We start from the raw sequence: 56,273 nt of genomic DNA, 5'->3' as shown, positions 1-56,273 counted from the left end.
TAGTCGACCTTGTCGATCTTGCCGCCGGCCGAGGCGTCCGCCGTGGTGGCCGCCGTGACCAGGTTGTTGGCGCCGAACTTGGCGCGCATGGCCTGCATCATGTTCTTGAACGAGGCCGGGCCGCTGGTGTCACAGGTCAGACCGCAGGCGTTGGGGTACTCCCAGTCCAGGTCGATGCCGTCGAAGACATCGGCCCAGCGCGGGTCCTCCACCAGGTCGTAGCAGGACTGCGCGAAGGCGGCCGGGTTCTGCACGGCCTGGCCGAAGCCGCCGGACCAGGTCCAGCCGCCGAACGACCAGAGGATCTTGATGTGCGGGTACTTGGCCTTGAGCTTGCGCAGCTGGTTGAAGCTGCCGCGCAGCGGCTGGTCCCAGGTGTCGGCGACGCCGTCGACGGACTGGTCGGCGGTGTACGCCTTCTCGTAGTCGGCGTAGGAGTCACCGACGGTGCACTTGCCGCCGGTGACATTGCCGAAGGCGTAGTTGATGTGGGTGATCTTGGCCGCGGAACCGGAGGTGTCCAGGTTCTTGACGTGGTAGTTCCGGCCGTAGACACCCCACTCGGTGAAGTAGCCGAGCTTGACCTTGCTGCCGGGGCCGGGGCCGGGGCCGGGGCCCGGGTCGCCACCGGTGGTGCGGACCGCGCGGGCGCCGCTGACCGGGCCCGTCTGGTCGGCCGTGTCACGGGCCTGGACGGTGTACGAGTAGTCGGTGCCCGCGGTCAGACCGGTGTTGGTGTACGTCGTACCGGTGACCGTGGCGACCTTCGCGCCGCCCCGCAGGACGTCGTAGTTCTTGATGCCCTTGTCGTCGGTGGCCGCGGTCCAGCTCAGCTTCACCGAGGTATTGGTGATCTCGCTCGCGGTCGGGGTGCCGGGGGCCGAGGGCGGGTTGTCGCCCGGGACGCTCGGGCCGCCGTCGCACGAGCCGCCGTTCAGCTTGCAGCCGGTCGGGGCGCCGGAGCCGGTGCCGTTGAAGCCGAAGGTGACGGTCGCGCCGGGGGCGAGCGTGCCGTTCCAGGTCTTGTTCTTGGCGGTCCAGTGGTTGGCCGCTCCGGTGATGTCGGCGTCCCAGCCGGAGGTGACCGCCGTACCGGCCGGGAAGTCCCACTCGACGGTCCAGGAGCTGAGGCTCGTGGTGCCGGTGTTCTTCACCGTCCACTTGCCCTCGAAGCCGGTGCCCCAGTCCGAGGCCTTGGTGTACGTGGCGGTGGCCGAGTCGGCGGCCTGCGCGGGGGTGGCCAGCCCGACGAGGGCGGCCAGAGGCAGCAGCAGCGCGGTGAGGCCCGCGACGGCTCTGGATCTGAATCGGGGTCTGTGGAGGGCGGGTTGGGAGTTCAAGCGTGCTCCTCAGGTGAGTACAGGACAAAACGGGGATGGTCCGTGCACCGCTCACCCTGCGACGGCTCACCGCAGTGTGTGCGGTGAGAGTAGGAAGGTCTGGACCACTCGTCAATAGGTCCAGACCAAAGGTGAGGGGTGGCCGGTCAGATTCCCAGCTCCTGGGCGAGGACGGCGGCCTGCACCCGGCTGCGCAGTCCCAACTTGCCGAGCAGCCTGCTCACATGGGTTTTCACGGTCGCCTCGGCCATCGTGAGCCGGGCCGCGATCTGCGCGTTCGACAGCCCCTCGCCCAGGCAGGAAAGCACCTCGCGCTCCCGGCGCGTGAGGACGTCCAGGATCGACGGGTCGGGGGCGTCCGGTGAACGTACGGGCGTCGGCACGGCGAATTCGGCGATAAGCCGACGGGTGACGGCCGGGGCGATCAGACCCTCGCCACGCGCCACCGTCCGTACCGCCGTGAGCAGTTCACCCGCCTCCGCGTTCTTCAGCAGAAAGCCCGCAGCCCCGGCCCGCAGCGCCCCGAAGACATACTCGTCCAGATCGAAGGTGGTCAGCACCAGCACATCGGCCAGCCGCTCCGCGACCACCTTCCGGGTCGCCGACACCCCGTCGAGCCTTGGCATCTGCACATCCATCAGCACCAGATCGGGCCGTAGCTCCCGGGCCAGCGCGACCGCCTCCTCGCCGTCCGACGCCTCCCCGACGACCTCGATGTCCGGCGCGCTGCGCAGAATGAGCACCAGCCCCGCGCGTACCGCCGACTGGTCCTCCGCGACCAGCACCCGGATCGTCATGCTCTCTCCCGCCCCTCCACGACCGGCAGTTCGGCCCGTACCAGCCAGATCTTCCCCCCGTCGGCGCCGCTGACGGGACCCGCCTCGAACGCTCCGTCCAGCAGCTCGACCCGCTCACGCATCCCGATCAGACCGGCGCCCGACCCCGGCGCGCGCGGCCCCGGCCGGTCACCGTACGGGCTGCGGACCTCCACCGTCAGCGCACGCTCCGACCCGTCGAGCACGACGGTGACCGTGCCGGGGACCGCGTGTTTGAGGGCGTTGGTCAGCGATTCCTGAACGATGCGGTACGCGGCCAGATCGATGGGTGTGGGCAGTGCGGCGCCCTCGCCGCGCCGGTCGTCCAGGGTGAGGCGCAGCCCGCTGGGGGCACCGTTCGCCCGGGCCTGCTCCATCAGCGTGTCCAGCGCCCGCAGCGTCGGCGCGGCGGACACCGTGCCGCTCTCGTCGCTCTCGCGCAGCAGCCCGATCAGCCTGCGCATCTCGGCCAGCCCCTCGACGCTGTTCTCCCGGATGACGCCGAGCGCGTCCCGGGTCGTGCGCTCGTCGTCCAGCGAGAGCGCGGCCGTCGAGTGGATGGCGATCGCCGAGAGATGGTTGGCGACCATGTCATGCAGCTCACGGGCCATCCGCGCGCGCTCGGCCGCCACCGCCTGGGTCCGGTCCATCTCGGCAAGCAGCGCCGTCTGCTCGGCCCGTAGCCTGGCCGACTCGGCCGCGTCCCGGTGATTGCGTACGAGAACACCGGTACTGGCCGGAAAGAAGCCGATCAACGCGATGACCACACCGATGAGCAGCGCTTCGGGCGTCCGCAGCCAGGCGACGGACCCGATCGTCACCGCGACCGTGATCAGCCCGGTGGCCCAGGGGATACGGCGGGCGGCGGCCGGCGTCCCGTAGAGCACGGCCGCGTACATCACATCCGTGAACATCACCACCGTCGCCAGATTGCCCAGGGTGAGCTGATCGGCCACCAGCGCGAGCGTGCCGACGACCAGCACGGTCCTCGGCGCCGAACTGCGCAGCAGCTCCGCTCCCGCCATGACGGTCAGCGGCAGCAGCACCCAGGCTCCGGGCAGCACACGGCCCCCCTGGACATGAAGCCCCACCGCCCACAGGGTGATGCCACCGAGCAGACCGGCGAGGGCGATCAGCGCGTCGACGCGGTGCGGCCGGCGGGAGGGGGAGGACCTGGGCCGGCGCGGGGGGACAGACGCGGCAGACCGGCGAGAAGCGATCATCCCCCCATCCAACACGGCCCGTCGGGCACCGTCCTCCCCATCCCGGCCGAGCGCCGGGTACATCGAAGGATGCAGTCGCGGCTCGTCACTGACGACGACGTGCCGTGGCCGGACGGACGGGAGGCTGGAACCGACAGAGAGGAGAGGCGCCGTGATCGTCACACTGATCGTCGCCTGCGAGGTCGGCTTCTGGGTGTTGCTGGCCGCCGGGCTGATCCTGCGCTACCTGGCCAAGATGCCGAGGCTCGGTGCGGCGGTCCTGCTGCTGGAACCGCTGCTGGAGGTCGTGCTGCTGGTGGTCACGACCATCGACCTCAGGAACGGCGCGGAGCCGGACTGGAAGCACGGTCTGGCCGCGATGTACATCGGCTTCACGGTCGGCTACGGCCACTACACGATCAAGCGGATCGACGGCTGGTTCGCCCATCGCTTCGGCGGTGGCCCCCCGCCCGTCAAACCGCCGAAGTACGGCATGGCCCGCGCCCGGCACGAGGGCCGGCTGTGGCTCCGTACGGTCCTGGCCGCCGCCGTCGCGGCGGTCCTGCTCCAGATCGCCATCTGGTACGTGGGCGACGCGGGCAGCACGGACTCGCTCGTCGCGTGGCAGCTCAGCGCGGCGCGCGTCGCCGGTATCCACGGCGTGATCGCCCTGACGTACACGTTCTGGCCGAAGAAGCCCCCGGCGGACGCGGAGGAACCCACCCGGGTGGAACGGCCCTCGCCCGTCAGCGGGAAGGGCTGACCTCAGCGCTCCCCGCCGGGAACCCAGAGCACGTCTCCGACCTCCTTGTTGGCCACCCGGGCCAGAATGAACAGGAGGTCGGAGAGGCGGTTCAGATACGTCGCCGTCAGCGCGTTCATCGTCGCGCCGTGCACATCGAGCGCCGCCCATGTGGAGCGCTCGGCGCGCCGTACGACGGTGCACGCCTGGTGCAGCAGTGCCGCGCCCGGGGTGCCGCCGGGAAGGATGAAGCTGCGCAGCTTCTCCAGCTCCGCCAGGAACTCGTCGCAGTCCGCTTCCAGCTTGTCGATGTACTGCTGCTCGACGCGCAGCGGCGGGAACTGCGGCTTCTCCACCACCGGGGCGGAGAGATCCGCGCCCACGTCGAACAGGTCGTTCTGGACCCGGACGAGGATCTTCACGAGCTCGGGGGACAGCTGCCCCAGGGCGATGGCCGTACCGATGGCCGCGTTGGCCTCGTTGGCGTCGGCGTACGCGGCGATCCTCAGATCGGTCTTGGCGGTGCGGCTCATGTCGCCGAGCGCCGTCGTGCCGTTGTCGCCGGTGCGGGTGTAGATGCGCGTCAGTTTGACCATACGGCCAGCCTATTCCGGGACACCGGTCCGGTCGGGTAACCGATTTCCGAAGGGAGCGGGTGCCGGGGGAGAAGGTGGTCAAGTACGCGCTGCGCGACGCCTGATGGGCCCTGTCGGTGTGATGTCCGTCATGTGAGACGTGACGCGCATCTCTTCACCGTCACTTGCCGGTCCGTGACCGCTAACCTCCGGCAGAGAGCGCAAAGTAAACAGGTTGTTAAGGCTGAACAGAAGCCGAACAAGAATCGTGGGGTGCGTCGTGGCACGGAAGCTCGCCGTCATCGGGGCCGGACTCATGGGGTCCGGTATCGCGCAGGTCTCGGCGCAGGCGGGCTGGGACGTCGTCCTGCGGGACGTCACCGACGCGGCGCTGGCCCGGGGCATCGACGGGATCAGGGCCTCGTACGGCAAGTTCATCGCCAAGGGCAAGCTCGAAGAGGCCGACGCCGACGCGGCGCTCGCCCGGATCATCACGACGACGGACCTGGACGCCGCCGCCGACGCGGACGTCGTCGTCGAGGCCGTCTTCGAGAAGCTCGACGTCAAGCACGAGATCTTCCGTACGCTCGACAAGCTCGTACGGGACGATGCCGTCCTCGCCTCCAACACCTCGGCGATCCCGATCACGAAGATCGCGGCCGTGACCGAGCGCCCGGAACGCGTCGTCGGTACGCACTTCTTCTCGCCGGTGCCGATGATGCGCCTCTGCGAGCTGGTGCGCGGCTACAAGACGAGCGACGAAACCCTCGCCACCGCACGGGAGTTCGCCGAATCGGTGGGCAAGACCTGCATCGTCGTCAACCGCGATGTGGCGGGCTTCGTGACCACGCGGCTGATCTCCGCCCTCGTCGTCGAGGCCGCCAAGCTCTACGAGTCGGGCGTCGCGTCGGCCGAGGACATCGACATCGCCTGCAAGCTGGGGTTCGGCCACGCCATGGGCCCGCTCGCCACCGCCGATCTGACGGGTGTCGACATCCTGCTCCACGCGACCGACAACATCTATACCGAGTCGCAGGACGAGAAGTTCGCACCGCCGGAGCTGATGCGCCGGATGGTGGACGCGGGTGACATCGGACGCAAGAGCGGGCAGGGGTTCTACAAGCACTGAGCCGCGTCACCGGTACCCGCGCATCACCCCACAGGGTGAATTCGATATCGGTTCGCTTACAGACGGCAACTTCTTGGGCCGCGCGGCAGTCAGTTGTTGGAAGACAGAACAGACTACGGAGCACGGAAAGTACTCTCGGGGAGCGCATATGCACATCAGGGGCGACCACGCCGAGCTGGTCGTCGGGGGCCGCCTCGACGTACGCAGCGCGGCGGACGCCCGTACGGTCCTGCACTCGGCGGTCGACGACGGAGTCGGCGATCTGGTGCTCGACCTCACCGCACTGGACTCCTGGGACGCCACGGGACTCGGCGTCATCATGGGAGCCCACCGACGCGCGGGGCGGTGCGGCCGTAGGCTTGTGCTGCGCGGGGTCCCGCCGCAGATGCAGCGACTGCTGGTGGCGACCCGACTGCACCGCATTCTCGCCATCGAGGGCGGAATCGCCGCAGAGTCGCTACCTCGGGTCTGACCGTCCCACATCGCACAATTCTCATGAGACCGTGATGTCTTGGACTGCGTGGTACCCCGGCTGTGGGCGGATACCCTGCGGAGGTCTAGGGTTCGGGCCGTCTGCCGATTGACTGACCCGTAGACGCGGACACCGGCACCAGAAGCGACAGATGGGCGTGTGAGGCCGGGGGCATCGCACGCCACGATCTGGGGAGCTTTTCACCATGGACCCGATAGACCGGGGACCGGAAGAGTACGGTCACGACGAACGCGCGGGTGAGAGCGCGGACTCGGCACGTCCGCCGCGCGCCGAGATCGTGCCCGCGGCCACGCCCGCCACGCCTTCCCATGTCACCCCCGCCCATACCACCCCTTCCCATGTCACCCCTGCCCTGGCGCATCTCAAGGGCGCCGGGCCGGTCACCACCCCACCGCCCGTCCGCACGGTCCAGCTGATCTCCGGCGAGTACCTGCTGACCGTCAACCCCGTCGACGGCAGCGAGATCGAGCTCTGCCCGCCCGGCAGACAGCCCGACGCCCCCGCGCGGCGCACCGCCGCCGAACGCGCCGATCTCCAGCGCGCGGGCCGGCCCTCCGTACCGCCGGGACCCGCCGCACCACCCCTCCCACTGCTGGAGCGTGGCGCGGAACGCGAGCGGCTGGTGGGGCTGCTGGGGCGCGGCCGGTCCGTACGCCTCACCGGTGCCCCGGGCTCAGGACGTACCGCGCTGCTCGAAGCCGTCGCCGCGGACTGCGCGGACCTCGCGCCCGACGGGGTCGTACGTCTCTCCGGTCACCGCCGCACCACCACCGAGTTGCTGTACGAGCTGTTCGCGGCCGTCCACCACTCCGCGCTCTGCCGCCCAGACCGCGCGGCGCTGCTCGAACTGGTCCATGGCATCGGCGCGATCGTCGTCCTGGACGATCTGGAGCTGGGCGGGGAGGCGCTGGACGAACTCCTCGCCGCGACCCCCGAATGCGCCTACCTGCTGGCCGCGACGCCCGACACCGACCCGCCCTCCGCGGACGCGGGCCTGGAGGAGATCGCCCTCGGCGGTCTCGGCCGCGGCTCCTCGCTCGAACTGCTTGAGCGCGTTGTCGAACGGGCCCTCACCGACGAGGAGGCGAACTGGGCGGGTGACCTCTGGTTCGAGTCCGAGGGGCTGCCGGTGCGCTTCGTCCAGGCGGGCGCCCTGCTGCGGCAGCGCGACCAACTGCGCGGCAACCCCGAGGCCTCCGACGAGTTCGAGCCCTTTGTGCGGCCCTTCGAGCGGAAGTCCGACGACGCGCCGCCGCACACCGCCGCGACCCCCGACGGCTACGACATTCCGCTGCCCACCCTCGGCGAGGGCGCCGCGCCCGCCGTCCTGCTCGCCTCCCGGCTGAGCGAGGCGGCCCGCGCCACGCTGCGCTTCGCGGTGGCGCTCGGCGGTGAAGTCCCGCACCAGGCGCATCTGCCCGCCCTGGTGGGCGACACCCACGCGGACGCCGCGCTCGGCGAACTGATGAGCTGCGGCCTCCTCACCCCGGTCGGCGCGCGCTACCGGCTCGCCCCGGGCGTCGTCGCGCAGTTGGAGGCGAAGGGGTACGCGGACGACGCCGCGGCCCACGCCCACACGGCCGCCCAGCACTACGCCTGGTGGGCGGGGCACCCCTCGGTCACCCCCGAGCGCGCCGCCGCCGAGGCGGACGCGATCCTCGCGGCGCTGGGCCCGCTGGTCCCGGGACAGGAGTCGGGGCACCCGAGCGCGGCCGTCCTGCTGGCCCGCAGCGCCGCGCCCGCCTTCCTGGCCGGGCTCCACTGGGGCGCCTGGGAGCGTGTCCTGCGGTCCGGGTCCGAGGCCGCCAGGATCGCCGGAGAGGTCGCGGAAGAGGCGTACTTCCACCACGAGTTGGGCGTCCTCGCGCTCTGCGTCGGAAATCTGGAGCGGGCCCGCGCGGAGCTTGAGGCGTCGATCGGGATGCGCGGGGCCGTCGCCGACAAGGTCGGCACGGTCGCGGGACGCAGGGCGCTGGCGCTGGTCACGGACCGCGAGACCGGACGGCCGGGCACGTCCGCGCCGCTCGTGCTGCCCCCGTTGCCGTCGGGCGCGGACGAGATGGTGCCGTTGGGCTCGGGGCCGGGGTTCGGCTCCGACATGGCCTCGGCGCCGGAAGAGAGCGTGACGCTGGTCACCCGGCGCGAGCCTCCGATGCCCGGACCCGGACCCGGCACCGCTGCGGTGCCCGCGCCCCACGGTCGCCGCCGCCCGGCGTTCGGTGCCCGTCGCAACCTGGTCGCGGCGGGCGCGGGCGCGGTGCTCGCGGCCGTCCTGGGCACGGTGGTGACGCTGGGCGCGACCTCGGGCAGCGACAACACCGGTACGGACAAGGTCCGTACGGGACAGTCCCCGGACGCGGACAACGGCGGGGGCGATCTGCCGGCCGACCAGCCCGTCGACGACATGCCCCCGAATCCGGACGCCCAACTGCCCGCGCCCAGTACCTCGGGAAGCGCCGCCCCCTCGGACAGCGCGAGTCCGTCCGACTCGGCGTCCCCCTCGGGCACCCCGTCGGACAGCGCCTCGTCACCCGGCGACGACCCGTCGGAGCCGGGCACCCCGCCCGAGTCACCGTCGACGCCGCCGGAGTCAACGAGCAAGCCGCCCACCGGCCCGTCGACCTCGACCTCGCCGTCGTCACCGTCCACGCCCCCGAGTGAGGAGCCGACGGAGGAACCCTCGGACTCCGTGCCGCCGTCCTCTCCCCAGACGACGGTGAGCGGCTCGAACCCGGCGCTGTCCGACGCCCCGCCGGAGCCGACGGTCGTGTAGCCGGGGTCCACGGACAGCGCCTAAGGGTTGAGTACGACCTTTCCCGCGACGGTGCCGGACTCGGCCAGCCGCAGGGCGTCCGCGATGCGGGTGAGCGGGAGTTGGGCGGCGATCTGGGCGGTGACGTCACCGCGCTGGAAGGCGGCGAATACCTGGGTGAGGTCGGCGCGCAGCCGGGCCCGGAACCGGTCCTTGGCCAGGGCGCGCCCGGCCCAGATGTTGAAGAAGTAGGCGCGGCGGCGGTTGGGCAGGGCGTTCCACAGCCACACCCGGCCGAGCAGTTCGACCACGGGCCACTGCTTGGACCCCTCGTCGTCCCGGGTGGAGGCACTGCCGTACGAGACGAGCGTGCCGCCGGGAGCGAGGAGGCGCCAGGAGCCGACGATGCCCCGGCCGCCGACATGGTCGAAGACGGCGTCCACCCCGCCGGGGGCGAGTTCGCGGATCCGCGCGGCGACATCGCCGGTGCGGTAGTCGACGGGGGTGACGCCCCGTTCCCGCAGGGCGTCGTGGTGGCGGGCCGAAGCCGTACCGATCACCTTCACGCCGGCGGCGTGGGCGAGTTGGACCAGGACCGAGCCGACGCCGCCGTTGGCGCCGTGCACCACGACGGTCTGCCCCGCGCGGACATGTGCCTTGCGGTGCAGCATCTGCCAGGCGGTGATGCCGTTGACCACCAGGGTCTCCGCCTCCGCCGCGCCGATCCCGGCGGGGACCTCGACCGCGTCCGCCGCGTCGACGAGCACATGGCTGGCCCAGCCGCCGACCTTGACCAGCGCGGCCACCCGGGTGCCTGCCAGGCCCGGCTCGACGCCCTCGCCGGTCGCCACCACCGTGCCGACCAGGTCGTAGCCGGGTACGAAGGGGAACGCCGGCTGGTCGTAGTACCTGCCGCGGCGCATCTGCTGCTCGGCGAAGGAGACCCCGGTCGCCTCCATCCGGATCACGACCTGTCCCGGGCCCGCGGCGGGGACGGTTCCGCGCCGGATCCGCAGCCCTTCCGGCTCCACCTTGCCGGGCAGGACGACCTCGACCAGTCCTTCGGGGTTCATGACGACCTCCACCGCACTCCGTGTTGGTGATTCTCTCTCGCGCTCGTTATAAGTTATAACGAGCGCGAAGGGGGAGTGTCAATAGATTCCGTGACACCTTCTAACTCAAGTGTGAGGGTGTGGTCGCGTGGGCCCGGACAACCTGTCGGTGCGCTGACGACGGACATGGGAAAGGGCCCGGGCGCGGCATCGGCCGAGCGCTCGGGCCCCTCGTCACAAGGCGGCGGTCAACTCCCTGTCAGAACAACCGCAATTTGTCGTCCTCGATGCCCCTCAGCCCGTTGTAGTCGAGCACCACACACCCGATGCCCCGGTCCGTCGCCAGCACCCTCGCCTGCGGCTTGATCTCCTGCGCCGCGAACACCCCCCGCACCGGCGCCAGATGGGGGTCGCGGTTCAGCAGCTCCAGATAGCGCGTCAGCTGCTCCACACCGTCGATCTCACCGCGCCGCTTGATCTCCACCGCGACCGTCACACCGTCCGCGTCCCGGCACAGGATGTCCACCGGGCCGATCGCCGTCGGGTACTCGCGGCGGATCAGGGTGTAGCCGTCGCCAAGCGTCTCGATCCGGTCGGCCAGCAGCTCCTGAAGGTGTGCTTCTACGCCGTCTTTGATGAGGCCGGGATCGACGCCCAGTTCGTGCGAGGAATCGTGGAGGACCTCCTCCATGGTGATGATCAATTTCTCGCCCGCCTTGTTCACGACGGTCCACACGCCGTCGTCCGCGTCGGCGCCTTCCTTCAGCGTGCAGGGTGGTGACATCCAGTTGAGGGGTTTGTACGCCCGGTCATCGGCATGGATCGACACGCTCCCGTCGGCCTTGATCAGGATGAGGCGGGGAGCGGAGGGCAGGTGGGCGGTGAGCCGGCCCGCGTAGTCCACGGAGCAGCGGGCAATGACGAGACGCATGGTCGGCAACGCTACTCGACCGCCGCCCTCGCGCGCGATTCGCCCCGGAAGCCCCGTTCGTTGTTGGCCGGTTGTGTTCCCATTCTGCTGGTGTGGTCCGGACAGCGCGCCTAACGTGGATGCAGGAGGTCGCCGGTCGTGCACGCTGCGTCGTCGTCGCCTCCTTCCCTGCCCGTAAGACCCCGCCTCCCGGGGTCGCGAGAGGAGAACCCATGTCGCTCGACGTCTCACCGGCGCTGTTGGATCAGGCCGAGCGAGGCGAGGTCGATGAAGCGGCTTTCGTCGACTGCGTCCGGACCTCCCTGCCCTACGCATGGGAGATGATCAGTTCTCTGGTGGCACAGCTGAAGGTGGACGGTGGACAGTTCGCCGACAACCAGACGCCCCCGCCGGACGAGCAAGCACGTGGTCAGCTGTTGCGCGCGCTCGCGAGTGATGCCATTCGCGGTGCGCTGCAGCGTCACTTCGGGGTGCGTCTCGCATTCCAGAACTGCCACCGTGTCGCGGTGTTCCCGCTGGACTCCACGGTCGACGAGCGGCTTGCCCGCTTCACCTCGGTGCGGGCCCAGTTGCTCAACCAGTCACCCGAACTCCGGGACTGCTGACGCCTCTTGCTGCCGCTCCACACTGTGCCCGACGGTACGGTGTCGGAGCGGCAGCGTCGCTCAGGCGAGTTGGGGCAGTACGTCCGCGCCCAGGCGCCGTACGTTCTCCTCCGTCGTCGCCAGATCGCCCGAGCCCTCCACGAGCAGGGCGAAGCGGTTGATGCCGGTGCGCTCCGCGGTGGCCGCCAGCCGGTCCGCGGCCAGCCGGGGCGGGCCCACCGGATGGAGGTCGCAGAGCAGTTCGGTGTACTCCACGGGGTCCCGCATCGTCCGGATTCTTCCGTCGACCGTGACATGGGCGCCGAGGCCCCGGCGCAGCCAGCCGGGCATCGCCTTGACAAGAGTCTCGGTCGCCTCCGCGCGGCCGTCGGCGAGCTGCGCCACCCCGGCCGACACATGCGCGGCGCCGGCGATCTCGTCCGCCGTACGGCCCGCCGCGCGCGCGTGCGTACGCCACAGGGCGACCATCTCCGCCTTCTCCTCGTCGCCGCAGTGCATACCGAGCAGCATCGGCAGGCCGTGCTCGGCGGCCAGTCTGACGCTCTTGGGCGAGGTGCAGGCCATGACCGTCTCGGGGCCCGTGCTCGGTTCGATCAGCTCGTCGGGGCGCGGTACGACGGGGACCTCGCGGAAGCGGAAACGTTCCCCCGACGCCCCCACGCGTGGCTCGCGCAGCCAGCGCAGCAGCAGGGCGAGGGATTCCGGGAAGTCCTTCTCGTAGGCCCTCAGGCCCGTGCCGAAGACCTCCAGATCGACCCAGGGACCGCCGCGCCCCACGCCGAGCGTGAACCGGCCGCCGGAGACGAGATGCAGCAGCGCCGCCTGCTCGCCGAGCGCCACCGGATGTACGTTCGGCAACACGCTGACCGCCGTACCCACCCGGATGTGGTGCGTACGGCCGAGCAGCACCCCGGCCAGGGTCACGGCCGACGGGCAGACGCCGTACGGTACGAAATGGTGCTCGGCGAGCCAGACCGAGTCGAGCCCGGATTCCTCCGCCAACTCCGTGGTGCGCACCGCCCGGTGCAGCGCCTCCCCCTGTCCCTGGCCCGGGAACTGGGCGGCCAGTACAAAAGCTCCCACACGCATCGCCTTCTGCCTCCTTGCGGCCGACGCGACTCCCCCTACTGGCAACAACGTCTGACACGTGCCAAAGGCACGGGCCTCTTTGGAAATTCTTGCGATTGTCCGGTCAGTGCCTTCCGTGCGCATGGCGGACTCATGCCGCGAGGGGCGTGTACCCCGTGTCGCGGGCCGTAGGCTTGAGGGAACCGTGCTGTCTGCCCCGTGAGGTGTCCTGTGTCCCCGCGCCGCAACCGCCCCCGAGGCGGCGAGAACCCGACCGAGCGAGCAGGCGAGGCGGGGGACCGGTACGGCGGCTTCCAACGGTCGGAGTCCTGGCAGGGCGAGGGCTGGTCGGTGCGTCATGTCGCCGGGGCCAGCGCCGCCGGCAAGAGCTACCGCTGCCCCGGCTGCGACCAGGAGATCCCCGGCGCGGTGCCGCATGTGGTGGCGTGGCCGGAGTACGGCGGTGTCGACGACCGGCGGCACTGGCACCAGGCGTGCTGGAACGCGAAGGACCGCCGCACCACGCGGGTGCAGCGGTCCCGTAACGCACCGAAGTACTGAGCGACGCGCGGAAGCAAGACCGACGCGGTACGGCTGCCGACCCGGTACCGCTCAGGACGTGGGGATCGCTCAGGACGTGGGACCGCTCAGGACGTGGGACCGCTCAGACGTCGCGCTTGTCCAGCGCGAAGAACGCCGCCACCATCGCGATCGCCGTCACGCCCACCAGAATCCACAGCGGCTCCCAGCCCGAAGGCCCGGAGACGCGGATGCTGTCGTCGTAGAACGCCGACATCTGGTTCGGGATCGAGTAGTCGAACAGGGCCTCGCGCAGCGTCGTGAGCGAATCCGAGAACATGAACATCGCCAGCACCAGCGGCAGCAGCACCACACCGATCATGATGGTGATCGCTCCGGCGGAGTGCCGGATCAGCGTGCCAACCGCCAGCGAGAGCAGCCCGAGCGTCGCCATGAAGAGGCTGACCCCGACCGTCGCCCGCAGCCAGTCCGCACCGCCGGGCGACTGAGCGCCCAGGATCGAGAGCTGGAGCGCCGACACGGTCATCGTGATCACCGTCGAGATCACGAAGACCAGCAGGAAGAACACCAGCGACTTGGCCACCAGCACCCGGCCCCGGCTCGGGCAGGCGGCGAGGGTCGTACGGATCATGCCCGTGCCGTACTCGGAGGCGATCGTCAGCACGCCCAGCGTCATCACGCACATCGAGCCGAGCAGCACACCGAAGAAGCCGAGGGAGAGCACTTCCTGGCCGCTGGGGATCTCGGGCTCGGACGAGACGGTGGAGATCACCAGGGCCGTGAGCAGCCCGATGCCCAGCATCAGCACGATCATGACGCCGAGGGTCCACATCGTGGACCGTACGGAACGGAGCTTCGTCCACTCGGAGGCCAGGGCGTCGCCGAGATGCGCCCGGCGGACCGGGATCGGCGAGGTGTAGCCGGCCGTGGGGCCGCCGTCCTGCCACTGCGGGGACTGCCGCGGTGCCTGGGGCTGCGGCGGCTGCTGGTACGGGGTCGTCATCGGGCGTCCTCGTTGCTGTCGCGCTTCGTCATGTCTGCGGCGGGTGCCGCCGCGGGAGCGGCCGGCGGTGCGGACGCGGGTGCGGAGGCGGGTGTCACCGGGGGAGCGGACGCCGGTGCCGTCGCCGAGGCCGGGGGAGCGCCCGCGTACGGGTTGGCTCCGGGCGGCGGCGGGGGATACCAGCCCTGCTGCGGCACCTCAGGGACGACGGGCGCCGCGGAGCCCTCCAGCGGTCCGTAGCCGGGCTGGTACGGCGGCTCGAAGCCCGCCAGCTCGTCGGCCGTCGAACGGTAGTCCACGGCGCTCTGGGTCATCCGCATGTACGCCTCCTCCAGCGAGGCCTGGTGCGGCGAGAGCTCCCAGAGCCGTACCTCCGCCTCGTGCGCCAGATCGCTGATCCTCGGCAGCGGCAGCCCCGTGATCCGCAGGGCCCCGTCCGGCTCGGACAGCACCTGGCCGCCCGCCTCGGCGAGCGCCGTGGTCAGCTTCTCGCGCCGCTGCGGATCGGTCTCCGGGGTACGCACCCGGGCGAAGTCCGCGGAGTTGGCCGAGATGAAATCCTTGATCGTCATATCGGCGAGCAGCTGACCGCGCCCGATCACGATCAGATGGTCGGCGGTCACCGCCATCTCGCTCATCAGATGGGACGAGACGAAGACGGTACGGCCCTCGGAGGCCAGCTGCTTCATGAGATTCCGGACCCAGAGGATGCCCTCGGGGTCGAGTCCGTTCACCGGCTCGTCGAACAGCAGCACCTGCGGATCGCCGAGCAGCGCCGCCGCGATACCGAGCCGCTGGCCCATACCGAGCGAGAAGCCCTTGGAACGCTTCTTGGCCACTTCCTGGAGGCCGACGACCCCAAGGACCTCGTCGACCCGGGCGGCCGGGATCCCGGAGAGCTGCGCCAGCGACAGCAGGTGATTGCGCGCGCTGCGCCCGCCGTGCACCGCCTTGGCGTCGAGCAGCGCGCCCACCTGGCGCGGTGCGTTCGGCAGCTGCCGGAAGGGATGCCCGCCGATCCGTACCTGGCCGGCCGTCGGCTGGTCCAGCCCGAGGATCATCCGCATCGTCGTCGACTTGCCGGAACCATTGGGGCCCAGGAACCCGGTGACGTGTCCGGGCCGTACCTGGAAGGAAAGGTTGTACACGGCCGTCTTGGCGCCGTAGCGCTTCGTCAGGCCGACTGCCTCGATCATTCTCCAGCCCCATCGACAGGTCAGGTCGTCGGGGCTGTGGCCGTTCCTGACCTGAAGCCCCCGTAAGAGTTACGAGGATATCGGTGGCTTGACGGTTCCAGCCAAGTCGTTACGACGGGGCGTCGCCGGGTGATTCCCTCGTACGAGGTGCCGCGGAGTGCTGCGAGGAGCCGCGTCAGCTCGGTATGAGACTACGCGTCCCGCTTCTTCATGACCGCGTAGCCGCCCGCCAGCGCCGCCACCACCCACAGCGCCATGATCCCTAGACCGGCCCATGGCCCGTAGGGGGCCGGAGTGGAGTTCATCGCGTTCGGGACGACCTGGGTGATCTGGCGGCCGGCCTGGTCGGGGAAGTACCGGGCGACCTCCTTGGTGCCGGGAACGGCCGCCAGGATCTGCGAGACCAGGAAGAAGAACGGCATCAGGATGCCGAGCGAGAGGACGGAGCTGCGCAGCATCGCCGCGACGCCCATCGAGAAGAGGGCGATCAGCGTCATGTACAGCCCGCTGCCGATCACCGCGCGCAGCACGTTCGGCTCGCCGATGGTCGTACCGTGCTCGCCGAGCAGCGCCTGGCCCACGAAGAACGCGAGGAATCCGGTCAGCACCGCGACCACCAGCGCCAGCACTCCGGCCACCAGGATCTTGCAGAAGAGGAACGTGCCACGTCGCGGTACGGCGGCCAGCGAGGTGCGGATCATGCCCGAGGAGTACTCGGAGCCGACCACCAGCACCCCGAAGACCACCATCGCCAGCTGACCGAGGACCATCCCCGAGAAGCTGGTGTACGTCGGGTCGAAGGTGGCCCGCTCCTCCAGGGAGAGATCACCGAACTGCGAGTTCAGCACCGCGGACAGCGCGGCGCCCAACGCCACGGTCACCACCAGGGCGCTGATCAGCGTCCAGGTCGTGGAGGAGACCGTACGGATCTTGGTCCACTCGGACCTGAGGACCGCCGGTACCGATGCCATGTCAGACCCCCTCGCCCCGCCGGCCCTCGCCCCACTGGGGGCCCGCCGGTCCCGGCCCGCCGCCGGGGCCCGCATGGGCGTGATACTCCACCGACTCCGCCGTCATCCGCATGAACGCCTCTTCGAGCGAGGCGCGCTCGGAACTCAGCTCGTGCAGCACGATCCCGTGCCGCGCGGCCAGTTCCCCCAGCTCCTCGGTGGACGCGCCGTCGACCTCCAGTACGCCGCCCTCGGCCTCGACCACGGTGAACCCCGCGTCGCGCAGGGTCTCTTCGAGCCGCGCGCGCTCCGGCGAGCGCAGCCGCGCGTAACCGCGGGAGTTCTCCCGGATGAAGTCGGCCATCGAGGTGTTCGCCAGCAGCCGGCCCTGGCCGATCACGATCAAATGGTCGGCGGTCAGCGCCATTTCGCTCATCAGATGACTGGAAACGAAGACGGTGCGTCCCTCGCGGGCCAGAGCCTTCATCAGATTGCGTACCCAGTGGATGCCTTCGGGGTCCAGACCATTCACCGGTTCGTCGAACATCAGGATCTCGGGATCTCCCAGCAGCGCGGAGGCGATCCCGAGCCGCTGCCCCATTCCGAGAGAGAAACCTTTCGGCTTCTTCTTCGCGACGGCGCTCAGCCCGACCATGTCAAGCACCTCGGTCACCCGGCTCGCCGGGATGCGATTGCTCTGCGCCAGACAGAGAAGATTGTTGTACGCGGTACGGCCGCCATGCATCGCCCTGGCCTCCAGCAGCGCCCCGATGTGCTTGAGCGGCTCCGTCAGCTCCCGGTAGTGCCTGCCGTCGATCCGTACCGAACCGCCGGTCGGATTGTCCAGATCGAGCATCATCCGCATCGTGGTCGACTTGCCCGCGCCGTTGGGGCCCAGAAAGCCCGTCACCACCCCCGGTCTCACCTGAAAGGAGAGCCGATCGACCGCCACCTTGCGGCCGAAGCGTTTGGTGAGCCCATGGACCTCGATCATGCGGACAAACCTAAGACGGCGCGAAGCCCCCCGCCACCGGAGTGACGGGGGGCTTCGCGCGATCGTTATCCGATCGGAAAAGCGATGCCGACCGGGCGGCCGCCCTGGATCAGCGGGACTGCTGGGCCGGGACGCCGCGCGAGATCGGCTCGTCGTCGGCCGGGGAGCCGGCGGCGGCCACCGCGGCACCGGTCAGCGTGGCCAGCATCTCGCGGACGTTGGTCAGCTGGGCGTTGATCGAGTCGCGGCGGTTGGTGAGCGCCGCCAGCTCGCGCTCCGATTCGCTGCGGATCCGGTCGGCCTTGGCGTTCGCGTCCGCCACGATGTCCTCGGACTGACGCTGGGCCGTCTCGACGGTCTGACGCGCCCGGCGCTCCGCGTCCGTACGCAGCTTCTCGGCCTCCAGACGCAGCTGCTCGGCGCGGTGCTCGATCTCGGCCAGACGCTTCTCGGCCTTCGCCTGACGCGACGCCAGATCGCGCTCCGACTGCTCACGCCGCTTGGCGAGGTTCGTCTCGAAGTCCGCGGCGGCCTGGGCGGCCTTGGCGCGGGTCTCCTCGAAGAGCGCGTCGGCCTCCTCGCGCTTGGACTGCGCGTCCTTCTGCGCCTCCGAGCGCAGCGTGGCGGCGTCCCCCTTCGCCTTCTCGACGATACGGACGCCCTCGTCCTCGGCCTTCGCCTTGCGCTCCGAGGCGAACGACTCGGCGTCGTTGCGCACCTGCTGCGCGGCCGACTCGGCCAGCTCGCGGTGCTGTTCGGCCGCGCGGCGGGCCTCCTCGCGCAGGTCCTTCGCCTCCTCCTCGGCGAGGCGGAGGATCTTCTCGACGCGGGCGCCGAGGCCGGCGTACGACGGCTCCGCGTCGCTGACCTGGGCCTGAGCGTTCTGCGTTTCGAGGTGGAGCTCCTCGATGCGCTTTTCCAGAGAGGTGATGCGGGCCAGAGCACTGTCACGGTCGGCGACGAGTTTGGTAATGCGGTCGTCCACCTGACCGCGGTCGTAACCACGCCGCACGAGCTCGAAGCCGAATGGGGAGGAAGTGTCGCTCATGGGGTTCCTGTCGAATGAGACCGGTGAGGTGATAGGGGGAATCCTAGGGGCCGAAGCGGCGTGGCATCGAGCTGATGCGGGTTTGATATGGAGAATGTCCAGCCTTTTGAGTGGCTAGCCGTCGGAAGACTTGCCACTCGAACGGGTGGTCCCCGCCGCCGCACCCGCCTTGACGGGGTTGTCCTTCGCGGGCACGGCAGGTGCCTCGAATGACTCCAGCGCTTCGAGTACGTCCTGAACACGGGAGATCTCGGCCTGGATGTCCTCTCGTCTGCGGACCAGTACATCGAGTTCGCGTTTGCCCTCGTCGACTGTCTGTTTGGCCTGTTGGGCGGCGTCCGCACGCAGCTTTTCGGCTTCCCTGATGAGTTCGGCCTTCTTCAGCTCGGCTTCCTTGAGCAGCCCCTCGGCCTTCTTCACGGCGGCGATACGGACCTTGCTCGCCTCCGAATTGGCCTCGGACACCAGCTCCTTGGCCTTCGCCTCGGCCTCCGCGCGCTGCTCGTTGGCCGCCTTCATCAGGTTGTCGACACGCTCTCCCGCCGTTCTCAGCTGCTCGGACGTCTCGCGCCTGGCCCGCTCGTGCAGTTGCTCGATCTCGCCCTCGACCCGCACGCGCAACTCCTCGGCCCGGTCCCGGACGGCCGTCGCGTCCCGGCGCGCTCCGACGAGCAGTTCGTCCGCGTCCGTACGGGCCCTCTCCACCAGGGAGTTGCCCTCGACGGTGGCCTCCGCGGTGATACGGCCCGCCTCCTTGCGGGCGGCCCCCACCATCGTATCGGCCTGTGTCTCGGCCTCGGTGGCGGCCCGAAGCGCCTCTTCCTGGGCCTTGTTGATGAGCTGGTCGGCCTGTTCGGCGGCGTCCGCGCGGCGCTTGGCCGCGTCCTTGCGCGCCTCGTCCAGGAGCCAGTCCGTCTCCTCCTGGGCCTCGCTCCTGAGCCGTTCGGCAGCGGCCTCGGTCTCCCGCTTGAACTGCTCGGCCTCGGCCCGCAGCCGCTCGGCGGCCTGCTGCGCGGCGCCCACCGTCTCGGCGGCCTCCGCGCGCATCCGCTCGGCCTCGCTCGTGGCCTCCCCGATGAGCCGGTCGGCCTGGCCGGCGGCGTCGCGGCGCATCCGGTTGGCGTCCTCGCGGGCCTCGGCGCGGGCGCGGGACGCGTCCTGCTCCGCCGAGGCGAGCGAGTCCGACGCCTCGGTCCGTACCCGCTGCGCGTACTCGGCGGTGTCGGCGCGCAGCCGCTCCGCCTCCGCGATCGCCTCGCCGACCGTGCGCTCGGCGAGCACCTGCGCGGCGTCCGACTCCTCCTGCGCCCGGGCCCGGACCCGGTTGGCGTCCTCGGCGGCCCGCTCCCGCTCCGCGTACGCGTCCGCGCGTACCCGGTCGGCCTCCTCCTGCGCCTCGGTCTTCGTCCGCCCGGCCGCGTGCTCGGCCGCGGCCCGCAGCCCGGTGATCTCCTGCTCGGCCTGGTCCTGGAGACCGGCGACGGAGTCCCGTACCTGCTGGGCGGTCTGCTCGGCGGCGGCCACCAGCTCCGTGGCGCGGTAGTCCGCCTCCGAGACCAGCCGCTGCGCCTCGGTCTGGGCCTCCTCGACGCGGTTACGGGCCGAGGCGAGCAGTTCCTCGCTCTGCTCACGGGCCCGCTCGCGCTCCTGGTCGGCCTCCGCGCGGGCGGCCGTCAGCGTCTCCTCGGCCTCGCGGCGGCGGCGGGTCGCCTCCTCCTGCGCGGCGTCCAGCGCCTCGGCGGCCTCGGTGCCCACCCGCTCGGCCGCGGCGGCGGCCTCGGCCCTGATCCGGTCGGCGCTCTCCTGCGCCTCCGTCTTGAGCCGTTCCGCCTCCGTGGCCGCCTCGGAACGCAGCCGTACGGCCGCGGTCTCCGCCTCGGCACGGGACTGCGAGGCGTCGGCGGCGGCCTCGTCACGCAGCCGCTCCGCCTCCCGCTCGGCCTGTGCCTGGAGCGTACGGATCCGCTCGGCGGCCTCGGCGCGCAGCCGGTCGGTCTCCTCGGCGGCCTCCCGCCGGATCCGCTCGCTCTCCGCGCGGGCGTCGGTCAGCGCCTCCTCGGCGGAGGACAGCCGCTGCTCCGCCTCCGTGTGCAGCCGCGTCAGCTCGCCGGCGGCCTCGGCCTTACGGGACTCGACGCCCCGCTCGGTCTCCTCGCGCAGCTCGGCCGCGGCCTGCTCGGCGGCGGCCTTGGTGGCCTCGGCCTGCTCCTCGCCCTCGGCGCGCAGCCGCTCCGCCTCGGCGCGGGTGCGCTCCAGGGTCTCCTCGGCCTGCCGGCGCAGCGTCGTGGCGCGCTCGATGGCTTCGGTGCGTACCCGCTCGCTCTCGGTGGTGGCGCCGGAGCGCAGCTCGTCGGCGTCCGCCTTGGCCTTCGTCAGCAGTTCCTCGGCGGACCTGGCCGCCTCCTCGATCTGCTGGACGGCCTCGCGACGCGCCTCACCACGGATCCGCTCGCCCTCCGCGACCGCGTCGGCCCGCAGCTGCTCGGCCTCGCCGCGCAGCCTGCGCGCCTCCTCCTGGAGCTCGACCGTCTTGGCGCGGTACTCCTTGGTGTCGTCCTTGGCCGCGCCCTTGAGCTGGTCGGCCTGTTCCGCCGCCTCGCCGCGCAGCCGGTCCGCCTCGGCCTCGGCCTCGCGGCGGATCCGCTCGGCCTCCTCGCTCGCGGACTTGGTGGTGGCCTTCGCGTCGTCGGACGCCTTGGTCAGCACCTCCTCCGCGGTACGGGCCGCCTTGGCCAGCTGGGCCGCGGTGTCCTCGGCGGCGACCGTACGGGCCTTCTCGGCGGCCTCCGCGACCAGCTTCTCGGCCTGTGCGCGGGCGTCGGCGAGCGCCTGCTCGGCCTCGGCCTTGGTGGCCTCGGCCTCCTTCGTCGCCTCACCGACCAGCCGCGCGATCTCCGACTTGGCGGTACGGGTGCGCTGCTCGTTCTGCGACTCGGCGGCGGCCACCCGCTTGACCGCGGTCTCCTTGGCCTCCGCGGCGATCTTCTCCGCCTCGGCGCGGGCCTCCCGCAGCCGCTCCTGCGCCTCCTGCATCCGCTGCTCGGCCGCGCGGCCGAGCTCGGCGGAGTGCTGGCGGGCCTGGTCGGCCTCGGCGGTGGTGGACGTACGCAGCTGCTCGGCGTGGCTGGTGGCCTCCTGCGCCTGCGAGGAGGCGGCGTTCAGCAGCCGCTCGGCGTCCCTGCGGGCCCGCAGCAGGATCGCTTCCGCTTCCGAACGGGCGGCCTCGGAATCGGCGCCCAGCCGCCGCCGCGCCTCCTCGGTGACCCGGGCGGCCTCCGCGCGGGCCGCGGCCAGGGACTGCTCCGCCTCGGCGCGGGACTCGTCGAGCAGCCGCCTGGCCTGGGATTCGGTACGGGCCCGCAGCTGCTCGGCCCAGGCGACGTTCTCGTTGACATGCGACTCGACGGTCTGCCGGCGCTCCGCCAGCTCCTGGTCGAGCCGCTGCCTGCGCTGGACGGCCTCGGCGTGCAGCTCGGCCTGGAGCCTGGCCTGATGCTCGGCGTGCTCCTGGAGGATGCGCTGCGTCTGGGCGCGCGCGTCGCGCAGCTCGCGCTCGGCGTCCGCGCGCATCTGCTCCGCCTGCATCTGGGCGTTACGCAGGTGCTGTTCGGCCTGATAGCCGAGGTCCCCGCTGTCGTACGACGAGGGACGGGTCGCCAGCGTACGGCGTGCCTCGTGGAGCTTGGCGCGCAAGACCTCGACCTGGTAACCGAGGTCCTCGGCGTGCTGGACGGCCTTCTCCCGCGCGGTCTTCAGCCGGTCCATCTCGGCTTCGAACCGCGAGAGGTGGTCGTCGTCAGCTCGGTGGCTCTCCTGGCGTTCGTAGCCCCGCACTGCGCGGTCCCATCCGTCCCCTGGTCGCAACTGCCCAATTGTGAGCACCGTTCGCGGCGAACGGCCCCCCGGGGAATGGTGACAGATCTACGGCAGGGGCGCGGCCCCGGCCCGGCCCCGGCCCGGAGCGCCCCACTCTACCGGGCCGGGAATCCTTAAGGTCAGTGCTCCGGACGGGAGGTGACCAGTTCCGTGAGTACGCCGTGGCAGTCCTTGGGGTGGAGGAACGTGATGCGGGAGCCCATGGAGCCCGTGCGCGGCTCGTCGTACAGAACGCGTACCCCCTTGTCACGGACCGACTGGGCGTCACCGTCGACATCCGCCGTACCGAACGCGATGTGGTGAACACCCTCGCCGTTCTTCGCCAGCCATTTCCCGACGGCCGAATCCTCCCGGATGGGTTCGAGGAGCTGGAGGTACGAAGCCCCGCCGTCGGACGTCTCGTTGATCTTGAGCATGGCCTCCCGGACGCCCTGCTCCTCGTTGACCTCGGTGTGGAAGACCTCGAAGCCGTAGGTCGCCCGATAGAACTCGACGGTCTTGTCGAGATCGAAGCAGGCGATTCCGATGTGGTCGATTCGCGTCAGCATGGGGACAGTGCAGCGGTACCGCGATGATTACGCAACGTGCGCGCGATCACACGCGCTGCCTGGTGACCCGTGGAAGAACCGCTCAGTACATTGAAAGTAAGAGGCCGCGGGGATAGGTGGGGTGGAGGAAGGAGCGGGTCGAGGGGCAAGCCCGGCAAGGCGGAGGAGGGAGGCGCGGCGGAGCCGCGGCGACCGACGACAACGCCGCCGGGCGCCGCCCCTCGGCACGCGACGCCGCCCCACCTATTCGCGCGGCCTCTCAACCCTCGTTCACTCCTCAAGCAGTACGCAAAGGGGATCGCGTCTCATGTCGGATACGAACACCACCACGTCTGTGATCGTCGCGGGCGCCCGCACCCCCATGGGGCGGCTCCTGGGCTCGCTGAAGTCCTTCTCCGGCGCGGAGCTGGGCGGCTTCGCGATCAAGGCGGCGCTGGACCGGGCCGGGATCAGCGGCGACCAGGTGCAGTACGTGATCATGGGCCAGGTGCTCCAGGCCGGGGCGGGGCAGATCCCGGCACGTCAGGCCGCGGTCAAGGGCGGCATCCCGATGAGCGTCCCCGCGCTCACCGTCAACAAGGTCTGCCTTTCCGGACTCGACGCGATCGCGCTGGCCGACCAGCTGATCCGAGCGGGCGAGTTCGAGGTGGTGGTCGCGGGCGGCCAGGAGTCGATGACCAACGCCCCGCACCTGCTCCCCAAGTCCCGTGAGGGCTACAAGTACGGCGCCGTGGAGATGCTTGACTCCATGGCGTACGACGGGCTGACCGACTCGTTCGAGGACATCGCCATGGGCGCCTCGACGGAGAAGCACAACACCCGGCTGGGCATCGCGCGCGCCCCGCAGGACGAGTTCGGCGCGCTCTCCCACCAGCGGGCCGCCGCGGCGCGGAAGAACGGTGTCTTCGAGGCCGAGATCACGCCGGTGGAGATCCCGCAGCGCAAGGGCGACCCGGTGCTCTTCTCGCAGGACGAGGGCATCCGCGCCGAGACGACCGTGGAGTCCCTGGCCAAGCTGCGGCCCGCGTTCGCCAAGGACGGCACGATCACGGCCGGCACGTCCTCGCAGATCTCCGACGGCGCGGCCGCGGTCGTGGTGATGAGCAAGACCAAGGCCCAGGAGCTGGGTCTTGAGTGGATCGCGGAGATCGGCGCGCACGGCAATGTGGCGGGCCCGGACAACTCGCTCCAGTCCCAGCCGTCGCACGCGATCCAGCACGCCCTGAAGAAGGAGGGCATCGGCGTCGAGGACCTTGACCTCATCGAGATCAACGAGGCGTTCGCGGCCGTCGCGGTGCAGTCAATGAAGGACCTCGGGGTTTCCCCGGAAAAGGTGAATGTGAACGGCGGTGCGATCGCCCTCGGGCACCCGATCGGCATGTCGGGCGCCCGGCTCGTCCTCCATCTCGCGCTGGAGCTGAAGCGGCGCGGCGGCGGGACCGGCGCGGCGGCGCTGTGCGGCGGCGGCGGCCAGGGTGACGCGCTGATCCTGCGCGTGGCCAAGTAGCCGAGCGGCCGAGCGGCCGAGGAGCGACGAAGCGGTGCGGGCGCGGGTACGCGTACGGATACGGATACGGATACGGATCGAAGGAACGGAGCTGTGATGCAGGACGTCCCCGAGCTGGTGGCTCAGGCGCGGGAGGGCCGGCCGCGGGCCGTGGCCCGGCTGATCTCACTGGTCGAGGGGGCGTCCCCGCAGCTGCGCGAGGTGATGGCCGCGCTGGCACCGCTCGCGGGCAACGCGTATGTCATCGGGGTGACCGGATCACCCGGTGTCGGCAAGTCGACCTCGACCTCCGCGCTGGTCTCCGCGTACCGCAGGGCGGGCAAGCGGGTCGCGGTCCTGGCCGTCGACCCCTCGTCCCCCTTCTCCGGCGGAGCGCTGCTCGGCGACCGCGTGCGGATGTCCGAGCACGCCTCCGACCCCGGCGTCTACATCCGCTCCATGGCCACCCGCGGCCATCTCGGCGGACTGGCCTGGGCCGCCCCGCAGGCGATCCGGGTGCTGGACGCGGCGGGCTGCGACGTGATCCTGGTGGAGACCGTCGGGGTCGGCCAGTCCGAGGTCGAGATCGCCTCCCAGGCCGACACCTCCGTGGTGCTGCTCGCGCCCGGCATGGGCGACGGCATCCAGGCGGCCAAGGCCGGGATCCTGGAGATCGGCGATGTGTACGTGGTCAACAAGGCGGACCGCGACGGCGCCGACGCGACCGCCCGTGAGCTCAACCACATGCTGGGCCTCGGCGAGTCCCGGGGCCCCGGCGACTGGCGGCCGCCCATCGTCAAGACCGTCGCCGCGCGGGGTGAGGGCATCGACGAGGTGGTGGAGGCCCTGGAGAAGCACCGTGCCTGGCTGGAGGAGCACGGCGCCCTCACCCGGCGCCGCGCCCGCCGCGCCGCGCATGAGGTGGAGACCATCGCCGTCACCACGCTCCGCCGGCGTATCGGCGATCTGCACGGCGACCGGCGGCTGGGCGCGCTGGCGGAGCGGATCGTGGCGGGGGAACTGGACCCGTACACGGCGGCGGACGAACTGGTGGCGGGCCTGACGGACGGGGCGTGAGGGACGGGGCGTGAGGGACGAGGCGTGAGGGACGAGGCGTGAGGGACGGGGCGTAATAAACCGGGCTTGGCGGACCGGGTTTGACGGACCGGGCTTGGCGGACCGGGTCCGACGCTCGCGACGGTTCGGGAAAGCACCGTCAACTCGCCCTGCTAGCTTGGGGCGCGTGTTCCTCCTCCGTGCATAGGACTCCTCGGCGACCGCGACGGCTGATCCCGACCCGTCGCGGCCCTCCGGTGTCCCTGTACGGCCGCGGCGCCCGGTCTCGCGCCGCCCTCTCCGAGGAACCTCTTCCATGTCTTCGTACGCCGCTGTCCTGCGGACCCCGCATGCCGCGCGCGCCTTCGGCGCCGCCCTGCTCGGCCGGCTCTCCTACGGGACGGTCCCGCTCTCCCTCGTGCTGGCGGTGAAGGACGCCTCGGGCTCCTTCGCCGTGGCCGGCACCGCCATGGCGCTGTTCAGCGCGACCAGCGTCCTTCTCTCGCCCGCGCGGGCCGCACTGATCGACCGGTACGGTCCACGCCGGGCGCTCGTGCCGATGGCCGCCCTGTACGCCGTACTGCTCGCCGTGCTCGCTTTTGTCACCCGGGAGCCCGCCGGGCAGGGCGGAGCGGGCACCTCGGGCGCCCTGCTGGGCGTGCTCGCCGCCCTCGCCGGGGCCTGTACGCCGCCCCTCGGCCCCACGATGCGGACGCTGTGGGGGCAACTCCTGCCTGACCGGCGGATGTTGCAGCGTGCGTACAGCCTCGACGGCGTCGCCGAGGAACTGCTCTTCGTCGCCGGTCCGCTGCTGGTCGGCGTGCTGGTGGCGTACGCGGATCCGGCGGCCGGAGTCGCGGCCGGTGCCGTGCTCGTGCTGGTGGGGACCGTCGGGCTCGCCCTGTCGCCCATCCCGTTCCCGGTGCGGACGGCGGAATCCGGCCCCGTACGGAGGAAGGACGGACGGAAGCGTGCGCCGGGCTCCGGGCCGCGCGGTCTCCGGCAGCCGGTACTGGCCGCCGCCGGGGTCGGACTCTGTCTCGGCGGGCTCGATCTGCTGGCGATCGCCTTCACCGAGGAACAGCACCGGCCAGGGGCGGTGGCCTGGGTGCTGGCCGCGCTCTCGGCGGGCAGCGCGGTCGGCGGTCTGGCGAACGGCGCCATCTCCTGGCGGTCTGCCGCCCGGACGAGGCTCGCCGTGATCTGCGCGGCCCTCGGCGTCTCGCTGGCGGCGGCCGGGCTCGCGCCGAACGTGTACGCGCTCGGCGCGGCGGCGGCCGTGGCGGGGCTGTTCGTCGCCCCGGCGCTGACCACCGCCTATCTGATCGCGGACGAGGCCGCCGCCCCCGGTGCCCGTACGCGGGCCGGTGCCTGGGTCAACACGGCGGTGAACGCGGGGAGTTCCGGCGGTACGGCCCTTATCGGGCTGCTGGTGGGACGGCTGCCGCTCGCTCTCTGCTTCGTGATCGTGGCCGTACCGGCGCTGCTCTGCGCGGCCATGGCGCCGCGCACGCCGCGCACCACGAACCGCCCGGCCGAGGTGGCCGGGCGGCATGCGGGTGACCGCGCCGGTGAGGCGTCCGAGTCGGCTCAGCCGTCCCAGGCGTCCCAGCGGTCCCCGTCGTCGTAGCGGGCGGTCGGCTCAGTCGTCGTAACGGTCGTCGTCGTGGTCGTCCCGGTCGTCGCGGCCGTCGTCGCCACCGCGGTCGTCCTGGCTGTCGTCGTCGCTGTCCACCGTGACCTCGCCGGTCTTGGCGTGGACGTGCAGCTCGTGCGTACGGCCGTCCTCGCCCCGTACATCGATCTCCCAGCCGCCGTTGTCGTCGTCGATCTCGGCGGCGGTCACCGTCCCGGGTACGGAGGCGAGGGCGGCGGCCGTCGCGCGCTGGACGTCCACCGAGGCGGCGCGCGACGCGGCCCGGTCGTCGCCGTGGTCGTCGTCGCCGTCGTTCCCGTCGTCGTCGCGGTCCACCCGCACCGTGCCGGTGGCCGCGTCCACCCGCAGTTCGTACCGGCGGTTGTCCTTGCCGAACAGGTCGATCTCCCAGTGACGGTCGCCGTCGTCGTCCCGCTCGACGGAGGTCACGGCGCCCGGGTACTCCTTCAGGGCCGCGGCGGCGGCCTCGCTCGCGGTCAGACCCGTACCGCTCCCGGCGGCGGGCCGCGGCTGCACCGGCGCGCGGTCGTCCTTCCCGACGTCCTTCCCGACGTCCTTCCCGTCGTCCTGGGAGTCGTCCAGGATGTCGTTCCCGGAGTCGTCCGACACCGTACCCAGCTTCGCGACCGGCGTGGGCAGCGTCGCCGTACCCGTACCCCGGCCGTCGTCGCCTCCCATGGCGACCGCCGTGTAGGTGCCGCCGCCGATCAGTGCCGCCATGGTGATCGCCGCGATGGCGAGATTGCGCTTCATGAAGGGTCCTCCCCGAATCGGTCCGTGCAGTCGGTGCAGTCGGTGCAGTTCATGCGGTCCGTGTGGTTCGTGTGGAACGACTTCAATGTGGCGGAGGGAAGCTGAAGCCAGCCTGAAGCCACCTGAAGTGATCTTCAGGTTCCGTTTGGGAAGCTGGGGCCATGCGTTTGTTGATCGTGGAGGACGAGAAGCGGCTCGCGGTGTCGCTCGCCAAGGGGCTGCGGGCCGAGGGCTTCGCCGTCGATGTCGTTCACGACGGCCTCGAAGGACTGCACCGGGCGGGCGAGGGCGTGTACGACCTGGTCGTGCTCGACATCATGCTGCCCGGCATGAACGGCTACCGCGTCTGTGCCGCCCTGCGCGCGGCCGGTCATGACGTACCGATCCTGATGCTCACCGCGAAGGACGGCGAGTACGACGAGGCTGAGGGGCTGGACACCGGCGCGGACGACTATCTGACCAAGCCGTTCTCGTACGTCGTACTCGTCGCCCGGGTCAAGGCCCTGCTGCGCCGCCGCGGTTCGTCCGGCGCCTCGCCGGTGCTGCGGATCGGGGGCCTCAGCATCGACACCGCCGCCCGCCGGGTCTTCCGGGACGGGACCGAAGTGGCGCTCACCGCGAAGGAGTTCGCGGTGCTTGAGCAACTGGCGGTCCGGGCCGGTGAGGTGGTCGGAAAACCGGAGATCCTGGAGCATGTCTGGGACTTCGCCTATGACGGCGACCCCAACATCATCGAGGTCTATGTCAGCGCCCTGCGGCGCAAGCTGGGCGCCGCGGCCATCCAGACGGTGCGCGGCGCCGGCTACCGGCTGGTCGCGTCATGAGCGTGGGCAGACGCCGGTTCGCGTCCTCCGTACGGGCCAGGGCCTCGCTCGGCGCGACGGCCGTCGTGGCGGTCGCGCTGGTGGCCGCCGGGATCGCGGTCGTCCTCTCGCTCCGCTCGAACCTCACCGACCAGGCCGACCGGGGCGCCGACTCGGCGGCCCGCGAAGTCGCCCTGGACATCGCGTCTCTGGTGCCCGACCAGGCGTCGTACGCCGGGCTCGACCTACAGGACAACGCCGAACACCCCGTACAGGTGACCGACGAGGGCGGCAGGCTGCTCGCGGCGACCAAGGACCTCCGGAGGATCAGTGGTACGGGGGTGTCCGCGGTGACTCCCGTGAAGAGCCCCGCACCCGGGACGACCGCCACCCCCGGTGATGACGACAACAGCACCGACGACAGCACCACCGACGGCGACAGTGCCGACGACAGCGGCGCGGACGACAGCGGCGCGGACGACAACGGGGGTGACGACAACGGGGGCGACGACGACAGGAGTGGTGACGACGACCCCGCGGTCGGCGAGATCAGCGACCGCTCCTCCTACACCGACGGCAGCGCGACGGTCGACGGCAAGACCGGTGACTACCGTTTCGCCGCCGTCGAGGTGACCGACCGCGCGGGCGAGACGGTCGTCGTCCACGCGGGCGCCTCGCTCGCGGACCGGCAGACCGCGGTCAACACGACCACCGTCTCCATGCTGCTGGGGCTCCCTGTCCTGCTGCTGGTCGTCGGGGGAGTCATCTGGCTGGTGACCCGGCGGGCGTTCCGGCCCGTGGAGGGCATCCGGCGCGAGATGGCGGCCATCACCGCCTCGACGGATCTCTCCCGCCGGGTGCCCGAGCCCGACTCGGACGACGAGGTGGCCAGGCTGGCCCGTACGACCAACGAGACGCTCACCGCGCTGGAAGCCGCCGTGGAGCGGCAGCGCCGCTTCGTCGCGGACGCCTCGCACGAACTGCGCAGCCCCATCGCCTCGCTCCGTACTCAGCTCGAAGTGGGCGACGCCCACCCGGAGTTGCTGGATGTGCCGGGTGCGGTCGCGGACACCGTACGGCTCCAGCAACTCGCCGCGGATCTGCTGCTGCTGGCCCGGCTGGACGCGGGGGAGCGGCCGGGCCGGGCACGGTTCGAGCTGGGCGCGATGGTCCGCGAGGAGGTCTCGCAGCGGACCGCGGACCGAGTCCCGGTCACGCTCGATGTCCGGCCGGGGCTGGAAGTGGCCGGATCACGCGGTCAGTTGGCCCGGGTGCTGGGGAATCTCCTCGACAACGCCCAGCGGCACACGCACGCCTCGGTCACCGCGTCCGTGTACCGGTCGGGCGATCAGGTGGTGCTCGCGGTGGCCGACGACGGCTCCGGGGTGCCGGAGGCGGAGCGCGAGCGGATCTTCGAGCGGTTCGTACGGCTCGACGACGCGCGCAGCCGGGACGACGGCGGCGCCGGTCTCGGGCTGGCCATCGCGCGCGATGTGGCCGCGCGCCACGACGGCACGCTCACGGTCGGCCGGGCTCAGGAGGGCGGCGCCCGGTTCGAACTGCGCCTGCCCCGGGCGGACGGCGCGAGTCCCGACAGCACCGACGCCGCCCCGGGTACCGGCTCAGGCACCGGCACCGGCGCCTGAGCCGGGAGCAACAGGCGAGCAGTCAGGCAGCCGAGCGACGCGGCAGCCGAGCGATGAGGAACCGAGCGACGCGGCAGCGGCAGCCGAGCCCTTGACCGGGGCCCGGCGACCACCCCGTATCAGATCTTGCCGCGCCGTCCGCGCAGCTGCTCGGCCACCGGCGTCAGCGACTCCCGCAGCTCCGCCAGCGCCTCGGGCGTGAGCAGATCGATGAAGTGCTTCCGTACGGACGCGACATGGTGCGGCGCGACCTTCTGCATGGTCTCCATCCCCTGGTCCGTGAGGACCGCGTAGAGCCCGCGCCGGTCGGACTCGCAGTTCTCCCGGCGGACCAGCCCCGCGGTCTCCATCCTGGTGATCTGATGGGAGAGCCGGCTCTTGGACTGGAGCGTGGTGGTCGCGAGGTCACTCATCCGCATGCGCCGCTCCGCCGACTCCGAGAGATTCACCAGGATCTCGTAGTCGTTCATGGTCAGGCCGAACGGCTGAAGGTCTTTCTCCAGCTGGTGCGTCAGCAGTTTGTTGACATCCAGATGGGTGCGCCAGGCGCACTGCTCCGCGTCGGTCAGCCAGGGGGTGGCGGGTTCGGTCTCCATGTATGGATTCTACCTAAGAAGTTGAAATCTGTACGAAGCCTCCGGGTGTGACCCCGCGCACCCGATCACCGGCCGGGGGCGCAGGCGTTCGACGTCACACTCCGCAGACTACCGCTCACAGCCCGAAGCGACGCTGGAGATCGCCAAGCTGCCCCGGCATCCGGGGCGTGGACCCCTGTGACCCCTGATGTCCGGAGTGCCCCGAGGACCCACCGGCGCCCGGCACTCCGGGCTCCGAGGTGACCGCGCCCAACGGCTGTTCCGCCATCAGCAGTTCCGTCGACTGCAACAGCACCGTCCCGGCCCCGACGAACTCGAATTGGTGCTCCTCGCCCGACGTGCCGCCGATCCCCGTCAACGACCTGATCCCGCCCAGCACTCCGGACATATAACCATGATCGTAGTGGTGGCAGGGGGACGGGCAGTCCGCCCAGCCCACCAGCGCCTGCGGATCCACCCGTAGCGGCGGCTCCATGAAGATCACCGGCCCGTTGGACGCCGCCACGAACTTCCCCGTACCGATCAGCGTCAGAAAACCCGGCACGATCGACTGCTTCAGCGCCAGCGTCGGCTGGTACGCCAGCAGATTCCCGGACCGGATCGTCAGATTGCCGTCCTCCAGATCGAACGAGTTGACGTCGAAGGCGCGGTCGGCGAGCAGCATCTTGCCGCTGCCCTCCGCCACCACCCAGTCACTGGCGTGCAGCGGTGAGTGGAAGCTCGTACGCACCAGCCGCTCGAACCGGCCATGGCCGATGCCGTCGAAGTTGATCTGCCCGTAGTAGGCGATCATCTTCCCCTTCTGCAGGAACCACTGGCTCCCCTTCAACTCCACACAGAAGGTGTACGCGTTGACGTTGTCGTCGCTCGGCAGCGTCATCGGGTCATGGATCACGGGCGCGCTCACAGCTTCTCCTCCGACGCCTGGACGTACACCGCGCCGCTGCCGCTCAGCTCCAGCTGGAAGGCCTCGCCGGAACCGCGCCCGACCATGTCGCGCCAGCCGAGCGCCGTGGACAGCTTGTTCCGTACGTCGCCGTGGTGCGCGACATACGCCTGCGGGTCCACATGGACCTCCCTGCCCGGGGTGATGGGCACCTCGATCACCCCGCCGTGCGCCATCACCGCGACCGCGCCATGGCCCTTGAGGGTGGTGGTGAACAGGCCCTGGCCGGTCACCTGTCCGCGCACCATGCCCATGACCCCGCCCTGCGAGCCCATGAACATCGTGCCCTGCTGGAGGGTGCCGTCGAAGGCGAGCAGCCGGTCCGCCTCCACATGCAGGGTGTCGCCCGCCAGATTGATGACCTGGATGTGATGGCCGCCATGGCCGAACATGACCGTCCCGCTCCCCTCGACCGTCATCAGCGGGGTCGCCTCATTGGCGACCCGCCGTCCGATCATGGACATCAGACCGCCCTGGCCGCCCTGGATGTTGGGGGTGAAGCTGACCTCGCCGCGGTACGCGAGCATCGCACCGCGCTGGCTGAACATCTTCTGGCCGGGCAGGAGCGTCGCCTCGACCATCTTCGAGTTGACCTCACGGAACGGCATCAGACATCGCCCCCGATCGTGTTCCGCTCGCTGGGCTGTACGTAGACGAGGCCGTCGCCCTCGAAACGGATCTGGAAGGACTCGCCCGAGCCCTCGCCCATGAACGTACGGAAGTTGACGCCGGACTGGAACTTCTGCTGGAGGTTGCCCTGGTGCGCGACATAGGCACCGGGGTCGACGTAGAGCGGGTACTGCGGGGTCACCCGCAGGATCACCGCCTCACCGTCCGACATGATCGCGGCCTGGCCCATGCCCTCCACGGTGGTCGTGAACAGGCCGGTCCCGGCCGCCCCGCCCCGCAGGCCGGTGAACGACGTGCCGGTACGCAGCCCCGCGTCCGCGCACAGCAGATTGCTCGCCTCGACGAAGAGCTTGTCGCCGTGCAGCGAGACAAGACTGATCTCACTCGCGCGGTCGGCGAAGTAGCAGGTGCCCTGACCCTTCACCTCCATCACGGTCATCTGTTCGCCGGTGAGCCGGCGGGTCACCATCCCGCGCAGACCCTCACCGCCGCCGGTCATCTTCTTGAACGCCATCCGGCCGTCGTACGCGACCATCGAGCCGTTCTTCGCCTTGACGGCGTCGCCGGTCATGTCGACGGCGAGCACCTTGCTGCCTTGCAGTCGGAACTGAGCCACGGATCGAAGGTAACGGGCGGCACTGACAGGAACCAGGGCCCATGGCCCGCGATCGCCCCCGACCGGCCCCAGAAGCGGCCCCGACCGGCCCCAGAAGCTCCCCCGGCCCGACGCCGACACGCTCCCCACCCGGACCCTGATAACGGTCGGGCAAAGCCGTGCTGCCACAATGAGAGCGCGCTTGTGCACACATTCACAAGATCACGTCTGCCCCCGATGCCGAAGGTGCCTCCCCGTGGACATCAAGACCGCCTCCTCCCTCCATCGCCTCCGCCTGGTCTCCGCCCCGGAGGCCGTGTCGTTCCTGCTGCTCCTCGTCTGCTCGGTGCTCAAGCGCACGACGGACTTCAACGCGGTCCCCGTGATGGGCGCCGTCCACGGGCTGCTCTTCGTGCTGTACGTGCTCTTCTGGCTGGACGCCTGGAACCGCACCAAGTGGTCCTTCGGCACCGCGGCCCTCTACTTCGTCCTCTCCGTGCTGCCGACCGGTGGCTTCTTCGCCGAGCGCAAGCTCAAGCGCGCCGCCGACGACGCGGTCATCGCCTCCCGCGCGCGCCGCGAGGGTACGGTGAGCGCATGATCGTCGCTTTCTCGGTGAGCCCGCTGGGTGTGGGGGAGGACGTCGGCGAGTACGTCGCCGACGCCGTCCGTGTCGTCCGCGAGTCCGGGCTGCCCAACCGTACGGACGCCATGTTCACCTCGGTCGAGGGCGAGTGGGACGAGGTGATGGACGTCGTCAAACGGGCCGTCGCCGCGGTCGAGGCCCGCGCCGGGCGGGTCTCGCTCGTCCTCAAGGCCGACATCCGGCCGGGGGTCACGGACGGTCTCACCTCGAAGGTCGAGACGGTGGAGCGCTACCTCGCCGGCTGAGCCGTACGCGGTAACCTCCGCACCGAGTACCGCTCGCACGGACGCCTCAAGTCGACACGCCGGTGAATGTCCCCTTCTGTGGGGATATCAATCTGGTGCGACAGCTGGAGGCATCCGTGCGACCGGAGGTTTTCGAGTACGACTATGACGTCCACAGCTGCCTGGCCGGCCCGCTCAGTGAACCGGACCGTGCCGTGGCCTACCGGGTGCGCTACCGGAGTCTGCTCGCGCGGGAACCCCACCGAATAAGAGCCGTCCTGCTGATGGCCCTGGCGCCGCTGCTCTCCGGCGCCCTGCTGGTCTATCTGGTCTGGCCCACCCACCGCACCGAGCGCGAGGGCGGCGACCGCCTGCTGGTGGTCTTCGACCATGTGATGCTCGGCTCGATCGGGCTCATCGCCCTCTTCATGCTCGTCAACGTCACCTCGGTCGCCCACGCCACGATGGTCGCCAGGGACCCCATACCCGTCCCCGCCGAACCGGGCACCCGCGTCGCGTTCCTGACCACCTACGTCCCGGGCAAGGAACCCCTCGCCATGGTGCGGGCCACGCTCGAAGGGGCCGTACGGCTGCGCCACAGCGGCCCGCTCGACATCTGGCTGCTGGACGAGGGCGACGACAGCGCCGCCAGGGCGCTCTGCGAGGACCTGGGGGTACGCCACTTCACCCGGCACGGCATACCGGAGTGGAACCGCCCGCGGGGCGCGCACAAGGCACGCACCAAGCACGGCAACTACAACGCCTGGCTCGCGGCGCACGGCGAGGACTACGACTTCTTCGCCTCCGTCGACACCGACCACGTACCGCTCCCGAACTTCCTGGAGCGGATGATGGGCTACTTCCGCGACCCGGACACCGCCTTCGTCGTCGGCCCCCAGGTGTACGGCAACTACAGCGCACCGGTCACCAAGGCCGCCGAGTCCCAGCAGTTCCTGTTCCACGCGCTGATCCAGCGGGCCGGCAACCGCTACCACGCCCCGATGTTCGTCGGTACGAACAATGTCGTCCGGGTCAGGGCGGTCCTCCAAGTGGGCGGGCTGTACGACTCGATCACCGAGGACATGGCCACCGGCTTCGAGCTGCACCGCACCAGGAACCCCGTCACCGGCCGGTTCTGGCGCTCCGTCTACACCCCCGACGTACTGGCCGTGGGCGAGGGCCCGGCCTCCTGGACCGACTTCTTCACCCAGCAGCTGCGCTGGTCGCGGGGGACGTACGAGACGCTGCTCAAGCAGTACTGGAAGGCGCCCTTCCGGATGCCGCCCGGCCGGCTGCTCAGCTACACGCTGATGCTCGTCTACTACCCGATGACCGCCGTCAACTGGTTCCTCGGCGTTCTCAGCTGCGTTCTCTTCCTCTGGTTCGGCGCCTCCGGCACCCAGGTCTCGTCCTCGGTCCTGCTGATGCTCTACAGCGACGCCGCCGCGCTGCAGATCGGGCTCTACCTCTGGAACCGGCGGCACAACGTCTCGCCCCACGAGCCGCGGGGCTCGGGCGGTCTCGCCGGTATGGCGATGTCCGCGCTCTCCGCGCCGGTCTATCTCAGGTCGCTGGTCTCGGCGCTCCTCCGTACCCGTGGGCGCTTCGTGGTCACCCCCAAGGGCGGCCGGGCGAGCCCCGACCGGCTGATGACCTTCCGGCTCCATCTCTTCTGGGCCGCCGTGCTGATCGCCTCGCTCGTCGCGTCGGTCTTCCTCGGCCACACCCACGCGGCGATGCGCACCTGGGCGGCCTTGGCACTGGCGATCGCGCTCGCGCCGGTCGGCGTCTGGTGCTGGACGCTGCTGGCCGTGCGCGCCGAAAACGGCGCCGTACCGGCCCTCGTAAGCGGCTCCGTGACCGTGGTTGAGGAACCGGAGCCGGCCCCGGCCCCGGAACCCGAGCCCGCGCCGACGTTCGCCACGACAGTCGTGTCGCCCGTGACGACGACAGGAGGGAACTGACCCATGCCCCCGTGCTATCGGCCGCGCCCCAGGCCGTCGGAGAAGTTCAAGAGGACGCTGCTCGGCGGCGGAGCGCTGGTGGTGCTGGCCGCCCTCAACGCCCCCGCGGCCGTCTCCTTCGCCCAGGAGAAGTACCACGCCTACAAGATCGCGCAGCCGGGCTACAAACGGCAGTACGGCTCCTGGGAGATCCTTGACGTCCCGAAGGAATACCGTACGAACGCGATCCACGCGGCCCTGCTGCACACCGGCAAGGTGCTGATCATCGCCGGCTCCGGCAACAACCAGAAGAAGTTCGACGAGGGGTCGTTCGACACGATCCTCTGGAACCCGGCCGACAACTCCTTCAAGAAGATCCCCACCCCGGAGGACTTCTTCTGTTCGGGACACTCCCAACTCCCCGACGGACGGCTGCTGGTGGCGGGCGGGACGGCGCGCTACGAGGTCCTTGACGGCGAGGTGGAGCGGGCCGGCGGCCGGATGCGGGTCAAGAACGAGGACCCGAACCGGGCCCACACCTTCAAGAAGGGCACCCGCTTCCGCTCCCCCTCGGGCGTCGAGTTCATCAGCAAGTTCGATGTCACCGTCCCCAGGGCGAAGAAGGAACTGAAGGTCGGGTACGGGCAGGGCGGCCGGATGATGCCCTGGCGCACGAAGGTGACGGCCGGCGAGGCGCGGGTGTTCGTGGAGGCGGCGGAGACGGGCCCGCGAGGGCTGACCACCCAGGCGGCGCAGTACGAGATCGTCGGACTCCAGGGCAAGGACGCCGACAACCTCTACGGTCTCGCGCAGAAACTCACCACGGAGAAGCAGGACTTCCAGGGCATCAGATCCGCGTACGAGTTCGACCCCAGGGCCGAGAAGTACGTCCCGGTGAACCCGATGAAGGAAGCCCGCTGGTACCCCACGCTGGTGACCCTGGACGACGGGAAGGTGCTCGCCGTCTCCGGTCTCGACGACGTCGGCGCCGTACTCACCGGGGACAACGAGCTCTACGACCCGACGACCAAGGAGTGGTCCAAGGGCCCCACCCGCTACTTCCCGACCTATCCCGCGCTCTTCCTCACCAAGGGCGGCAAGCTCTTCTACTCGGGCTCCAACGCGGGCTACGGGCCCGCCGAGAAGGGCCGGCAGCCGGGGCTCTGGGACCTCACGACGAACACCTTCACCGAGGTCGGCGGGCTCACCGACCCGGACCAGACGGAGACCTCGGCCTCCCTGATGCTGCCGCCCGCGCAGGACCAGCGGGTGATGCTGCTCGGCGGCGGGGGCGTCGGCGAGTCCTCCAAGGCCACCAGCCGCACGGCGATCGTCGACCTCAAGCAGGACAGCCCGGCCTTCCAGGACGGGCCCAGGCTGCCGAAGGGCACGCGCTATCTGAGCAGCGTGCTGCTCCCGGACGACACGGTGTTCACCACCGGCGGCTCCTCCGACTACCGCGGGCGCAGCGCCAGCGACATCCTCAAGGCGCAGTTCTACGAGCCGAGGACCAATACGTTCCGGCCGGCCGCCGACCCGACCGTGGGGCGCGACTACCACTCGGAGGCGCTGCTGCTGCCCGACGGCCGGGTGGTCACCTTCGGCTCCGACCCGCTCTTCCGCGACGCCGACAACACCAAGCTCGGGACCTTCGAACAGCGTGTGGAGATCTACACGCCGCCCTATCTTCAGGGTGACAGGGCCGGTGAGAACAGACCGGCGCTGGGGGAGGGACCGCAGGAGGTCGACCGGACCGGCCGGGCCACCTTCCGCGCCGCCCGGCCCGACCGGATCGTGAAGGCGAGGCTGATGCGGCCGAGCGCCGTGACACACACGACGGATGTCGAGCAGCGCTCGATCGAGCTGGCACTCACGAAGAGCAAGGACGCGGTGACGGTCGAGGTGCCGAAGGACCGGGCGCTGGTACCGCCCGGCTGGTACATGCTCTTCGTCACCGACTCCGCCGGTGTCCCGTCCCGGGCGAAGTGGATCCGGGTGGACTGAGAGGCCGCGCGGATAGGCCTCTGAGTCCCGGGGGCGTCTAGGGCATGTCCTTGGCCTTGCGGGCGAGGCCCAGCGCGTAGTCCGGCCACCAGGTACCGGCCGCCGGGCCGCCCCGGCAGGGCCCGTCCGAGTCGCCGGGGCGCTTGATCCAGAGATAGGCGTCCAGCAGCTCGTTGCCGGTGTTGGTGGTGGGCGGTGAGCCGAGCGCCCGGCCCGGCGGGTTGCACCAGGCCTCGTCCCGGTTGCCCCGCAGCGGGCCCGCGCCGTTCCTGCTGGTGTCGACGGTGAAGTGGACATCGCCGAGCAGCCCGGAGAGCCGGGTGCCGTACGCCTTGACCACGTCGTTCGTCTGGAAGTTGGAGACGTTGAGCGAGAAGCCGTCGGCCGAGGCGATCCCGGCCCGCCGGAGCGGTTCGGTGAGCCTGTCGGGATCGGCGATCCAGTCCGGATTGCCGGCGTCCAGATAGACCCTGGTACGCGGCTGCCGCTTGAGCCTGTCGATGGCGTGGGCAAGCAGCTCGTACCGCTCGTCGTGGTGCTCCGCCGGGGTGCAGCCGTCCGTCAGATGCGGAATGGCGTCCGGCTCCAGGATCACGATGGCCTCGGCGTTGCCGATGGCGGCGGCGAAGGAACCGATCCAGTCGCGGTAGGACTGGCCGTCGTGGGCACCGCCCGCGGAGTAGAGCCCGCAGTCGCGGTGGGGGATGTTGTACGCGACGAGGACGGCCGTGCTGTTGCTGGCCTTCGCACCGCGTACGACCCGGTGGATCCCGGGCTCGGGGTCGTCACCGGCCGGCCAGTCGGCCACCGCGCGCTCGGAGATCCGCCGCAGGGCCTTCGCGTCGTCCGTGCGTCCCTGCTTCTCCCACTGTCTGACCTGGCGGGCCGCGTCGCTCTCCGGGTCGATCCAGAAGGGCGAGGACGTGGTGGGGTCGGCTTCGCCCCGGAGCGCGGAGGGGCCGGTCCGCCCGGACCGCTCGGTCCGCTCGACGGAGTCCTCGCCGGCTTCGGGGGAGCAGCCGGTGGCCGTCAGCGCGAGCACCGCCCCGAGGGCGGCGGAGGCGAGCGGGCACGGGCGGCGGCGCGGTGCGTGCGGGCGGTGTGGTCTGCGGCCGGACATCCAGCCCCCTCGGAAGATGACTGGGGAGTGATAAGACCGGCATATCGTGACATAAGGCACCGGTGGTGGTGAGGCGCGACACCTGCCGGGGGCGGCCGGGCCGACCGATCGGACCGAAGTTCGAGACGGGGGAGTCCGCCAAGTGACCTCTGGGTAGGGTCGGAGCCGTGCCGAAACCGCTCAGCCTTCCCTTCGATCCCATCGCCCGCGCCGACGAACTCTGGCAGCAGCGCTGGGGGCCCATGCCGGCCATGGCGGCGATCACCTCGATCATGCGCGCGCAGCAGATCCTGCTGGCCGGCGTGGACGCGGTGGTCAAGCCGTACGGGCTGACGTTCGCCCGGTACGAGGCGCTGGTGCTGCTCACCTTCTCCAAGGCGGGCGAGCTGCCGATGTCCAAGATCGGCGAGCGGCTGATGGTCCACCCGACGTCGGTCACCAATACCGTCGACCGGCTGGTGAGATCCGGTCTGGTCGACAAGCGGCCCAATCCGAACGACGGCCGCGGCAGGCTCGCGTCCATCACGGACAAGGGCCGCGAGGTGGTGGAGGCGGCCACCCGCGATCTGGTGGAGATGGACTTCGGGCTCGGGGCGTACGACGCCGAGGAGTGCGCGGAGATCTTCGCGATGCTCCGCCCGCTGCGGGTGGCGGCCAGGGACTTCGACGACGCGGGCTGAGCCGGGGGGCCCGCGAGGGCCGGAAAGGCCCCGGGATACGCTCGGGGCCATGAAACAGAGCGTGCTGTCCCGCTACCGGGTGATGGCGTACGTCACCGCCGTATGGCTGCTGGTCTTCACCGTGGCGATCGTCCTGAAGTACGGATTCGACACCGGCGACACGATGCTGATCTCCCAGATCCACGGTGTGCTGTTCATCGTGTACGTCGTCTTCGCCTTCGATCTGGGCACCAAGGCGAAGTGGCCCTTCGGCAAGCTGCTGTGGGTGCTGGCCGCGGGCTGCATCCCGGTCGCGTCGTTCTTCGTCGAGCCGAAGATCACCCGCGAGGTCCGGCCGCTGGTCACGGACCGCGAGCCCGCCACCGCCAAGGCCTGACGGGTCCGCCGGGCCCGCTTCGGCGCCCCGCTCCGGTCCCGCCGGAGTCCCGCCCGCACGAGGTGTGGGCGGTTGGGCATCGACATTTACTTGGACGTCCTAGTAAATTTGAAGGCATGGACGCCATGGAGGAGGGCCGCCTGCGCTGGCAGGCCCGGTACGACAAGGCCCGCAAGCGCGACGCGGATTTCAGCACGCTCTCCGGTGACCCGGTGGAGCCGGTCTACGGGCCCCGGCCCGGCGACACCTATGAGGGCTTCGAGCGGATCGGCTGGCCGGGGGAGTACCCCTTCACCAGGGGCCTGCACCCCACCGGCTACCGCGGCCGGACGTGGACGATCCGCCAGTTCGCCGGATTCGGCAACGCCCAGCAGACCAATGAGCGCTACAAGACGATCCTGGCCAACGGCGGCGGCGGGCTCTCCGTCGCCTTCGACATGCCGACGCTCATGGGCCGCGACTCCGACGACCCGCGCTCGCTCGGCGAGGTCGGCCACTGCGGGGTCGCCATCGACTCCGCCGCCGACATGGAGATCCTTTTCGGCGGAATCCCGCTCGGCGAGGTCACCACCTCGATGACCATCAGCGGTCCCGCGGTCCCCGTCTTCTGCATGTATCTGGTCGCGGCGGAGCGCCAGGGCGTCGATCCGGCCATACTCAACGGCACGCTCCAGACCGACATCTTCAAGGAGTACATCGCGCAGAAGGAATGGCTCTTCCAGCCCGAGCCGCATCTGCGTCTGATCGGCGATCTGATGGAGCACTGCGCCGTCTCCATCCCCGCCTACAAACCGCTCTCCGTCTCCGGGTACCACATCCGCGAGGCCGGGGCGACGGCCGCGCAGGAGCTCGCGTACACCCTCGCGGACGGCTTCGGCTATGTGGAGCTGGGGCTGAGCCGGGGGCTGGACGTGGACACCTTCGCGCCCGGTCTCTCCTTCTTCTTCGACGCCCATCTCGACTTCTTCGAGGAGATCGCCAAGTTCCGCGCGGCCCGCCGGATCTGGGCGCGCTGGATGAAGGAGGTGTACGGGGCGCGGACCGACAAGGCGCAGTGGCTGCGCTTCCACACCCAGACGGCGGGCGTCTCGCTCACCGCGCAGCAGCCGTACAACAACGTCGTACGGACGGCGGTGGAGGCGCTGGCGGCCGTCCTCGGCGGCACGAACTCCCTGCACACCAACGCGCTGGACGAGACCCTCGCCCTGCCGAGCGAGCAGGCCGCCGAGATCGCGCTCCGTACCCAGCAGGTGCTGATGGAGGAGACGGGCGTCGCCAATGTGGCCGACCCGCTCGGCGGCTCCTGGTACATCGAGCAGCTGACCGACCGGATCGAGGCCGACGCCGAGAAGATCTTCGAGCAGATCAAGGAGCGCGGTCTGCGGGCCCACCCCGACGGACAGCACCCGATCGGTCCCGTCACCTCCGGCATTCTGCGCGGGATCGAGGACGGCTGGTTCACCGGCGAGATCGCCGAGTCCGCGTTCCGGTACCAGCGGTCGCTGGAGAAGGGCGACAAGCGGGTCGTCGGCGTCAATGTCCACCATGGCTCGGTCACCGGCGATCTGGAGATCCTGCGGGTCAGCCATGAGGTCGAGCGCGACCAGGTCCAGGTCCTGGCCGAGCGCAAGGGCGCCCGGGACGACGCCCGGGTCCGTACGGCCCTGGAGGCCATGCTGAGCGCCGCCCGCGACGGCTCGAACATGATCGCTCCGATGCTGGAGGCGGTACGGGCCGAGGCGTCGCTCGGCGAGGTCTGCGGCGTGCTGCGCGATGAGTGGGGGACGTACACGGAGCCGCCCGGCTTCTAATGCCCCTCCCGACAACGGGATCCTGCGCGGGCCGACGGCCGTCCCCGGTGGAAGGGGGCGGCCGTCGGCCGTTTCCCGCGCGCGGGTTCGTATCCCTCCTCTTGCTCCTCGTCTTCCTCCTCGCGAATACCTCTGAGTGAGAGCTAAAATGGGGGCATGGCCACGGAGGAGTTCCCCGACTCGCTCGCCGTCGTCCTCGCGGGCGTCCAGCGGATGATCCGGCGGCGGCTGCGCGAGGGCTTCCCCGCGCCACCGCTGCGCGGCGCGCAGATCGAGCTGTTGCGGCTGGTGGCGACCCGTCCGGGGATCCGGGTGTCGGACGCCGCCAAGGAGCTGTATCTCGCCGGTAACTCGGTCTCCACCCTGGTCAACCAGCTCAGCCGGGCCGGCTATCTCCTCCGTGAGACCGACCCGGACGACCGGCGCTCCGCGCGGCTGCTGCCCACCCCGGCGGCCGAGGCGCGGCTGAGCGAGTGGGAGTCCCGTCGGCGCGCGCTCATGCGCGAGCAGGTGGAACATCTGTCGGACGAGGACCGCGCGGCGCTGGCGGCGGCCCTTCCGGCGCTGCGCGGGCTCGCCGCGAACCTGCACGAGGGAGGAGCGGGGGGAGAGGGAGCGGGGGGACGGAGAGTGGAGGGAACATGACCGACACACCGTTCACCGGCGACGCCGGGCGAGACGGGCCGGACGGGCGAGACAGGCCGGACGGCGCGGAGCCGGGGGGCTCCGGTCCTCCGACGGACGGCCGCGTGGACCCCGCCGGGCCCGACGCCGTCAGCTGCCGCGGACTGGACTACGCGTTCGGCGAGACCAGGGCCGTCCAGGAGCTCGACCTCTCGGTCGGCGCGGGCGAGGTCTTCGGGCTGCTCGGTCCGAACGGCGCGGGCAAGACCACCGCCATCCGCTGTATCACCACCTTGCTGCCCGTCCCGGCGGGCATGGTGCGGGTGTTCGGGCACGACGCGGCGAAGGAGAAGATGGCGGTACGCCGCCTGCTGGGCTACGTACCCCAGCAACTGTCCGCGGACGCCGCGCTGACGGGCCGCGAGAACGTGACGCTGTTCGCCCGCGTCTTCGACGTCCCGCGCCGCGAGCGGTCGGAACGTGTCGCGCAGGCGCTGGCGGCCGTCGATCTGACCGGCGCGGCCGACCGGATGGCCAAGACGTACTCCGGCGGCATGATCCGCCGGCTCGAACTCGCCCAGGCGCTGGTCAGCGCGCCGAGACTGCTCATGCTCGACGAGCCGACGATCGGCCTCGACCCGATCGCCCGTACCAGCGTCTGGGAGCACATCAACGCCGTACGGCGGGCCACGGGCATGACCGTGCTGGTGACGACGCACTACATGGACGAGGCCGACCAGTACTGCGACCGCGTCGCGCTGATGCACCACGGGCGGATTCACGCGCTCGGCACCCCCGGTGAGCTGAGGGCCGAGCTGCGCGAGCGCCGGGCGGCGTCGGGCGAGAAGGCCGCGCTGCCGACGCTGGAGGACGTCTTCAGGGACGTGGCGGGCAGCGGTCTCGACGAGGAGGGAGGCGACTTCCGCGATGTCAGGAGCACCCGCCGCACCGCGTCCCGCGTCGGCTGACGGTACCGGCCCCGGCCGGCTGGATCTGCTGCTCGTACCACCCCGTGCCCGGACCGGCTGGCGTGTGCTGCCCGCCAGGGTCGTCGCGATGTGCGTGGTCGAGATGCAGAAACTGCGCCACGACCGGACCGAGCTGTACACCCGGGCCGTTCAGCCCGCGCTCTGGCTGCTGATCTTCGGCGAGACCTTCACCCGGATCAAGGCCATCCCCACCGGCGGCATTCCGTATATCGACTTTCTCGCGCCCGGCATCATCGCGCAGTCCGCGATGTTTATCGCGATCTTCTACGGCATCATGATCATCTGGGAGCGGGACGCCGGCATTCTGACCAAACTGCTGGTCACGCCGACCCCCAGAGCCGCGCTCATCAGCGGCAAGGCGTTCGCCTCCGGGGTGAAGGCGCTGATCCAGGCGGTGGTGGTGATCGTCATCGCCGCGGCCCTGGGCGTCGGTCTGACCTGGAACCCGCTACGGCTGCTCGGGGTGGCCGTCGTGGTGGTCCTCGGCTCGGCGTTCTTCTCCTGTCTGTCGATGACGATCGCCGGGATCGTGCTGACGCGCGACCGGCTGATGGGTATCGGCCAGGCCATCACCATGCCGCTCTTCTTCGCCTCGAACGCCCTCTACCCGGTGGCGATCATGCCCGGCTGGCTCCAGGTGCTGAGCAAGCTGAACCCGCTGAGCTACCAGGTCGACGCGTTGCGCGGGCTGTTGCTCGGTACGCCGTCCCATCTGCTGCTCGACTTCGGCGTGCTGGTGGCGGCGGCGATCGTGGGCATCGCGGCGGCCTCGTCGCTGCTGGGACGGCTGGCGCGATGACGCGACCCACGACCCACGTGAACCGGAGTCAGAACCGGAGTCAGAACCGGAGTCAGTCCTGTACGGCGGCCAGCCCGCCGAGCAGCAGGGCCGTGAACGTACGCGCCCACTCCTCGTCGACCGGCACCGCGCTGATCAGGGTGCGGTGGATCACCGCGCCGGCGATCACGTCGAAGATCAGGTCCGCCGTACGGGCCGCCTTCACGGTGTCCGGGCCGCGGGGGAGTTCACCGCGGGTCTGGGCGCGCTCGCGGCCCAGCAGCACCAGCCGCTTCTGGCGGTCGACGATCGAGGCGCGGATACGGGCCCGCAGCGCCTCGTCCCTGGTGGACTCCGCGACCACCGCCATGAGGGCCGTCTTGGTCTCGGGCCGTTCCAGCAGCGCCGCGAACTGGACCACCACGCCCTCGACATCGGCCGCCAGACTGCCCCGGTCGGGCAGCTCCAGCTCGTCGAAGAGGACCGCGACCGCGTCCACCACCAGCTCGCTCTTGGCCGGCCACCGCCGGTAGAGCGTGGTCTTGGCGACGCCCGCCCGGCTCGCCACATCGCCCATCGTCAGCTTGGACCAGCCCAGCTCACCCAGCGCGGCCCGGGTCGCTTCCAGGATGGCGGAGTCGGCCTCGGCGCTGCGGGGGCGCCCTCTTCGACTGCACATGACGGCGACCATACCGGCCAGTAGGGCATGTGCTGTGAGCCAGTTCACCGGATGGATCTTCCCTGCCATGCCGGCCGGCCGTTACGCTACGGGGCGTAGCGAAAGCGGGGGCGGGTACGCCCGTCACGCGGCGGTGCGCGTACCGCTTTTCAGAAGTGTGCGCGGAGGGGGGAGGATGTACTCATGCAGCCTAGGAACATGTCCATGAGCGGCGTCGTCGACCTCGCCGCTGTGAAGGCGGCCGGTGAGGCCAAGGAGAAGGCGGAGCGGGCCCGCGCGGAGGCGGCCCGTCAGGGCGGCACCGGTGCCGTACCCCCCTCAAGCCTGGTGATCGACGTCGATGAGGCGGGCTTCGAGCGCGATGTCCTCCAGCGTTCCACCGAGGTCCCGGTCGTCATCGACTTCTGGGCCGAGTGGTGCGAGCCGTGCAAGCAGCTCAGCCCGGTGCTTGAGCGGCTGGTGCGCGAGTACAACGGCCGGTTCGTCCTCGCCAAGATCGATGTCGACGCCAATCAGATGCTGATGCAGCAGTTCGGGATCCAGGGCATCCCCGCGGTCTTCGCGGTGGTGGCGGGACAGGCGCTGCCGCTCTTCCAGGGCGCGGCCCCGGAGGCCCAGATCCGGGGAACCCTGGACCAGTTGATCCAGGTCGGTGAGGAGCGCTTCGGGCTCACCGGCATCGCGGTCGACCCCGGCGCCGAGGCGGACGGCGCCGAGCAGGAGGCCGCCGAACCGGTGGGGCCGTACGACGCCCTGCTGGAAGCGGCCGTACGCGCGCTGGACGCCAATGACTTCGCCGGCGCCTCGCGGGCGTACCGCGACGTACTGGCCGACGACCCCGGCAACTCGGAGGCCAGGCTCGGCCTCGCCCAGGCCGAACTGCTCTCGCGCGTACAGGACATGGACCAGGCGCGGGTACGGAAGGACGCGGCGGACAATCCCGGCGACGTGCGGGCGCAGATCGCGGCGGCCGACCTCGATCTGGTCGGCGGACATGTGGAGGACGCCTTCGGCCGGCTGGTCGAGGCTGTGCGCCGGACGGCCGGGGACGACCGGGAGACGGCGCGGGTGCGGCTGCTTGAGCTGTTCGAAGTGATCGGCGCGGACGACTCCCGGGTGACGGCGGCGCGTTCGGCTCTGGCGAGGGTTCTTTTCTGACGCGATGAGGTAGTTGAGGTATTCGCCGGTTTTCCGGTCGCCGACTCCCCGGTGGGTCCGGGGATTTGGCGACACAGCGACGACAGTGGCCGCGCTTTACCAAAACTTGGTAAAAGCGGCTGCTGTTACTCGCAGTAAATCGACCCCCGTGTCCTGTCCCGCTATGAGTGACAATCGCCGCTTTTGCCGCACCGTTGTGTCGCACCCTGTGTGGCCGCTTGATACCGGCGGGTCGCCCGCCGGTTATCGGGCCGTTACTAGCCAGTAACGAACCCCCTTGTGCCCCGGCCGCGAATGCACCACGATCGGCGACGCTCGGTCCAATTCCGCACCAGCACGGCAGCCAGCCGCGCCGTCGGTCCTGGGTCCCCACCGAGCGGACCGGCGGCAGTGTCCGCCGGCCCGGACAGGGGGGTTCCTGCCTACCCGGCAGGGCCTGTCCAGAGGTTGCGCGAAGGCGTGGCCAGTGGTTGTCGCTCGGGGGTGATCGCCGGTGGTTCCGGAGGCGGTTGGCGCCTCGGGCACGGGCGCTCTCCTTCCCGAGGACGTAGCACTTCTCCCATCCCAGGACGGGCTCCCACCCGATCCGGAGATGTACGTCCGAGAAGGAGGACATTCATGGAGTCCCAAGTTCGTGGCGGTACCAGATGGAGGCGGTTCGCCGTCGTCATGGTGCCGAGCGTGGCCGCGACGGCGGTGATAGGTGTCGCGCTCGCACAGGGGGCGCTGGCCGCGTCGTTCAGCGTGTCGGGGCAGAGTTTCAAAGTACGGGCCGAGAAGCTGGTCGGCTACAACTTCGTGCAGTACGGCGGCGTTGCCGAGGGCGTCGACTCCAAGGGCAACAAGGCCGTGCACCCGGTGGCCGTGTCGGGGTTCAAGAACGCCGACATCACGAACATGTGCCAGTCCGTGGTCACCCCGCTGCCCTGGGGCGGCCATGTGACGCTGGTGCTGAAGGCCGGCAACAAGGGCACGGACATCAAGGCGGAGAACCTCTACCTCGATGTCGAATCGCTCGACGCCGACGCGGAGTTCAAGAACATCGACATCGGTGTGGCGGCCGGCTCCACCAAGGCCCCCGGCATCCAGCCGGGGACGCAGGCGGACAAGTTCGGCTTCGCCCAGCAGGCCGACGAGGCCGTTCTGAGGGACGTGAAGCAGACCGCGTGGGCGACCACCGCGGGCACGTTCAAGCTTCCTGACCTCAATCTGAGGCTCAAAATCGGCGACCCCAAGAAATACGAGTGCTACTAGGGCGTATTTCGAAAGTCCCGCCTGGCCCGCGACGCCCGGCACGCACGCCGCGGGCCCCGCCCCGCGGGCGGACGGCGCAACTTTCGAAACACGCCCCAGGCACCGCCGACGAGTGGGTCGAGCGGTCCCCGGACTGTTCGGCCCGCTCGTCCCCCCCCCCGTCTTTGATCGCACTACCGCATACCGCTTTCCAGGGAGCTGTTTTTCATGAGCGCCGAGTCCACAGGTTCCCGCGGATTCACCTACTGGCGGCTTCGGTTCCGCGCCTGGCGTGGCGCCCGGCCGTTCTGGGCGGGCCTGTTCACTCTTCTCGGCGGGCTGCCGATCGCCTATTTCCCTTACGCCCAGCTCCATTTCGGCAATCTGACACTGGCCATGTCCACCACGGCCGGCGCGGGTTCGCTGATCATCGGCGTACTGCTGGTGACCCTGGGCCTGACGATGTGGTTCCAGAGCGTCGTCCGGGTCTTCGCCGGTGTCGCCGCCATTCTGCTGGCGCTGGTATCGATCCCGGTCTCCAACATCGGCGGCTTCCTGATGGGCTTCCTGCTCGCCATGCTGGGCGGCGCGCTCTCGATCTCCTGGGCCCCCGACAAGTGGGTCAGGGCGCCCGCCGAGCTCGACACCCCCCACGAGGCACCGGAGCCCGACGGCGACGGTGACCCCTACTTCCCCGGTCCGCGCGACGGGGAGGACCCGAACGTGACGGATACGACTGCCCATGCCAACGGCGGGAGGAACAGTGCGGGGTGACAGCACGCAGCGAGTCGCGGCCGGAGGCGATGATTCCCGGGTGAGGAAAGGGCCGCGACACGCGGCCCCCAGGAAGTCGCTCCTGACCAAGCTTCAGATACCCGCAGGCAAGGCGATGGCGCTGGCCGCGATGCCGACGGCCGTCTTCGTGGGCATGGGGCTCACGCCCCGGCTCGCGCTGGCCGACGACAGCAAGGACATCCCCTTCGCCCCCGGGCCGTGTGTGACCCGCTCGGACGAGCCGTCCGCGTCGGCGTCGGAGTCGCCGGGGCCCACGCCGTCGGAGTCGGAATCGGAGTCGCCTGAGCCGGGCGGGTCACCGTCGGAGTCGGGGTCTCCGGAGCCGACGGCGAGCGGGAGTTCGGCGCCGGAGGAAGAGGATTCAGGTTCCTCGGACTCCGGGGATTCCGACTCCGGGGCTTCGGACTCCGGGGAGCCCGCCGACGTGCCATCGGTACCGGCGACGACCCCGGCCCCCACGAAGTCCAGGAACCCGCTGGACCCGCTGGGGCTGGGAGACGCGCTGGGAGACCTTCTCGGCGTACCGGACAAGGACGCGACGAGCAGCCCGGCGCCGAGCGGTTCCGCCACCCGGAAGCCGGACGCCGAACCGTCCACGAAGCCGACGTCCGAGCCGGGGAGTTCCGGAACGGACCGCCCGGGGGACGGTTCCGCCGACGGCGAGGGCACGAGCGACGGGCCGGCCGACAAGGCCGTCGAAGGAACCAAGGACGCCATCAAGGACGCGGCGGACAAGGTCGGCGCCGAGGTCGAGGAGCTGGACGAGGACGCGAAGGGGCTCGACGCCCGTAAGGACGACGACATCCCCGCGGGCGCGGACGGCAAGGAGCCCTTCCCCTGCCCGACGCCCGACCCCGAGGCCCTGGCCGCGGCCAAGGAGGAGCAGGGCATCCCGCTCCTGCCCGACGACCCGTGGACGCTGCACAGTTCGCTGCTGACCCTGCGGGGCCTGGACTACAAGGGCATCGTCGAGGTGCGGACGGGCGGCGGCAAGATCAAGAAGGCGCTGAAGTTCACCTCCACCTCGCTGGACATCAAGGACCTGCACCAGACCGTCGTCTACCCCGAGGGCAGGACGGGCCATGTGAAGGCGCGCGAAGGCTCCACGTCCACGATCCGCGACGGCGAGGTGACGATGTACACGGAACGGCTGAAGGGCAACCTCTTCGGCCTCATCCCGATCACCTTCAGCCCGGAGACCCCGCCCCCGCTGAATATCCCGTTCGCCTTCTTCACCGACGTCGAGGTAACCCAGGCGGGCCAGTTCGGCGGCACGCTCACGGTCCCCGGCCTCCAGAACTACCTCACGAACTGATCCGGATCCCCGTGAGCCGCGGGAAAGACTGTGGCCCGCACCGAACACCCTCTGTGCGAGGGGCGGTGCGGGCCACGGCCGTTCAGGGACCGAGCGACGGTGTCGTCAGTCGCGGTCGCCGCTGCCCAGGTGGTGGACGCGGACCATGTTCGTGGTGCCCGGGACGCCGGGAGGGGAGCCGGCCGTGATGATCATGGCGTCGCCCTCGTTGTAGCGCTGGAGCTTCAGCAGCTCCTCGTCCACCAGATCGACCATCTCGTCCGTGCTGCTCACCCAGCGCACGATGAAGGACTCCACGCCCCAGCTCAGGGTGAGCTGGTTACGGGTCGACTCGTCCGTCGTGAAGGCCAGGATCGGCTGGGCCGCGCGGTAGCGGGAGAGGCGGCGGGCCGTGTCGCCGGACTGGGTGAAGGCGACCAGCGCCTTGCCGCCCAGGAAGTCCGCGATCTCACAGGCGGCGCGGGCCACCGAACCGCCCTGGGTACGCGGCTTCTTGCCCGGGACCAGCGGCTGGAGGCCCTTGGAGAGCAGTTCTTCCTCGGCCGCGACCACGATCTTCGACATCGTCTTGACCGTCTCGACCGGGTACGCGCCCACCGAGGACTCGGCGGAGAGCATGACCGCGTCCGCGCCGTCCAGGATCGCGTTCGCGACATCGGACGCCTCGGCGCGGGTGGGGCGGGAGTTGGTGATCATCGACTCCATCATCTGGGTCGCCACGATCACCGGCTTGGCGTTGCGGCGGCACAGCTCGATCAGCCGCTTCTGCACCATCGGGACCTTTTCGAGCGGGTACTCGACGGCCAGGTCACCGCGCGCCACCATGACGCTGTCGAAGGCCGCGACCACGGCCTCCATGTTGGCGACCGCCTGCGGCTTCTCGACCTTGGCGATGACGGGGACCCGGCGGCCCTCCTCGTCCATGATCTTGTGGACGTCCAGCACGTCGTGCGCGTCACGGACGAACGAGAGCGCGATCATGTCGCAGCCCATCCGCAGACCGAAGCGCAGGTCCTCGATGTCCTTCTCGGACAGGGCGGCGACATTGACCGCCGCGCCCGGCAGGTTGATCCCCTTGTGGTCGGAGATCACCCCGCCCTCGATGACGATGGACTTGACCCGGGGGCCGTCGACCTCGACCACTCGCAGCTCGACGTTGCCGTCGTTGATCAGGATCTGGTCGCCCTTGGAGACATCGCCGGGCAGGCCCTTGTAGGTGGTGCCGCAGATGGACTTGTCGCCGGCGACATCCTCGGTGGTGATGGTGAACTCGTCACCGCGCACCAGCTCGACCGGGCCCTCGGCGAAGGTCTCCAGACGGATCTTGGGGCCCTGGAGGTCGACCATGACACCCACGGCGCGGCCGGTGTCCTCGGCCGCCTTCCGCACGCGGTTGTACCGCTCCTGGTGCTCCGGGTGGCTCCCGTGGCTCATGTTGAGTCGGGCCACATTCATACCGGCCTCGATGAGCGACTTCAGCTGCTCGTACGAGTCGACGGCGGGGCCCAGTGTGCAGACGATTTTGGAACGGCGCATGAGGCGGATCCTATCGGTTTGTTTCGATGCGGAATATTCCGTCTGGTGGAAAGTACAAATGGGCGGGGGGTCGCTCAGGCGTCGACCGTTCGATCCTCGCCGACCAGCGCGAAGGTCTGCCGCGCGATCTCCAGCTCCTCGTCCGTCGGGACCACGGCCACCACGGTCCCCGCGGACTCCGGCGAGATGATCCGCGGCTCGTCGGAACGTACGGCATTGCGCTCCGCGTCCACCGCCAGGCCCAGACTCTCCAGACCTGCGACGGCAGCTTCCCGCACCGGCGCCGCGTTCTCACCCACACCCGCCGTGAAGACCACGGCGTCCACCCGGCCGAGTACCGCGGTATAGGCGCCGATGTACTTCTTCAACCGGTGGATATAGATGTCGAACGCGAGCGCCGCCCGCTCGTCGCCCTCGTCGACCCTGCGGCGGATCTCCCGCATGTCGTTGTCCCCGCAGAGGCCGACCAGACCACTCTTCTTGTTCAGAAGTTCATCGATCTCGTCAACGGACATTCCGGCGACACGCTTCAGATGGAACGTGACCGCCGGATCGATGTCCCCGGACCGCGTCCCCATCACCAGCCCCTCCAGCGGAGTCAGCCCCATCGAGGTGTCCACGCACCGCCCGCCCTCGACGGCGGACGCCGACGCGCCGTTGCCGAGGTGCAGGACGATGACATTCACCTCGGACGGATCCTTTCCCAGCAACTCGGCCGTCCTGCGGGAGACATACGCGTGCGACGTGCCGTGGAAGCCATAGCGGCGGATACGGTGCGCGTCGGCCGTCGCGGTGTCGATCGCGTACCGCGCGGCGTACTCCGGCATCGTCGTGTGGAACGCCGTGTCGAAGACCGCGACCTGCGGCAGATCGGGCCGCAGCCTCCGCGCCGTACGGATACCGACGAGGTTCGCCGGATTGTGCAGCGGCGCCACCGGCACCAGCCGCTCGATCTCCTTCAGCACGGCCTCGTCGATGAGGGTCGGCTCGCTGAACATCAGCCCGCCGTGGACGACGCGGTGGCCGATGGCCGCCAGATCGGGGGAGTCGAGCCCCAGCCCGTCGCGCGCCAGCTCCTCCGCGACCGCCTCCAGCGCCGCCGTGTGGTCGGCGATCCTCCCCGTACGCTCACGCTTCCCGCCGAGCCCCCCGGCCAGCGGGGTGTGCACCAGCCGTGAGGTCTCCTCACCGATGCGTTCCACCAGGCCGGCCGCGAGCCGGGAGCTGTCCCGCATCTCCAGCAACTGGTACTTCACCGACGAGGAGCCGGAGTTGAGGACGAGGACACGGGTGGCGGGGGTGTGCGCGGTCACGGGCTGTCGGCCTTCTGTCGTGGTCATGGAGTCGTGGTCATGGGGTCGTCGTCGTGGAACCGGGCCGGCGCGGAGACGGCGCTCACACGCTCTCGCCCTGCGCCTGGATCGCCGTGATGGCGACCGTATTCACAATGTCCTGTACGAGCGCCCCGCGCGAAAGGTCGTTGACCGGCTTGCGCAGCCCCTGGAGCACCGGACCCACGGCCACGGCGCCCGCCGAGCGCTGCACGGCCTTGTACGTGTTGTTACCGGTGTTCAGGTCGGGGAAGATCAGCACCGTCGCCCGGCCCGCCACCTCCGACTCGGGCAGCTTGGTCGCCGCGACGGACGGCTCGACCGCCGCGTCGTACTGGATCGGCCCCTCGACCCGCAGATCCGGCCGCGCCGCGCGCACCAGCTCCGTGGCCTCGCGCACCTTGTCGACATCCGCGCCCGAACCCGACGTACCCGTGGAGTACGAGAGCATCGCGATCCGCGGCTCGACCCCGAAGCGGGCGGCGGTGGCGGCGGACTGGACGGCGATGTCCGAGAGCTGCGCCGCGTCCGGATCCGGGTTCACCGCGCAGTCGCCGTACACCAGCACCTTGTCGGCGAGGCACATGAAGAAGACCGACGAGACGATGGAGGCGTCCGTCCGGGTCTTGATGATCTCGAAGGCCGGGCGGATGGTGGCGGCCGTGGAGTGCACCGAGCCGGAGACCATGCCGTCGGCCAGCCCCTCGCCCACCATCAGCGTCCCGAAGTAGTTGACGTCCGCCACCACGTCGTACGCCAGCTCCACCGACACGCCCTTGTGGGCGCGCAGTTCCGCGTACCGCTCGGCGAAGCGCTGCCGCAGCTCCGAGGTGGCCGGATCGATCAGCTGCGTCGCGGAGAGATCGATACCGAGGTCCGCCGCCTTCTTCCGGATGACGTCCGTGTCGCCGAGAAGCGTCAGCTCGCACACATCGCGGCGCAGCAGCACATCGGCGGCGCGCAGCACACGCTCTTCCGTGCCCTCGGGCAGTACGACACGACGGCGGTGCGCGCGGGCCTGCTCCAGCAATTCGTGCTCGAACATCATCGGCGTCACCCGGCCGCTGCGCGCCACCGACATCCGGGCCAGCAGCGCGGCGGTGTCCACATGCCGCTCGAACAGCCCCAGCGCCGTCTCCGCCTTGCGTGGCGTCGCGGCGTTCAACTTCCCTTCCAGGCCGAAGAGTTCGGTGGCGGTGGGGAAGGAGCGGCCGGGCACCGACACCACCGGCGTACCGGGCGCGAGCCGCGCGGCCAGGGTCAGTATGGAGTCGTCGGGACGCTCGTCCAGCGTGAGCAGCACCCCGGCTATGGGCGGTGTACCCGCGGAGTGGGCGGCGAGCGCCCCCACGACCAGATCGGCACGGTCCCCCGGGGTGACCACCATGCAGCCGGGCGTCAACGCGCCCAGGAAGTTCGGCAGCATCGCGCCGCCGAAGACGAAGTCCAGCGCGTCCCTGGCCAGGCCCGAATCGTCCCCGAGCAGCACCGTGCCCCCCAGGGCCGCGGTGATCTGCGCCACCGTCGGGGCCGCCAGCGCCGGCTCGTCCGGCAGCACATAGCAGGGCACCGGCAGCTGGGCCGCCAGCCCCTCGGCGATCGCCTCACGGTCCTCGGCGGCCACCCGGTTGACGACCATGGTCAGCACATCGCAGCCCAGCACCTGGTACGCGCGGTGGGCGTTGCGCGCCTCGGCCCGTACGGACTCGGCCGTCTGCCCCTTGCCCCCCACCACGGGTATCACCGACGCGCCGAACTCATTGGCGAGCCGGGCGTTGAGCGACAGCTCGTCGGGCAGCTGCGTCGCCGCGAAGTCCGTACCGAGCACGAGCACGACCTCGTACTCCCGCGCCACCAGATGGAACCGCTCGACCAGCCGCGAGACCAACTCGTCGGTGCCCCGCTCGGCCTGGAGAGCGGACGCCTCGTGATAGTCGAGCCCGTACACCGTGGCCGGATCCTGTGACAGCCGGTAGCGGGCCCGCAACAGATCGAAGAGCCGGTCGGGACCGTCATGGACCAGCGGACGGAAGACCCCCACCCGGTCCACCTGGCGGGTCAGTAGCTCCATGACTCCCAGCTCCACGACCTGGCGGCCGTCCCCGCGGTCGATCCCGGTCACGTACACGCTGCGTGTCACGCGTGCTCTCCCGTCCCTGCTCAGGGGACGTCCCACTCCGACGGGGTGGCCCCGCGGCCCGTAGGAGGTCCCGGCTCCTGTGATCAGCGATTCCCGTTAGGGTGGCAATGCCCTCTTGACAATACCTCCGGGGGTGGTTAAGTCGCCCGGAGAGTACGAGATACCGCCCGACGCCGGAAACCCCAGGTCGGACCGGCCCCGCCCGCCATACGGACTCCCTGACCGGGCATCCGGGCACCGCCCGTCGAGACCGCCGGAGCCGCGATCGCCGTCCGAGCGGTCGGCACGTGGCCGGGATCACCCATGGGAGGATCGGACCGCTCAAGCCCGGGGCTCTCCTTTCCCGGACAAACACAGCACTGGCGAGCACTAGCGAGCAGGAGACACAGCACGATGCGTATCGGAGTTCTCACCGCAGGCGGCGACTGTCCGGGCCTCAACGCAGTGATCCGTTCGGTCGTGCACCGGGCCATGACCGGGCACGGAGATGAGGTCATCGGCTTCGAGGACGGCTTCAAGGGGCTGCTCGACGGCCACTTCCGGCCACTCGACCTGAACGCCGTCAGCGGCATCCTGGCCCGTGGCGGTACGATCCTCGGCTCGGCCCGGCTGGAGCGCGGCCGGCTCCGCGAAGCGGCGGAGAACTGCTCCGAGTTGGCCCGCCGGTACGGCATCGACGCGCTCATCCCGATCGGCGGCGAAGGCACACTGACCGCCGCCCGGCTGCTCTCCGACGCCGGGATGCCCGTCGTCGGCGTCCCCAAGACCATCGACAACGACATCTACTCCACGGACCGCACCTTCGGCTTCGACACGGCGGTCACGGTCGCCACGGAGGCGATCGACCGGCTCAAGACCACCGCCGAGTCCCACCAGCGGGTCATGGTCGTCGAGGTCATGGGCCGGCACGCGGGCTGGATCGCGCTGGAGTCCGGGATGGCGGGCGGCGCGCACGGGATCTGTCTGCCGGAGCGGCCCTTCGAGGTCGACAGCCTGGTCAAGATGGTCGAGGCGCGGTTCTCGCGGGGCAAGAAGTTCGCGGTCATCTGTGTCGCGGAGGGCGCGCATCCGGCCCACGACTCCATGGAGTACGGCAAGGGCGAGATCGACCAGTTCGGGCACGAGCGCTTCCGGGGCATCGGCAACGTACTGGCGGCGGAGCTGGAGCGCCGCCTCGGCAAGGAGGCCAGGCCGGTCATCCTGGGCCACGTCCAGCGCGGGGGTACGCCGACGGCGTACGACCGGGTGCTGGCGACGCGGTTCGGCTGGCACGCGGTGGAGGCGGCGCACCGGGGGGAGTTCGGGCGGATGACGGCGCTGCGGGGGACGGCGGTGGAGATGGTGCCGCTGGCGGAGGCGGTGACGCAGCTCAAGACGGTGCCGGAGAACAGGATGTTCGAGGCGGAGTCCGTCTTTTAGACGGGGTGCGCCGTCCGGCGTGGGTCGTTGTTCGGGCTGCGTTTCGGCTCGGGCCGGTTTCCGGGTGCGGGTGGTTGCCGGGGTGCGCTCCGGGGCTCGCGCCCGGGACTGCATGATTTACGGCGCGCAGTTGCCCAGCGTTTGGACACTGGCGTTCGCGCGCCACAAATCACGCTCTACGTCCCGGACACGACCCCTGCGCGCCCCCCTTCACCGCCCGCACAAGCGACCCGGCCGTGCGCGAGGGCGAGCGGGGGAGGCCCCGGCACCCGGCCCACTCACCCCCGCCGGGACGGCGAGTGGCGGGGCCCACCGGCCCGCACCCACCCCCAACCCCCAGCCGGGCGGCGGGGGTAGGCGACCGCCGGGGGGAGGGGGTCGGGGTCGGAGGAGGTGCGTGTCCGGACGTAAAGCGTCGCAGCACGCGCGAAGCGCGGTGAGGAAA

General features: G+C 70.5%; 50 protein-coding genes (1 of these 50 running past the window's edge). 26 read left to right on the top strand and 24 right to left on the bottom strand.

The annotated features are described in order from the left end of the window. From ACFRMN_RS30610 to ACFRMN_RS30600, 3 genes are all read right to left on the bottom strand, one after another. Positions 1-1,340: the 5' portion of a glycosyl hydrolase family 18 protein gene (locus ACFRMN_RS30610; RefSeq protein WP_383025512.1), read on the bottom strand. Its footprint begins 523 nt before the window's first position; only the first 1,340 of its 1,863 coding nucleotides appear in the window; its start codon is at positions 1,338-1,340; its stop codon lies beyond the left edge, outside the window. 146 nt (positions 1,341-1,486) lie between these two features. Then, positions 1,487-2,137: a response regulator gene (locus ACFRMN_RS30605; protein ID WP_383025509.1), complete on the bottom strand. Its 651-nt coding sequence runs from the start codon at positions 2,135-2,137 to the stop codon at positions 1,487-1,489. Next, positions 2,134-3,378, bottom strand: coding sequence for a sensor histidine kinase (locus ACFRMN_RS30600; RefSeq protein ID WP_383025506.1), 1,245 nt, complete (start codon positions 3,376-3,378; stop codon positions 2,134-2,136). Before ACFRMN_RS30600 ends, ACFRMN_RS30605 begins: the two co-directional genes overlap by 4 nt. Positions 3,379-3,529: 151 nt before the next feature. On the opposite strand from ACFRMN_RS30600, the gene ACFRMN_RS30595 reads away from it, so the two are divergent. Continuing rightward, the gene (locus ACFRMN_RS30595) at positions 3,530-4,120 is read left to right on the top strand and encodes a hypothetical protein (RefSeq protein WP_383025503.1); all 591 of its coding nucleotides are present in this window, start codon (positions 3,530-3,532) and stop codon (positions 4,118-4,120) included. A 2-nt stretch (positions 4,121-4,122) separates the two neighbouring features. Here the strand turns inward: ACFRMN_RS30595 and ACFRMN_RS30590 are convergent, their stop codons facing one another. Then, positions 4,123-4,695: a cob(I)yrinic acid a,c-diamide adenosyltransferase gene (locus tag ACFRMN_RS30590; protein WP_383025501.1), complete on the bottom strand. Its 573-nt coding sequence runs from the start codon at positions 4,693-4,695 to the stop codon at positions 4,123-4,125. 259 nt (positions 4,696-4,954) lie between these two features. On the opposite strand from ACFRMN_RS30590, the gene ACFRMN_RS30585 reads away from it, so the two are divergent. The 3 genes from ACFRMN_RS30585 (at position 4,955) to ACFRMN_RS30575 (ending at position 9,069) form a co-directional block, all read left to right on the top strand. Then, a complete protein-coding gene (locus tag ACFRMN_RS30585) occupies positions 4,955-5,803 on the top strand; it encodes a 3-hydroxyacyl-CoA dehydrogenase family protein (protein WP_383025497.1) in 849 nt (282 codons plus the stop codon). A gap of 148 nt (positions 5,804-5,951) precedes the next feature. Further along, entirely contained in the window at positions 5,952-6,275 is a 324-nt protein-coding gene (locus tag ACFRMN_RS30580) for an STAS domain-containing protein (protein ID WP_030351976.1), read from the top strand. 205 nt (positions 6,276-6,480) lie between these two features. Then, positions 6,481-9,069: an ATP-binding protein gene (locus tag ACFRMN_RS30575; protein WP_383025494.1), complete on the top strand. Its 2,589-nt coding sequence runs from the start codon at positions 6,481-6,483 to the stop codon at positions 9,067-9,069. Positions 9,070-9,089: 20 nt separating this feature from the next. Here the strand turns inward: ACFRMN_RS30575 and ACFRMN_RS30570 are convergent, their stop codons facing one another. Both ACFRMN_RS30570 and nucS read right to left on the bottom strand, forming a co-directional pair. Further along, positions 9,090-10,121: a medium chain dehydrogenase/reductase family protein gene (locus ACFRMN_RS30570; protein WP_383025491.1), complete on the bottom strand. Its 1,032-nt coding sequence runs from the start codon at positions 10,119-10,121 to the stop codon at positions 9,090-9,092. A 238-nt stretch (positions 10,122-10,359) separates the two neighbouring features. Continuing rightward, entirely contained in the window at positions 10,360-11,031 is a 672-nt protein-coding gene (nucS, locus tag ACFRMN_RS30565) for an endonuclease NucS (RefSeq protein ID WP_383025489.1), read from the bottom strand. Positions 11,032-11,243: 212 nt separating this feature from the next. Here nucS and ACFRMN_RS30560 point away from each other — a divergent pair, with 212 nt between their 5' ends. Beyond that, positions 11,244-11,636 (top strand): SCO5389 family protein, encoded by a 393-nt coding sequence (locus ACFRMN_RS30560; RefSeq protein WP_383025486.1) that lies wholly within the window; start codon positions 11,244-11,246, stop codon positions 11,634-11,636. A gap of 60 nt (positions 11,637-11,696) precedes the next feature. On the opposite strand, the gene ACFRMN_RS30555 is transcribed toward ACFRMN_RS30560, so the two are convergent. Further along, on the bottom strand, positions 11,697-12,725 hold the full coding sequence (locus tag ACFRMN_RS30555) for an LLM class flavin-dependent oxidoreductase (RefSeq protein ID WP_383025484.1): 1,029 nt from the start codon (positions 12,723-12,725) through the stop codon (positions 11,697-11,699). A 210-nt stretch (positions 12,726-12,935) separates the two neighbouring features. Between ACFRMN_RS30555 and ACFRMN_RS30550 the strand changes: the two genes are divergently transcribed. Continuing rightward, on the top strand, positions 12,936-13,265 hold the full coding sequence (locus ACFRMN_RS30550; protein WP_383025482.1) for an ATP/GTP-binding protein: 330 nt from the start codon (positions 12,936-12,938) through the stop codon (positions 13,263-13,265). A 103-nt stretch (positions 13,266-13,368) separates the two neighbouring features. Here the strand turns inward: ACFRMN_RS30550 and ACFRMN_RS30545 are convergent, their stop codons facing one another. The 7 genes from ACFRMN_RS30545 to mce form a co-directional block, all read right to left on the bottom strand. Then, positions 13,369-14,247: an ABC transporter permease subunit gene (locus ACFRMN_RS30545; RefSeq protein WP_383025479.1), complete on the bottom strand. Its 879-nt coding sequence runs from the start codon at positions 14,245-14,247 to the stop codon at positions 13,369-13,371. Continuing rightward, positions 14,244-15,443: an ABC transporter ATP-binding protein gene (locus tag ACFRMN_RS30540; protein ID WP_383025476.1), complete on the bottom strand. Its 1,200-nt coding sequence runs from the start codon at positions 15,441-15,443 to the stop codon at positions 14,244-14,246. Before ACFRMN_RS30540 ends, ACFRMN_RS30545 begins: the two co-directional genes overlap by 4 nt. 191 nt (positions 15,444-15,634) lie before the next feature. Beyond that, entirely contained in the window at positions 15,635-16,414 is a 780-nt protein-coding gene (locus ACFRMN_RS30535) for an ABC transporter permease subunit (protein WP_383025473.1), read from the bottom strand. A 1-nt stretch (position 16,415) separates the two neighbouring features. Beyond that, positions 16,416-17,387 carry an ATP-binding cassette domain-containing protein gene (locus tag ACFRMN_RS30530; RefSeq protein WP_383025470.1) on the bottom strand — a complete coding sequence of 324 codons (972 nt, stop codon included), beginning with the start codon at positions 17,385-17,387 and terminating at the stop codon, positions 16,416-16,418. 109 nt (positions 17,388-17,496) lie between these two features. Next, a complete protein-coding gene (locus ACFRMN_RS30525) occupies positions 17,497-18,435 on the bottom strand; it encodes a cellulose-binding protein (protein WP_365752271.1) in 939 nt (312 codons plus the stop codon). A gap of 114 nt (positions 18,436-18,549) precedes the next feature. Then, the gene (gene scy, locus ACFRMN_RS30520; RefSeq protein WP_383025601.1) at positions 18,550-22,269 is read right to left on the bottom strand and encodes a polarized growth protein Scy; all 3,720 of its coding nucleotides are present in this window, start codon (positions 22,267-22,269) and stop codon (positions 18,550-18,552) included. A 161-nt stretch (positions 22,270-22,430) separates the two neighbouring features. Next, on the bottom strand, positions 22,431-22,859 hold the full coding sequence (gene mce, locus ACFRMN_RS30515) for a methylmalonyl-CoA epimerase (protein WP_383025467.1): 429 nt from the start codon (positions 22,857-22,859) through the stop codon (positions 22,431-22,433). Between the two features lie 307 nt (positions 22,860-23,166). Here mce and ACFRMN_RS30510 point away from each other — a divergent pair, with 307 nt between their 5' ends. The 3 genes from ACFRMN_RS30510 (at position 23,167) to ACFRMN_RS30500 (ending at position 27,031) form a co-directional block, all read left to right on the top strand. Beyond that, positions 23,167-24,366 carry an acetyl-CoA C-acetyltransferase gene (locus tag ACFRMN_RS30510; RefSeq protein ID WP_383025463.1) on the top strand — a complete coding sequence of 400 codons (1,200 nt, stop codon included), beginning with the start codon at positions 23,167-23,169 and terminating at the stop codon, positions 24,364-24,366. Between the two features lie 96 nt (positions 24,367-24,462). Next, positions 24,463-25,422 (top strand): methylmalonyl Co-A mutase-associated GTPase MeaB, encoded by a 960-nt coding sequence (gene meaB, locus ACFRMN_RS30505; protein ID WP_383025599.1) that lies wholly within the window; start codon positions 24,463-24,465, stop codon positions 25,420-25,422. Between the two features lie 295 nt (positions 25,423-25,717). Next, positions 25,718-27,031 carry an MFS transporter gene (locus ACFRMN_RS30500; RefSeq protein ID WP_383025460.1) on the top strand — a complete coding sequence of 438 codons (1,314 nt, stop codon included), beginning with the start codon at positions 25,718-25,720 and terminating at the stop codon, positions 27,029-27,031. A 12-nt stretch (positions 27,032-27,043) separates the two neighbouring features. On the opposite strand, the gene ACFRMN_RS30495 is transcribed toward ACFRMN_RS30500, so the two are convergent. After that, on the bottom strand, positions 27,044-27,811 hold the full coding sequence (locus tag ACFRMN_RS30495) for a PepSY domain-containing protein (RefSeq protein WP_383025457.1): 768 nt from the start codon (positions 27,809-27,811) through the stop codon (positions 27,044-27,046). A gap of 161 nt (positions 27,812-27,972) precedes the next feature. Between ACFRMN_RS30495 and ACFRMN_RS30490 the strand changes: the two genes are divergently transcribed. Together ACFRMN_RS30490 and ACFRMN_RS30485 are read left to right on the top strand one after the other, a co-directional pair. Beyond that, the gene (locus ACFRMN_RS30490; protein WP_383025454.1) at positions 27,973-28,635 is read left to right on the top strand and encodes a response regulator transcription factor; all 663 of its coding nucleotides are present in this window, start codon (positions 27,973-27,975) and stop codon (positions 28,633-28,635) included. Beyond that, positions 28,632-30,260 (top strand): sensor histidine kinase, encoded by a 1,629-nt coding sequence (locus ACFRMN_RS30485; protein WP_383025451.1) that lies wholly within the window; start codon positions 28,632-28,634, stop codon positions 30,258-30,260. The genes ACFRMN_RS30490 and ACFRMN_RS30485 overlap by 4 nt, the downstream gene beginning before the upstream one ends. 119 nt (positions 30,261-30,379) lie before the next feature. On the opposite strand, the gene ACFRMN_RS30480 is transcribed toward ACFRMN_RS30485, so the two are convergent. The 4 genes from ACFRMN_RS30480 to ACFRMN_RS30465 all read right to left on the bottom strand — a co-directional run bounded on the left by ACFRMN_RS30480 (position 30,380) and on the right by ACFRMN_RS30465 (position 33,048). Continuing rightward, complete coding sequence (locus tag ACFRMN_RS30480; RefSeq protein WP_383025448.1) at positions 30,380-30,856, bottom strand: MarR family winged helix-turn-helix transcriptional regulator; 477 nt, start codon at positions 30,854-30,856, stop codon at positions 30,380-30,382. Positions 30,857-30,971: 115 nt separating this feature from the next. After that, positions 30,972-31,763, bottom strand: a complete 792-nt coding sequence (locus tag ACFRMN_RS30475; RefSeq protein ID WP_383025446.1) for an AIM24 family protein — start codon at positions 31,761-31,763, stop codon at positions 30,972-30,974. Next, on the bottom strand, positions 31,760-32,410 hold the full coding sequence (locus ACFRMN_RS30470; protein WP_383025443.1) for an AIM24 family protein: 651 nt from the start codon (positions 32,408-32,410) through the stop codon (positions 31,760-31,762). Before ACFRMN_RS30470 ends, ACFRMN_RS30475 begins: the two co-directional genes overlap by 4 nt. Beyond that, positions 32,410-33,048 carry an AIM24 family protein gene (locus ACFRMN_RS30465; protein ID WP_383025440.1) on the bottom strand — a complete coding sequence of 213 codons (639 nt, stop codon included), beginning with the start codon at positions 33,046-33,048 and terminating at the stop codon, positions 32,410-32,412. Before ACFRMN_RS30465 ends, ACFRMN_RS30470 begins: the two co-directional genes overlap by 1 nt. 235 nt (positions 33,049-33,283) lie before the next feature. On the opposite strand from ACFRMN_RS30465, the gene ACFRMN_RS30460 reads away from it, so the two are divergent. From ACFRMN_RS30460 to ACFRMN_RS30445, 4 genes are all read left to right on the top strand, one after another. Then, positions 33,284-33,628, top strand: a complete 345-nt coding sequence (locus ACFRMN_RS30460) for a DUF3817 domain-containing protein (protein WP_383025437.1) — start codon at positions 33,284-33,286, stop codon at positions 33,626-33,628. Next, positions 33,625-33,918, top strand: coding sequence for an MTH1187 family thiamine-binding protein (locus ACFRMN_RS30455; RefSeq protein WP_030351951.1), 294 nt, complete (start codon positions 33,625-33,627; stop codon positions 33,916-33,918). Before ACFRMN_RS30460 ends, ACFRMN_RS30455 begins: the two co-directional genes overlap by 4 nt. Positions 33,919-34,034: 116 nt before the next feature. Continuing rightward, on the top strand, positions 34,035-35,861 hold the full coding sequence (locus ACFRMN_RS30450) for a glycosyltransferase family 2 protein (protein WP_383025434.1): 1,827 nt from the start codon (positions 34,035-34,037) through the stop codon (positions 35,859-35,861). 3 nt (positions 35,862-35,864) lie between these two features. Then, positions 35,865-37,844: a galactose oxidase-like domain-containing protein gene (locus ACFRMN_RS30445; RefSeq protein ID WP_383025431.1), complete on the top strand. Its 1,980-nt coding sequence runs from the start codon at positions 35,865-35,867 to the stop codon at positions 37,842-37,844. A gap of 37 nt (positions 37,845-37,881) precedes the next feature. Here the strand turns inward: ACFRMN_RS30445 and ACFRMN_RS30440 are convergent, their stop codons facing one another. After that, positions 37,882-38,964, bottom strand: a complete 1,083-nt coding sequence (locus ACFRMN_RS30440) for a glycoside hydrolase family 6 protein (protein ID WP_383025428.1) — start codon at positions 38,962-38,964, stop codon at positions 37,882-37,884. Positions 38,965-39,131: 167 nt separating this feature from the next. Between ACFRMN_RS30440 and ACFRMN_RS30435 the strand changes: the two genes are divergently transcribed. From ACFRMN_RS30435 to ACFRMN_RS30410, 6 genes are all read left to right on the top strand, one after another. After that, positions 39,132-39,644 (top strand): MarR family winged helix-turn-helix transcriptional regulator, encoded by a 513-nt coding sequence (locus ACFRMN_RS30435; RefSeq protein ID WP_383025425.1) that lies wholly within the window; start codon positions 39,132-39,134, stop codon positions 39,642-39,644. A gap of 49 nt (positions 39,645-39,693) precedes the next feature. Next, positions 39,694-40,020, top strand: coding sequence for a DUF3817 domain-containing protein (locus ACFRMN_RS30430; protein WP_383025423.1), 327 nt, complete (start codon positions 39,694-39,696; stop codon positions 40,018-40,020). Positions 40,021-40,136: 116 nt separating this feature from the next. Continuing rightward, the gene (locus tag ACFRMN_RS30425; RefSeq protein ID WP_383025420.1) at positions 40,137-41,831 is read left to right on the top strand and encodes a methylmalonyl-CoA mutase; all 1,695 of its coding nucleotides are present in this window, start codon (positions 40,137-40,139) and stop codon (positions 41,829-41,831) included. A 156-nt stretch (positions 41,832-41,987) separates the two neighbouring features. Next, positions 41,988-42,476, top strand: coding sequence for a MarR family winged helix-turn-helix transcriptional regulator (locus ACFRMN_RS30420; RefSeq protein ID WP_383025417.1), 489 nt, complete (start codon positions 41,988-41,990; stop codon positions 42,474-42,476). Beyond that, positions 42,473-43,423: an ATP-binding cassette domain-containing protein gene (locus ACFRMN_RS30415; protein ID WP_383025414.1), complete on the top strand. Its 951-nt coding sequence runs from the start codon at positions 42,473-42,475 to the stop codon at positions 43,421-43,423. The genes ACFRMN_RS30420 and ACFRMN_RS30415 overlap by 4 nt, the downstream gene beginning before the upstream one ends. Beyond that, the gene (locus ACFRMN_RS30410) at positions 43,383-44,243 is read left to right on the top strand and encodes an ABC transporter permease (protein WP_383025411.1); all 861 of its coding nucleotides are present in this window, start codon (positions 43,383-43,385) and stop codon (positions 44,241-44,243) included. Before ACFRMN_RS30415 ends, ACFRMN_RS30410 begins: the two co-directional genes overlap by 41 nt. Before the next feature lie 52 nt (positions 44,244-44,295). Here the strand turns inward: ACFRMN_RS30410 and ACFRMN_RS30405 are convergent, their stop codons facing one another. Continuing rightward, positions 44,296-44,901 (bottom strand): TetR/AcrR family transcriptional regulator, encoded by a 606-nt coding sequence (locus ACFRMN_RS30405; protein WP_383025409.1) that lies wholly within the window; start codon positions 44,899-44,901, stop codon positions 44,296-44,298. Between the two features lie 183 nt (positions 44,902-45,084). On the opposite strand from ACFRMN_RS30405, the gene ACFRMN_RS30400 reads away from it, so the two are divergent. From ACFRMN_RS30400 to ACFRMN_RS30385, 4 genes are all read left to right on the top strand, one after another. Next, a complete protein-coding gene (locus ACFRMN_RS30400; RefSeq protein WP_383025406.1) occupies positions 45,085-46,059 on the top strand; it encodes a tetratricopeptide repeat protein in 975 nt (324 codons plus the stop codon). 618 nt (positions 46,060-46,677) lie between these two features. Beyond that, the gene (locus ACFRMN_RS30395) at positions 46,678-47,313 is read left to right on the top strand and encodes a DUF6230 family protein (protein WP_383025403.1); all 636 of its coding nucleotides are present in this window, start codon (positions 46,678-46,680) and stop codon (positions 47,311-47,313) included. 207 nt (positions 47,314-47,520) lie between these two features. Next, entirely contained in the window at positions 47,521-48,066 is a 546-nt protein-coding gene (locus ACFRMN_RS30390; RefSeq protein WP_383025401.1) for a DUF6114 domain-containing protein, read from the top strand. After that, positions 48,056-49,402 carry a hypothetical protein gene (locus ACFRMN_RS30385; protein WP_383025398.1) on the top strand — a complete coding sequence of 449 codons (1,347 nt, stop codon included), beginning with the start codon at positions 48,056-48,058 and terminating at the stop codon, positions 49,400-49,402. The genes ACFRMN_RS30390 and ACFRMN_RS30385 overlap by 11 nt, the downstream gene beginning before the upstream one ends. A 105-nt stretch (positions 49,403-49,507) precedes the next feature. On the opposite strand, the gene pyk is transcribed toward ACFRMN_RS30385, so the two are convergent. The 3 genes from pyk to pta all read right to left on the bottom strand — a co-directional run bounded on the left by pyk (position 49,508) and on the right by pta (position 54,409). Further along, the gene (gene pyk / locus ACFRMN_RS30380) at positions 49,508-50,938 is read right to left on the bottom strand and encodes a pyruvate kinase (protein WP_383025395.1); all 1,431 of its coding nucleotides are present in this window, start codon (positions 50,936-50,938) and stop codon (positions 49,508-49,510) included. A 74-nt stretch (positions 50,939-51,012) separates the two neighbouring features. Beyond that, on the bottom strand, positions 51,013-52,278 hold the full coding sequence (locus ACFRMN_RS30375) for an acetate kinase (protein ID WP_383025393.1): 1,266 nt from the start codon (positions 52,276-52,278) through the stop codon (positions 51,013-51,015). A 55-nt stretch (positions 52,279-52,333) separates the two neighbouring features. Further along, on the bottom strand, positions 52,334-54,409 hold the full coding sequence (gene pta / locus ACFRMN_RS30370; protein ID WP_383025390.1) for a phosphate acetyltransferase: 2,076 nt from the start codon (positions 54,407-54,409) through the stop codon (positions 52,334-52,336). Between the two features lie 393 nt (positions 54,410-54,802). On the opposite strand from pta, the gene ACFRMN_RS30365 reads away from it, so the two are divergent. After that, positions 54,803-55,828, top strand: coding sequence for an ATP-dependent 6-phosphofructokinase (locus ACFRMN_RS30365; RefSeq protein WP_383025387.1), 1,026 nt, complete (start codon positions 54,803-54,805; stop codon positions 55,826-55,828). The last annotated feature ends 445 nt before the right edge of the window (positions 55,829-56,273 follow it).

This window comes from Streptomyces sp. NPDC056835 (assembly GCF_042789485.1).
GTDB lineage: Bacteria > Actinomycetota > Actinomycetes > Streptomycetales > Streptomycetaceae > Streptomyces.
This window is presented reverse-complemented; position numbering and strand designations above follow the sequence as displayed.

Coding starts and splice junctions, on each gene's coding strand:
- ACFRMN_RS30605 (WP_383025509.1), bottom strand. CDS start 2,137: ATGACGATCCGGGTGCTGGTCGCGGAGGACCAGTCGGCGGTACGCGCG.
- ACFRMN_RS30600 (WP_383025506.1), bottom strand. CDS start 3,378: ATGATCGCTTCTCGCCGGTCTGCCGCGTCTGTCCCCCCGCGCCGGCCC.
- ACFRMN_RS30590 (WP_383025501.1), bottom strand. CDS start 4,695: ATGGTCAAACTGACGCGCATCTACACCCGCACCGGCGACAACGGCACG.
- ACFRMN_RS30580 (WP_030351976.1), top strand. CDS start 5,952: ATGCACATCAGGGGCGACCACGCCGAGCTGGTCGTCGGGGGCCGCCTC.
- ACFRMN_RS30575 (WP_383025494.1), top strand. CDS start 6,481: ATGGACCCGATAGACCGGGGACCGGAAGAGTACGGTCACGACGAACGC.
- ACFRMN_RS30570 (WP_383025491.1), bottom strand. CDS start 10,121: ATGAACCCCGAAGGACTGGTCGAGGTCGTCCTGCCCGGCAAGGTGGAG.
- nucS (WP_383025489.1), bottom strand. CDS start 11,031: ATGCGTCTCGTCATTGCCCGCTGCTCCGTGGACTACGCGGGCCGGCTC.
- ACFRMN_RS30560 (WP_383025486.1), top strand. CDS start 11,244: ATGTCGCTCGACGTCTCACCGGCGCTGTTGGATCAGGCCGAGCGAGGC.
- ACFRMN_RS30555 (WP_383025484.1), bottom strand. CDS start 12,725: ATGCGTGTGGGAGCTTTTGTACTGGCCGCCCAGTTCCCGGGCCAGGGA.
- ACFRMN_RS30545 (WP_383025479.1), bottom strand. CDS start 14,247: ATGACGACCCCGTACCAGCAGCCGCCGCAGCCCCAGGCACCGCGGCAG.
- ACFRMN_RS30540 (WP_383025476.1), bottom strand. CDS start 15,443: ATGATCGAGGCAGTCGGCCTGACGAAGCGCTACGGCGCCAAGACGGCC.
- ACFRMN_RS30535 (WP_383025473.1), bottom strand. CDS start 16,414: ATGGCATCGGTACCGGCGGTCCTCAGGTCCGAGTGGACCAAGATCCGT.
- ACFRMN_RS30530 (WP_383025470.1), bottom strand. CDS start 17,387: ATGATCGAGGTCCATGGGCTCACCAAACGCTTCGGCCGCAAGGTGGCG.
- ACFRMN_RS30525 (WP_365752271.1), bottom strand. CDS start 18,435: ATGAGCGACACTTCCTCCCCATTCGGCTTCGAGCTCGTGCGGCGTGGT.
- mce (WP_383025467.1), bottom strand. CDS start 22,859: ATGCTGACGCGAATCGACCACATCGGAATCGCCTGCTTCGATCTCGAC.
- ACFRMN_RS30510 (WP_383025463.1), top strand. CDS start 23,167: ATGTCGGATACGAACACCACCACGTCTGTGATCGTCGCGGGCGCCCGC.
- meaB (WP_383025599.1), top strand. CDS start 24,463: ATGCAGGACGTCCCCGAGCTGGTGGCTCAGGCGCGGGAGGGCCGGCCG.
- ACFRMN_RS30500 (WP_383025460.1), top strand. CDS start 25,718: ATGTCTTCGTACGCCGCTGTCCTGCGGACCCCGCATGCCGCGCGCGCC.
- ACFRMN_RS30495 (WP_383025457.1), bottom strand. CDS start 27,811: ATGAAGCGCAATCTCGCCATCGCGGCGATCACCATGGCGGCACTGATC.
- ACFRMN_RS30490 (WP_383025454.1), top strand. CDS start 27,973: ATGCGTTTGTTGATCGTGGAGGACGAGAAGCGGCTCGCGGTGTCGCTC.
- ACFRMN_RS30485 (WP_383025451.1), top strand. CDS start 28,632: ATGAGCGTGGGCAGACGCCGGTTCGCGTCCTCCGTACGGGCCAGGGCC.
- ACFRMN_RS30480 (WP_383025448.1), bottom strand. CDS start 30,856: ATGGAGACCGAACCCGCCACCCCCTGGCTGACCGACGCGGAGCAGTGC.
- ACFRMN_RS30470 (WP_383025443.1), bottom strand. CDS start 32,410: ATGCCGTTCCGTGAGGTCAACTCGAAGATGGTCGAGGCGACGCTCCTG.
- ACFRMN_RS30455 (WP_030351951.1), top strand. CDS start 33,625: ATGATCGTCGCTTTCTCGGTGAGCCCGCTGGGTGTGGGGGAGGACGTC.
- ACFRMN_RS30445 (WP_383025431.1), top strand. CDS start 35,865: ATGCCCCCGTGCTATCGGCCGCGCCCCAGGCCGTCGGAGAAGTTCAAG.
- ACFRMN_RS30440 (WP_383025428.1), bottom strand. CDS start 38,964: ATGTCCGGCCGCAGACCACACCGCCCGCACGCACCGCGCCGCCGCCCG.
- ACFRMN_RS30430 (WP_383025423.1), top strand. CDS start 39,694: ATGAAACAGAGCGTGCTGTCCCGCTACCGGGTGATGGCGTACGTCACC.
- ACFRMN_RS30425 (WP_383025420.1), top strand. CDS start 40,137: ATGGACGCCATGGAGGAGGGCCGCCTGCGCTGGCAGGCCCGGTACGAC.
- ACFRMN_RS30420 (WP_383025417.1), top strand. CDS start 41,988: ATGGCCACGGAGGAGTTCCCCGACTCGCTCGCCGTCGTCCTCGCGGGC.
- ACFRMN_RS30415 (WP_383025414.1), top strand. CDS start 42,473: ATGACCGACACACCGTTCACCGGCGACGCCGGGCGAGACGGGCCGGAC.
- ACFRMN_RS30410 (WP_383025411.1), top strand. CDS start 43,383: ATGTCAGGAGCACCCGCCGCACCGCGTCCCGCGTCGGCTGACGGTACC.
- ACFRMN_RS30405 (WP_383025409.1), bottom strand. CDS start 44,901: ATGTGCAGTCGAAGAGGGCGCCCCCGCAGCGCCGAGGCCGACTCCGCC.
- ACFRMN_RS30400 (WP_383025406.1), top strand. CDS start 45,085: ATGCAGCCTAGGAACATGTCCATGAGCGGCGTCGTCGACCTCGCCGCT.
- ACFRMN_RS30395 (WP_383025403.1), top strand. CDS start 46,678: ATGGAGTCCCAAGTTCGTGGCGGTACCAGATGGAGGCGGTTCGCCGTC.
- ACFRMN_RS30390 (WP_383025401.1), top strand. CDS start 47,521: ATGAGCGCCGAGTCCACAGGTTCCCGCGGATTCACCTACTGGCGGCTT.
- pyk (WP_383025395.1), bottom strand. CDS start 50,938: ATGCGCCGTTCCAAAATCGTCTGCACACTGGGCCCCGCCGTCGACTCG.
- ACFRMN_RS30375 (WP_383025393.1), bottom strand. CDS start 52,278: ATGACCACGACAGAAGGCCGACAGCCCGTGACCGCGCACACCCCCGCC.
- ACFRMN_RS30365 (WP_383025387.1), top strand. CDS start 54,803: ATGCGTATCGGAGTTCTCACCGCAGGCGGCGACTGTCCGGGCCTCAAC.